A 57,671-nucleotide genomic window follows, 5' to 3' on the forward strand; every position below is an offset into this window, starting at 1 on the left:
CGAAAGCCCAGAGCCATTTTCGTTTCGCCACCGCGCGCCACGAGGTGTCCTCCATGATGTCGTGGTCGGCGACCTGGAAGTGCGCCAGGAAGCGCTTGCGGTCAGCCGGTTTGCGGGTCTGCGACAACACCCACCAATGCAGGTCGCGGTAAGTCTTGAAGGCATGCAGGCCCCAGGTTTCACCGGGTGAGTAGAGCATCAACTGGCCGTGGCCGTCGTTGATGCACAGGATGTCGGTAGCCACGAAGTCACCGACTTTCAGCAGGCTGATCTGCATCCCGTCGGCAGGCGAGGCCTCCTCTTCCAGCATCTGCAACGTGACCGGCCAGCTCACATTGCCGGCGACGGCCTTGATCACGGTGCGGAAATTATCATCCGACAACCGGCCGCCCTCGCGGTCTTCCATGGCTTTGGCCAGAAAGGTGCACTTGGCCAGGGTGCGGAATGACTTGCTGTGCTTGTTCCAGAACGAAGCGACCTTTTGATCGAAGAGATCGGCAAAGTTGATCGCCCAGAAATCCTTCAGCACCTCGTTGCCATGCATTCGCACTTCGTTGGTTTGGTTGAAGTCTTCGGCCTCCGGCCCCGCCGTGTAGAAGCCGCCATCGACATCCAGCATATCGGCGTTGTCCTGGTCGCCGACGCGGAACCGCTGGATCACCAGTTGCGGCAAAGTCATGGACTCCAGGGGTTTTGCGCAACAGTGTTCCCAGCCGGTGAAGGTCTGCGAACTGCTGATGGCGTTCCTGAAACGGTGCCAGTAAACCTGTTCGGGTTCCAGGTGGGTGACGCCATGTTTGAGCAGAATATCCCTGGCGACCGAGCAGGCCATTTCGTACAGGTCGGGACAGGCCTGGATCAGTGCGGGAACCAGGCCCTTGAGCGCCAGTCTGTCGGCGTCATTGGGCAGTGCAGTGCTTTGTGATGTGTCCACAGTCGTTCCTTGAGCGTGGTTGAGTGTCATCGTAAACATTTCGGGTACAGGCGGAGCCGGTCAGGCCGGCAGGCGACTTTGCAGGCTCAGGCCCATGTGATTCAGTTTGCGCGACAGTTGCTGGAGGGTGTCGTACGGAACGCCGTTGACCGGTCCCCAGGACGGACGATCGATGGAGTAGCGCCCGTCGGCCAGGGTCTGGATCGGTGTTCGCACAATCTGATCGGTCTGGCTGCGGTGAAGCAGGGTGTAGACGCCCTCTGATTGCTCGATGCAATACATGCCCGGACGGGTCAATAGCCTGCCGATCTGCTGCTCGTTGCGGCTGACCCGTGGCGCTTCCATTTCCAGCAGCAGGTCGGCGTGAAGGGTTTCGACTTTCCCGCGTGCCATCTCATTCTGCGCGGAAGGCCCCCTTTCGATGTCGATGCCGGGGTCTACCGAAATGCGTTCGCCCTGGCCAGGATCGACCTCTTCAATGCGCAAGCCGATGCCGCCTTCCAGTTCGCTGATGCCTGCCAGTGCCCTGAAGGTGTTGGTGTTTTCGACACCGGTCAACACGACCCACTTGTCGACCGTGTTGATCGCTTTATCCATCGTCATGATTTCGGAGGTCAGGTGGTTTGTACTCACCTGTTCTTCAAAGCGCGTGAAGGACACTGTTTTTCTGTAGGTCGCCGCACAGTCGGTGGCCTGCACGCGAATACCGTTTTGCCGGGCGGCTTTTACCAGGGCCAGTTCATTGAATTGCCCCGAGGGATCGCTCCCGAGGCGGGTCAGGTACTGTTCGAGGTCTTTGGGCATGTCGCCGGTCTTGAAGTAGGCATTCAGGTCGGTCTGGGCAAAGTCGCTGAGCAGGCGTCGCACATACAGGGTCTTGACCCCGTGTCGGGCCATGTCTGCCAGGTTCTCGATCATGAAGCGCATGCTGGTGATGCGCCCCAGGGTTTCGCTGACGACCAGCCCCGGTGCATTCTGGAACACCTGGGCAAGGAGCTCGGGGAGGGAGGTTGACGCGTTAACCACGGGTATCGCCGGGCGTTGTGGCAGGTTGCTCCACGGCAGGTTTCGGTAAAAACGCAGGGCGGTGGTCAGCAGCGTCCTGGCTTTATCGGCGAAGTACAGGGCATAGCGATCCGGTGCGACCAGACCGCCATCCGCTCCAATCTGCACTTGAATGTGGGTTTCACGCAGTTGCAGGGCCCATCTGCTCAGTTCTGCCCGACGCGCCAAGGCCACGTCATAGGGGGTTTTCACCAGGTTCAAGCGGGTCGATGACGAGGGTTGCGGCTCGGCGACCGGCAAGGTGTGCGATGTGCCCGCTTGCGGCTCAGGCTGCTCTAATTCAACAGGCGCGGGTTCGCGTACGTCCATTTCCAGCTCGACCGTGCAGGCTTTGCCCATGCACTGGCCTCCACCTTTAAGGCCCAATGGGGTCATGCGCTCCCAGTTGCCTTCGGCATTCAATCGCACCGGCTGTGAGTGGATCAGCTGGTTGGGGCGTTCCGGGTCGACGATCGCCCAAAAACCCTCGCCTTGCGAGTCGGCGAAGTAGCGCACGTAATACGCCGTGTCGTTCATCAGGATGGCGTAGGGCGGATCCGAGTCCAGCCGGTAGATCCCTTCAAACTTGCCCGGTTCAGCGACAGGTGTGTAGGCGTCCAGCAGCTCGTTGGTTTGAAACCGCTGCGGGATCTCGGCTGTTAGCACGGTTTCCGAGGTTGTCGGCGGCACTTGTTCCAGCGCGGGCACCCTCCAGTTTGTTTCTTCGGGGGGGACCTCGCGGGCGGTGCCCTCCGTTTGCCCGGCCACTTCAACGGTCTCGGCCGCTTCGGCCTGCGTTCCGACTTCCGCCAGCGACCCGGTGCCTTTCAAAAAGGGCAGGTTGAACAGGGTATCAATGCCGTTGAGGATCGCGCCGATGACGCCTTGCTTGCGCTCCGCCGCGGTCTTGCCGGTGACGGCCTGGTCGATGTTCAGTCCCATGCTGGCGAGGCTGGCGCCAATCACCACCAGCGCCACGGGCCAGCCGACGGCCGCCATCGGCCCGAACACCTTCAAACCGGCGGTGAGGTAACCGATCCACAGTTTTTTTCGGAGATCGCCATTGGAGGTCAAGGACAGATCGGCCTCGGCCGACATCGCCGCCCGGGTCGAGTCGCGCATCCAGCTGAAGGCATCGTTGGTCACGCTTTGATCGTTCAGATTGATCAGGTGGTGATCGGAATGGCCCCAGGTGCCGACAAGTCGGTTCATCAGGTCGGTGATGTTCGTTTCGATGTCATGACGGTCGGCCAGCGGGAAATGGCTGAGGAACTGTTGGCGCGGGGCTTTTTTGTTCATTTGCATCAAGGCCCACCAATGCAGGTCGGCAGGGGTTTGCAACACATGAAACGGCGCGTTTTCGCCCGGCGAATAAACGATTTGCCGGCCCTCTGGATCAATGATTCGCAGGATGTTGGTCGCCACATGCCCGTCGATATCCAGCGCGCCGACACGCAGCCCGGTGCCCGTCGGGTGTTCGGATTGCAGCAGGTGCAGGCTGACGGGCCAGCTCAGCGGGCCGATGACCGCGCTGACCACGGTGTGAAAGTCATCGTCAGTCAAAAAGCCGCTATCGCGTGCTTCAACGGCCTTGCTGAGGAAATTGCACTTGGCCAGGGTTCGGAAGTCCTGGGCGTAGTCATTCCAGAACGCTTCCAGCTTGTTGCGGTAGACGTCGCTGAAATTGATGTTCCAGAATTCCCTGAGCACCTCATCGCCATGCAGGCGCACTTCATTGGTCTCATTGAAATCCTCGGTCTCCGGCCCCGCCGTATAGAAGCCTGCATCGGAGTCCAGCAGATCAGCGTTGTCCTGATCATGGACGCGGAACCGATGGATCACCAGCTGCGTCAAGGTCATGGACTCAGTGGGTTTTGCGCAACAGTGTTCCCAGCCGGTAAAGGCGGTCGGACTGCTGATGGCGTTCCTGAAACGGTGGAACCAGACCTCGTCGGGGTCGTGGCCGACGACGCCGAACTTGCCAAGCAGTTGACTGGCCACCTCGTGGGCGGTGTCCTGCAAGCTGGGGCAAGCGGTGACCACCTTGACGGCGATGGCCTTGAGGGCGGCCTTGTCAGCTGCATTGGGCAGAGGGCGTGTTTCGATAGGGTGCATGGGGCTCATTCCTTGAAAAAGGGCGTTTGAGGATTCCCGATTGCTTCGCGCAACGTGCATTACCTATGTACAACCTGACGTGATCGGCGGTGATGTAGCGACAGCGCTGACTGCGTCCAGTCGCCGCGCCACCCTTACTGTTTCTCAAGCGCAGGTGTATCGTATTCGCCCTTTACGGGCCTGCGGGCCTGTCGCTGATACGTGAGGTAGTTGAGTTCATGTCCTTTACCCGTCGCCAAATCCTCGGTGGCCTGGCCGGTCTTGTTGTCGTTGGCGTGGGAGCGGGGGGCGCGTCGCGTTACTGGCTGGGCAAGATGGCCGACGCCGACGCGGGCCATGACTATGAACTGATCGCCGCGCCGCTCGATGTCGAACTGGTGGCCGGGCACAAGACCCAGGCCTGGGCGTTCGGCCCGTCGGCACCGGGTACCGAGTTGCGCGTGCGTCAGGGCGAATGGCTGCGGGTGCGGTTCATCAACCACCTGCCGGTGGCGACCACCATTCACTGGCACGGCATTCGCCTGCCGCTGGAAATGGACGGCGTACCCTACGTGTCGCAATTGCCGGTGCTGCCGGGCGAATACTTCGACTACAAGTTCCGTGTGCCGGATGCCGGCAGCTACTGGTATCACCCGCACGTGAACAGCAGCGAAGAGCTTGGCCGAGGCCTGGTGGGCCCGCTGATTGTCGAAGAGCGCGAGCCGACCGGGTTCCAGTACGAGAAAACCTTGAGCCTCAAGAGTTGGCATGTCGACGAGGTGGGAAATTTCGTCGAGTTCAGCATTCCCCGCGAAGCGGCCCGTGGCGGCACGGCGGGGCGCCTGGCGACGATCAATGGCGTGGCGCAGGCGGTCATCGACTTGCCGGCCGGGCAGATCACCCGGGTGCGCCTGCTCAACCTTGATAACACCCTGACCTATCGCCTGAACATTCCCGGCGTCGAAGCGCAGATTTACGCGCTGGACGGCAATCCTGTCGAGCCCCGGCCCATGGGCAAGGAGTACTGGCTCGGCCCGGGCATGCGCATTTGCCTGGCGATCAAGGCCCCGCCGGCGGGGCAAGAACTGTCCCTGCGCAACGGGCCTGTCCGCCTGGGCACGTTGCGTTCGGTGGCCAATACCGACGCGCCGACACAATGGCCACCCGCGCTGCCCGCCAACCCGGTGGCCGAGCCGGACCTGGCCAATGCCGAGAAACTCAACTTCAATTTCGAATGGGTCGGCTCGGTCTCGGTCAACGTCGAGAACGGCAAGCCACCCAGCCTGTGGCAGATCAACGGCAAGGCCTGGGACATCACCGACAAGACCTGCGCCGACCGCCCGATTGCCAAGCTTGTGAAGGGCAAGAGCTACATTTTCGAATTGAAGAACATGACTCAATACCAGCATCCGATTCACTTGCACGGCATGAGCTTCAAGGTCATCGCCTCGAACCGGCACAAGGTCATCCCGTATTTCACCGACACCTATCTGCTGGGCAAGAACGAGCGCGCGCAAGTGGCGCTGGTGGCGGATAACCCCGGCGTGTGGATGTTCCACTGCCACGTGATCGACCACATGGAAACCGGCCTGATGGCCGCCATCGAGGTGGCGTGATGCGTCAGATACGACCCGCCGCGATCATCGACCGCAGCCGTGACCGCGACTTCATGCGCGAAGCCCTGGCACTCGCCGCGCAAGGCGCCGCTCTTGGCGAAGTGCCGGTGGGCGCGGTGCTGGTGCAGGACGGTGAAATCATCGGCCGTGGCTTCAATTGCCCGATCAGCGGCAACGACCCGAGCGCCCACGCCGAAATGGTCGCGATCCGTGATGCGGCGCAGGCGGTGAGCAACTATCGCCTGCCCGGCAGCACGCTGTATGTCACGCTGGAGCCGTGCAGCATGTGCGCCGGGCTGATCGTGCATTCACGGGTGGCGCGGGTGGTGTACGGCGCGCTGGAGCCGAAGGCGGGGATTGTGCAGAGCCAGGGGCAGTTTTTTACCCAGGGCTTTTTGAATCACCGGGTTTTGTATGAAGGCGGGGTGTTGGCGGAAGAATGCGGGGCGGTCTTGAGTGAGTTCTTCAAGGCCCGGCGAGCAAAACCAGCAGACTAAACACCGAACCAATGTAGGAGCGAGCCTGCTCGCGATAGCGGTGTGTCAGCCAACATCATCGTTGAGTTTGAAACCGCTATCGCGAGCAGGCTCGCTCCTACAGTGGATCTCCAGTGATTTGGATATCGGGGTTTTACTTACGAGCCACGATCACAGCCCGCATCGGCGCCGGCAGCCCTTCGATAGTCTTGCTGTGATCCTCGGGATCGAGGAAATCGCTCAACGACTGATACTTCATCCACTCCGTCCCACGCTGTTCTTCCACCGTAGTGGTGCTCACGTCCACGCAACGCACGTGAGTGAACCCGGCACGTCGCAGCCACAGCTCAAGCGCCGGCACTGAGGGCAGGAACCACACGTTGCGCATCTGCGCATAGCGATCCTCCGGCACCAGCACCTGATGTTTGTCGCCTTCGACCACCAGGGTTTCGAGCACCAGTTCACCGCCCTTGACCAGGCAATCCTTCAGCGCCAGCAAATGCTCGATCGGCGAGCGGCGGTGATAGAACACGCCCATGGAAAACACCGTGTCGAAGCCTTCCAGATTTGGCGGCAGGTCTTCAAACGGAAACGGCAAGTGCCAGGCATTGGGTTGCGACAGGTAACGCTGCACCGCCTGGAACTGGCAGAAGAACAACCAGTTCGGGTCGACGCCAATCACACTGTCGGCGCCGGCACCGAGCATGCGCCACATGTAGTAACCGTTGCCGCAGCCGACATCGAGGATGCGTTTACCTTTCAGGTCCAGGTGCGGGGCGACCCGCGACCATTTCCAGTCCGAGCGCCATTCGGTGTCGACGTGCACGCCGAACAGGTCGAACGGGCCCTTGCGCCAGGGCGACAGGCCCATCAACGCGGTGCGCATTTGCGCGCGGGTTGCGTCATCGCAATCGGTGTCCAGCTTCAGACCGTCGAGCAGATCGACTTCACTGGGCTGGATGTTCGGCAAGGCATCCAGCGCGCTTTGCCAGCGCTCCAGGTCGCCATGACCCTTTTCCATTTTCTTGTCGAGTTGCGCTTGCAGGGTGCTGGCCCATTCGGCCAGCGGTGTACCGGCCAGGCGGCGGGCGAGGGGGGACAGATCAATCATGGCAAGGCAATCAACGAGGCAAAGTTAAGACACTGGAACCACGGCACGACTTTCGAGAACCCGGCGGCCAGCAGGCGTTCGCGGTGTTCTTGGAGGCTGTCGGGTTTCATGACGTTTTCGATGGCACTGCGCTTCTGGGCGATTTCCAGTTCGCTGTAGCCGTTGGCGCGTTTGAAGGCGATGTGCAGGTCGGTGAGCAGCGTGTGTTCCTGTTCATCTTCAAAACGCAGCTTTTCCGAGAGGATCAACGCGCCACCGGGCAGCAGTGACTGGCGGATGCGCGAGAGCAAGGCGGTGCGCTGGTCCGGGGCGATGAATTGCAGGGTGAAGTTCAACGCCACCACCGAGGCGGGCTGGAATTGCAGGGCAAGGATGTCGCCTTCGATCACTTCGACCGGCAGCAACTCCTGGAACATCGAATCCTGACCGTTGAGGTACTCGCGGCAGCGCTCGACCATGGCCGCGGAGTTATCCACAGCGATGACGCGGCAACCGTCGGTGCGCACATGCCGGCGCAACGCCTGAGTCACGGCGCCCAGGGACGACCCGAGGTCGTAGAGCACGCTGTTGGGTTGGGCGAACTGCGCGGCAAGCACGCCGAGGTTTTCCACGATGGTCGGATACCCCGGCACCGAGCGCTTGATCATGTCCGGGAATACCCGTACCACATCCTCGTTAAAGGCGAAGTCAGGCACCTGGGCCAATGGCTGGGCGAAAAGGCGATCGGGTTCTTTGCTCACGGCGGTTCCGGCGGTGTCTGTGAAAAGGCCGGCATTTTAGCCTAGGTGCTGGGGCGCCGCGACGGGATTCAGCCGGTCGGAGAGGTTCGCTTCACGAACCTTGCCCACGCGGTACACACTGCACGCCCACCGCCTCCAGGGCTGCTTGCAAGTCCGCAACGGAATAGCGTAATGCCCTTGCCGCTTCCATAGCGCCGCAAGCGGAGGTTTCAAAGCTTTCCTCTTCACTCCAGAAGCTGTAGTCGGCCAATGCAAACACCTGAAAAGCCTTGCGCTGATCCCAACCAGGAGTCTTGGACAATAAGCAGTAGGCCTTGTTGTAGACACCGTTGGAGTAGTGCGAATCCATACCCGTGTAAAACTGCGAGGCATGTTCGATGGAATGTCCATCGGTGGACTGGTGGCACATTTGCCGCAGTCCACCTAGATAACCGTAGTCACCATCGGGCTTGGTGGCGGCACTCAAGACGATAAAGTCGCTCTTGCCGTCCCTGCGGAATTTGGCCGCTTCACCTGCCATGTCCGCAATCGCCTCAAAGAGAAAACTATGAGGTGGCAGGCCTGAACTTCGAAGGGTGAACCCATGAGTGAACTCATGGGCGACAACGTCTTGGCTTACGACTGGATAAAAGAAATTCGCTCCAGCGGCGAAGTACCCAACGTGGTCAGCATTTGACCAAATCGCTACGTCAGCTCCGTAGGGTACGAAGATTACTTTCATCCCACCGGTTACTGGTGGAATGCCTAGTATGTCCAGGTACAAGTCTCTGGTATTGATCGTGTGAAAATACAAGTCGTTGATCGGTGAGTAGCCGTCATTGATCGGTTTTTGAGCACTATACGGGCAAGGGAAAATCCAAGGGCTAGAGTCTATCAAGTTGTAACCAAGGAATACCTGAATGCCATTATGATCGAATGAACAGGACTGCCCTCGTTGTGTCGCGGGCAGGGTGGGGCGTTTGTTACCGTAATAATATTCACCGATCAACTTATTGCCGCCCGGCCCATACACACTTCGGGTTTCCAGTGACGCAACGCCATCCCACGATTCGAGTACTTCCCCAGTTGCGGCATCAATCAGGCCGGTCGGCTCAGACGGGATCTCATTTTTTGGACGTAGATTATAGGACGCTCGATAAATCAGTCGCGCCTTGGTCTCATTGCGTGCTTGATAGACAAAAAGTTTGGTGCTTGTTTGCGTCACCGCTTCGGAAACTGCGCCTTTTTTTATGCGCCATTGCTCACGCAATGCCTGTACTGCCTGATCTGGATTCAGCGTAGGTTCAACACTTTGTAAGTCCTGCTCAATCTTTGCCAGATAACGGCCGCTGGCATGGATGACCTTTCCCCGCAAATCGAGCTCAAAGGCAACGCTATTGCCATAGATCGGCACGCCTCGGTAGGTCTGAGTCATTCGCTGTACCGATCGTTTTCCGGCGAGCGCAATGGCTTCTCCTTTCGCTTCAAGTTGCAGTTCGCCGCGTTTGAATTCGAGTTCGCGGTGAACCCCGGAAGCAATTACCTGGTCGTCAATTACTTCAATGGAAGCGGCGTGCGCCAAGGTTGGCAACAGGATGGAAAGCGCGCCAAGAATTCTGGCCATCAGGTGGCAATGCATAAACGTTCCTTCACTGTTGGCTAATCTTGGTGCTCATGGGTGAGCATCCCGTTGCCATAAGTTTCGGCGTCTATCGCACTTTTTACACCTGACAGAACTGATAGGTTCGCTTTGAAAGTGAAGGGCGTAAGGTATTTATTTTCTGTTCGCGGGGGTGAACGCCGAGGCAGTAATCCCCCATTGCCCCAACCAATAACTGAGGATGATCACATAGGGCGCGGCCTCGAACGGCACCACAAAGCGGCTGATGCCAATCACGCTGTCCGAGAATACAAACGCCACCGCACCCGCTGCCGCCAGCAACGCTGATCGTTTGGGCACATCGGTGCCGAGCCGCGCCAGTGCGCGCCAGAGCATGGCGCTGATGGCCAGGCCGTAGACGATCACCGGGATCAACAGCGGCCCCAGCCCATGGGCAATCAGAATCCCCAACAGAACCGCACCGACACCCAGGGCGATGATCAGCGGCAGCACCGCGAGCCGCCGGCAATCGCTCAAGTACGCTTTCAGATACGCCAGGTGCGCGACCAGAAACGCCCCCAGGCCGAACACGAACAAATCCCCCGGCCAGGCCAGCAACACATCGCCGAGCAGGGAAAAGATCAGTCCGAGGCTGATCCAGCGGCGATACTCGCCGGGCGGCGCGTCGTGCAGCCAGCCGAGCAGGGCGAGGACGGGCAGCGGCTTGACCAGCAGGCAGAGCAGCGCGGCGTGCACGCTCAGGCCGTAGAGAAAGGTCACCGCGCCCATCAGGGCCAGGATCAGCCAGCCCACGGTCAGTTAACCGAGATGGCGCAGTCGAAGGTATCGACCGGCAGCACTTCCGGTGCCCAGGGCTGTTGCGAGGTCAGGCGCAGACGCCCGCTACCGGCGGTGAAGGCTTGGAAGCGCCAGGTCGACACACCCGCTGCGCCCACGACACCGGCATCTTCCGGGTTGCGGTAAACCTCTGGCCCCAAGGCGCGCAACACGCCACCGGCCGAATCCTGAATGGCCCAGCGATAGCCCGTGGTCGGGTTGCTCGGCAGGGTCAGGATCAGGTTTTGCCCGCTGGTGAGCTTCACCGGGCATTCGCTTTGTTTTTCCACGGTCACGTTGTGCTTCGGTGGCGTGGCGCACGCGGCCAGCAGCGCGAGGGCGAGGGGGACAAACAGGCGGGTGGGGGACATGGGGTCAGTGGCTCCGGCGTACACGACGAACGGCGAGCATAACCGAGATGAGACAAATTGTGACAGCGTGGGCGGCGGAGTCGGTACCGACGCCTTCGCGAGCAAGCCCGCTCCCACACTGGATCTGCGGTGAACACATTTTTTGTGAACATCACAGATCCAGTGTGGGAGCGGGCTTGCTCGCGAAAGCTATCGAGCAGGCACTACAAATCGGTCAGAACAACACCTTCGCCACATCCGCAAACCGCTTGGCGAAGTGCACCGTAATCCCTTCCTTCAAATACTCCGGCAATTCCTCGAAATTCCCCCGATTCGCCTCCGGCAAGATCAGTTCGAAAATCTTCTGCCGTCGCGCTGCAATGACCTTCTCGCGCACGCCGCCGATCGGCAGTACATGCCCGGTCAACGTCAGTTCACCGGTCATGGCCACGCCTTTTTTCGGCGGCTGGTTGCGCGCCAGCGACAGCAGGGCGCTGGCCATGGTCACGCCGGCGCTCGGGCCGTCTTTGGGCGTGGCGCCTTCCGGGACGTGCAGGTGCACGAAGGCTTCGTCGAAGAATTTCGGATCGCCGCCAAACGACTTCAGGTTGGAGCTGACGTAGCTGTAGGCGATTTCCGCCGACTCCTTCATCACATCCCCCAGTTGCCCGGTGAGCTTGAAGCCACGGTTCAAGGTGTGGATCCGGGTCGCTTCGATCGGCAGGGTCGCGCCGCCCATGCTGGTCCAGGCCAGGCCGGTGATCACACCGGTCCCTGACAGCACTTGCTCGTTGCGGAACACCGGTTTACCCAGGGAGGCCTCGAGGTCTTTCGGGCCCAGCTTGATCACCGCTTTCGGGTCATCGAGCAGTTTCATGACCGCCTTGCGCACCAGTTTGCCGAGGTTTTTTTCCAGCTGGCGAACACCGGCTTCACGGGCGTAGCCGTCGATCAATGCCTTGAGCGCGTTGTCGCTGATGCTCAGGCTGCCTTTGGACACCCCGGCTTTTTCAAGCTGCTTGGGCCACAGGTGGCGCTTGGCGATGGCGACTTTTTCTTCGGTGATGTAACCCGACAGGCGAATCACTTCCATGCGGTCGAGCAACGGGCCTGGGATCGAGTCCAGGGTGTTGGCGGTGCAGACGAACAGCACTTTCGACAGGTCCATGCGCAGATCAAGGTAGTGGTCGAGGAATTCGACGTTCTGCTCCGGGTCTAGGGTTTCCAGCAGCGCCGAGGCCGGGTCGCCCTGGTAGCTCTGGCCCATCTTGTCGATCTCGTCGAGCATGATCACCGGGTTCATCACCTCTACGTCTTTGAGCGCCTGCACCAGCTTGCCCGGCTGCGCGCCGATGTACGTGCGGCGATGGCCCTTGATCTCGGCTTCGTCGCGCATGCCGCCGAGGCTGAAACGGTAGAACGGCCGGCCCAGGGATTCGGCGATGGATTTGCCGACGCTGGTCTTGCCCACGCCCGGCGGGCCGACCAACAGCACGATGGAGCCGCTGATCTCGCCTTTGTAGGCGCCGACGGCGAGGAATTCGAGGATGCGGTCCTTGATGTCGTCGAGGCCGGCGTGGTGATTGTCCAGCACCTTGCGCGCGTGCTTGAGGTCAAGCTTGTCATCGCCGTACACGCCCCACGGCACCGAGGTCGCCCAGTCGATGTAATTACGGGTTACCGCATACTCCGGCGAGCCGGTTTCGAGGATCGACAGCTTGTTCATTTCTTCTTCGAGGCGTTTCTGCACCTGTGCCGGCAGGACTTTGCCCACCAGCCGTTGCTCGAACTGTTCGAGGTCGGCGCTGCGGTCGTCCTTTGTCAGCCCCAGCTCCTGCTGGATGACCTTGAGCTGTTCCTTGAGGAAAAACTCGCGCTGATGCTCGCCGATCTTGCGGTTCACTTCGGCGGAGATTTCTTTTTGCAGGCGCGCGACTTCGACTTCCTTGCGCAGCATCGGCAGGACTTTTTCCATGCGCTTGAGCATCGGCACGCAGTCGAGCACTTCTTGCAGTTCGCTGCCGGTGGCCGAAGTCAGCGCCGCGGCGAAGTCGGTCAGCGGCGAGGGGTCGTTGGGGCTGAAGCGGTTGAGGTAATTCTTCAGCTCTTCGCTGTACAGCGGGTTGAGTGGCAGCAGTTCCTTGATCGCATTGATCAGCGCCATGCCGTAGGCCTTGACCTCGTCGGTCGGCTCGGTGGGCTGGTGCGGGTATTCGACTTCCACCAGATAGGGCGGGCGATGGTGCTTGAGCCAGGTTTTCAGGCGTACCCGGGTCAGGCCCTGGGCCACGAATTGCAACTTGCCGTTTTCGCGGCTGGCGTGGTGCACCTTGACCAGCGTGCCGTAGAGCGGCAGGGCCGAGGTGTCGAAATGTCGGGGGTCTTCCTGGGGCGTGTCCATATAGAACAGGGCCAGGGAGTGGTGATCGGATTTGCTCACCAGGTCGAGGGTTTCCGCCCAGGGTTCTTCATTGACGATGACCGGCAGCACCTGGGCCGGGAAGAACGGTCGGTTGTGGATCGGGATGATGTAGACCTTGTCCGGCAGGTTCTGGCCGGGCAGGGCCAGGCCTTTGCCGGTGGAGGCGTGCGGGGCGTTTTCCGGGTCGGCGTATTCGCTCGGGTCTTCGGGGAATTCCTGCTGGTCGCTCATGGGGGTACCTGCGCAATGGGTATGGGTCTTAGATGGGGCAGGTCGGCGGTGGTTTCAATGATGCCTTGGGGTTAATGGATCATTCGAAGGTGTGTTCAGCAGGGATTCAGGTTAGCTGGATTTCAGGGCGACACCGTCCCCCGTAGGAGCGAGCCTGCTCGCGATGGACGTCAACGATGACGCTGGGTATCTGACGCCCTGCGGTGTTCTTGGAGACCATCGCGAGCAGGCTCGCTCCTACAGGGGGGACGACATGGCAACAAAAAAGGCGACGCCCGTGAGGGAGTCGCCTTTGGTTTTTACCGCCGCAAAAAATTACTCGGACAGTTTGTACGCAATCACATAGTCACCCTGTTTGGTGCCCAGCGAACCGTGACCACCTGCAACGACCAGCACGTATTGCTGGCCGTCCTTGCCGGTGTAGGTCATTGGCGTGGTCTGCGCGCCGGCCGGCAGGCGGCCTTCCCACAGTTGCTTGCCGTTTTTCACGTCGTAGGCACGCAGGTACTGATCCAGGGTGCCGCTGAGGAAACCGACGCCACCGGCGGTGGTGAAGGTGCCGCCCAGGCTTGGCACGCCCATGCTCAGGGGAACCGGAACCGGCGAACTGTCGCGCACGGTGCCGTTCTTGTGCTTCCAGAGCACTTTATGGGTGGTCAGGTCGACCGCCGCCACGTAACCCCAGGCGGGTGCCTGGCACGGCAGGCCCATCGGCGACAGCAGCGCTTCGAGGACGACGCCGTATGGCGCGCCTTTGTTGGGTTGCACGCCTTCGGTTTCGCTTTTGCGCGGGCCTTGGGCGGCGATGTCGGCGGCCGGGATCATTTTCGACTTGAACGCCATGTAGCTCGGGTTCACGAAGGCGATCTGACGCACGGGGTCGACCGAGATACCGCCCCAGTCGAACACGCCGAAGTTACCCGGATACACGATCGAGCCCTGCAACGACGGCGGGGTGAACGGGCCGTCGTAGCGCATGGATTTGAAATCGATCCGGCAGATCAGCTGGTCGAACGGGGTCACGCCCCACATGTCGCGTTCCTGCAACGGCGGCGGCATCAGGTTGAGGTCGGATTTCGGCTGGGTTGGCGAGGTGTGGTCGCCTTCCACCGCGCCTTGCGGCACCGGCACTTCATTGATCGGCACGATGGCCTGGCCGGTGCTGCGGTCCAGCACGTAGATGCTGCCTTGCTTGGTGGAGGCCAGGACCGCTGGCTTCACGCCATCGGCGGTTTTCAGGTCCATCAGGGTCGGCTGGCCGCCGACGTCCATGTCCCACAGGTCATGGTGGGTGAACTGGAAGTGCCAGCGCACTTGGCCGGTGGCGATGTCCAGGGCGGTCAGGCCGGCGGCGTGCAGTTCCGATTCCGGCGTACGCGCGCCACCGAACTGGTCCGGGGTCTGGTTGCCCATCGGCAGGTAGAGCATGCCGAGCTTTTCATCGACGGCGAACATCGACCACATGTTCGGCGAGTTGCGGGTGTAGGTCTTGCCTTCGGCAATAGGCGTGGTGTCGTCCGGGTTGCCGCTGTCCCAGTTCCACACCAGTTTGCCGGTGTGCACGTCGAACGCACGGATCACGCCGCTTGGCATGTCGGTGGAAACGTTGTCGGTGACGTGGCCGCCAATCACCACCAGGTCCTTGGTAACCGCGGGCGGCGAGGTGGAATAGTAACCGCCGGCAGTGAAGCTGCCGATGTTGGCGCGCAGGTCGACCTGGCCCTTGTCGCCGAAGTCTTCGCACATCTTGCCGGTGTCGGCGTTGAGGGCGATCAGTCGGGTGTCGGCGGTCGGCAGGAAGATGCGGCGCGGGCAGATGCTGGCCGCCGGAGCGCTGGCGCTGCCGGTCGGGCTCTGTTCGGAGGCATACACCGCGTCATCGTGATAGGTCACGCCCCGGCAGGTCATGTGCGCCCAACCCTTGAAGTTCGCCGCGTTCTGCGTGGAGAGCTTCGGATCGAAACGCCAGATTTCCTTGCCGGTGTCCGGGTCCAGTGCGATTACCTGGCTGTGCGGCGTGCACACGTAGAGCATGCCGTTGACTTTCAGCGGGGTGTTTTCGGCGGTGGTTTCGCCCGGGTCGTTGGGGCCGGGCAGGTCGCCGGTGCGGTAGGTCCAGGCCGGCACGAGCTTGTTCACGTTTTGCGGGGTGATCTGCGCCAGTGGCGAGTAACGATCGCCGTGGGCGCTGCGGCCGTAGGAGTTCCAGTCGCCGTCCGGCATGGCCGGGGCGGTGTTGGTCATGCCCGGCACGCTGTCGCGGTCCAGTTGACCCTTGATTTCACCGGGGTGGGTGAACTGGCTGGCCAGTGCGGCTGCGCCTGCAATCACAACGGCCACGCTCAGGGCACCGGTGCCCATCGGTGCGGCGCCTTCGCGCAGCAGCGGACGGCGGAACCACGGCAGCAACATGACGATGCCCAGCGCAAACAGCATCGCCAGGCGTGGCACCAGTTGCCACCAGTCGAGGCCGACTTCCCACAGCGCCCACACCGTGCTGGCGAACAGCACCAGTGCATAAAGGCCCAGGGCCGCGCGGCGGGCGGCGATCAGCAGAATGCCAGTCAGCGCCAGGCCGATACCGGCCAGCAGGTAGTACAGCGAGCCGCCGAGCAGGCTCAGCTTGATACCGCCCGCCAGCATGGCCAGGCCCATTAGCAGAAGCAGGACGCCGAGCAGGCTCGGCAGCAGACGGCTTCGACTCAAAGCACCATCAGTGCTCATAGTGTGATTCTCCGTGACGTTTCAAGTAGTCCCGCGCAGGTTCACTGTAGATGATGATCCTGCGCGGGCAGGGTTCAGTTAAAAACGGTTGGGGCGCCGCATTCCCTTGTGGGAGCGGGCTTGCTCGCGAAAGCGCCGGGTCAGACGGCATTTGCATCGACTGACACGCCCTCTTCGCGAGCAAGCCCGCTCCCACGGGTTTTTGCGTGACGCTTAGAAAGTCGACTGGATCTTGATCCCGCCAATCAGCGCGTCATCGACCTTGTCCACGCCACCGGGGTGGCGGATGTATTGCAGGTTCGGGCGCACGGTCAGCCAGTTCGTGACGTGCACGCCGTAATAGAGTTCGGCGCTGTATTCGGTGTCCTGGGGTGGCAGGAACGACGGGTCGTCGTAGTCGAAAACCCCGTGGGCCTGATTGGTCGCCTCGGCGTTCTTGCGATAGGCCGGGTTGACGTGCACACGGGCCATGGCAAACCCGATGTCATCCCTGGCACGGGCATCGAGCAGGCCTTTGTAGACGACGCCGGCCTGGACATAGTTGTCGATGGCGTTGGTTTTCTTGTCGTGCATCGTGCCGTTGGCGAACAGGCTCAGGCCGCGCGAATGGTCGCTGGCCTTGCTGGTGATCTGCTGCTGAATACCCAGCCACACCCCGTGTTTGCTCGACGCACTGCGGTAGGCCTCGCCACTCAGGGCGGCGGGCTGGCCGTGGCTGTCCTTGTAGGCGTCGGTGGCATTGGCGTTGCTGTAGTAGTAACCGGCGCGGTATTCGCCCGGCAGGCCGTTGGGTTTCGGCGTCCACACCAGTTCCACCGGCAGGATGGCGCCCTGGGTGCCGCTGCCGCTGAGCTTGAAACCGTTGCCGCGATCAAGGTTCGACGGGTTCTGCTCATACGCGCCGACTTGCGCGTACAGCTCCGGCGTCAGGTGATATTTGACTCGCATCGCCCACTGGCTGACCGGCCAGTTGTACCAGATACCACCCACCCAGTTGCCCACCTGGGAGCCGCAGAACGCCAGGTTCTGGAAGTCGCAGGGGAAGCTGTTGAAGTCTTCGCCTTCGCCAAAGCGGCCGACCTTGATGTCGAGCGTCTGGTCGAGGAATTTCTGCTGGTACCACATCTGCGTCAGGCGCCAGGTCTGCCCCCGGCCCCAGACTTCCTGGGCCGAGGTAAAGCCGCCGACGCGCGGATCGTTGAGGCGGTCGTTGCTGATGTTGTTGCCGCTGCGTTCGGTGACGGTCAGCTGGAATTCGGCGTCGTCCCAGCCCAGGATCTTCTGCAAGTCCAGGTGCGTGCCGAAGCCGAACTGGTCGCTGTAGCGCGCGGTGCGGTCGTGGTCGTAGCCACCGTGTAGATTGCTGCCCATTTCGCCGGTGTAATCGACCTTGAAGTCGTAGCCTTTTTCCGCGAGTTCGGTGCGCGTGCCATTCCAGTCGCCCAGCATCCACGGCGAGTCGCTGTCGAAGGCCGGGGCGGCCTGTACGCAGGTGGCGAGGCTCAATGCGGTGAATCCGCCAATCAGGTTCAGGGGTTTCTGGCGGGCAACCGGCGTTGAGACAGCGCTGTCTTGCGAAAATCGTAAATCGGGCATAGAGAAGAAATTCTTGATCTTTTTCTGGGGAATGAACGGAAACAGCAGAATTGAAGGGAGTAGCGGAAGCGTTTCAGCTGGAATGTGCGCAAGGATAATGTTCTGTTACAAATAGAGAAAGCGCTTTTACTGACATGCATCGTTTCGGATTTGGTAACAGTGCGCGCCCGGGTGATGCTTTTTGTAGGAGCGAACATGCTCGCGAAGAACCTGTGAGCGCCGCGTGAATCCAGACTGCACGCGTCATCGTTAACAACCATCGCGAGCAGGCTCGCTCCTGCAAGACTCCTGCATTCCAGAATCACCTACATTTAACAGACCGCTTCCCCCCAATGACGCCCTCCGCTAAGGTGCGCGGTTTTCCATCCCTACAACGCTGAAGGCCCGGCATGACCGAACAGAGCAACGACCCGCTGCACGGCGTCACCCTGGAGCACATCCTCAACGCGCTGGTTGAGCACTACGAATGGTCGGGGCTGGCCGAACGCATCGACATCCGGTGCTTCAAGAGTGACCCGAGCATCAAGTCGAGCCTGACCTTCCTGCGCAAAACCCCCTGGGCGCGGGAAAAGGTCGAACGCCTGTACGTGAAGCTGATGCGTACCAAGCGACCGCTCTGAACATGCACATCCGGCCTGCCCTGCAGCGTCGTTTTGTTGCCGTGGCCGCCGTCCTCGGCTGGGCGGGATTAAGCATTCAGCTGTACCTGATTTTCCATTCACGCTGGACGCTGGGGGCCAGCCTGTTGGGCGGGCTGATGAGCCTCTTCAGCTACTTCACCGTGCTCAGCAATACCCTGGTGGCGACCGTGCTGACCTGTGAACTGACGTCCCGCGAATCGGCGGCGCGCCGCTGGTTCTTGCAGCCGTGGGTCAGCAGCGGTATTGCGGTGAGCATCGCCGTGGTCGGCCTGGCGTACAGCCTGTTGCTGCGCCATTTGTGGCATCCCGAAGGCTGGCAATGGCTGGCCGATGAGTTGCTGCACGATGTGATGCCGCTGCTGTTTCTCATCTATTGGTGGGGCCGGGTGCCCAAGGGCACGCTGCGGTTAAGGCACATCGCGCTGTGGGTGATTTATCCGGTGGTGTACTTCGCCTATTCGCTGTTGCGCGGGCATTTGCTGGCGACGTATCCGTATCCGTTCATCGATGTGGATAAGTTGGGTTATCCACAGGTGTTTCTCAATGCGGGCGGGATATTGGTGGGGTTTGTGGCGGTTGCGCTGGTGCTGATCGGGCTGGATCGGTGGTGCGGTGGCAGGGTCAGGGATTTGTAATGCCTGGAGGATCGCCTTCGCGAGCAAGCCCGCTCCCACATGTGATCGGCGTGCACCGATCTACTGTGGGAGCGGGCTTGCTCGCGAAGGGGCCGGTGAGGCAGTTATTCCTCGTCGCTGTCATCCAGGCGCCAGTAGCCCACCGCCTTGACGTACTGATCGTCAAGCCCATGCTCATCCAGCAATACCCGGCGAATCTGCCGCGACACCTTGCTCTCGGTCGCGACCCAGGCATATAGGCTGCCAGCGGGAACCTGGACCTGGCGCACGGTGGTCAGCAAATGATCCTTGCCCCCTTCGCGCAGGACCCAGATCACATTGACCTCGGCAGCGCTTTGCAGCACTTGCTGCTCCTTGCCGTTTTCCACTTCGATGATCACCAGCGCACGCCGATTGGCCGCCAGGCCTTCGAGGCGTCGGGCGATGGCGGGCAGGGCGGTTTCGTCGCCGATCAGCAGGTAGCTGTCGAAGATGTCCGGGACGATCATCGAGCCCCGTGGTCCGCCGATGTGCAGGTACTGGCCGGGTCTGGCCTGTTCGGCCCAGGTCGAGGCGGGGCCGTCGCCGTGCAGGACGAAATCGATGTCCAGTTCCAGCGCATCCAGGTCGTAGCGTCGAGGGGTGTAGTCGCGCATGGCCGGCATCGGGCCGTTGTCTTTGCCGCCGCCCAATACCAGGGTTTCCAGCGCCGCCTGTTCCGCCGCGTTCTGCGGGAACAGCAGTTTGACGTGGTCGTCCGTGCCGAGGCTGACGAACCCCGCCAGTTCAGGTCCGCCCAGCGTGATGCGGCGCATGCGCGGGGTCAGGTCGACCACGCGCAGCACTTCCAGGCGGCGACGTTTGATTTCATGCATGACGCGGTGAATGGATTGCGACGGATCGATGACTTCGGTCATTCGGCGGTCTCCTGGGCAGGTGCAACGGCGGGGCCGTCGACGATGGCTTTGGCGGTGTTGTTGAGCAGGTCACGCACCCGCAGGATCTCTTCAGGGCTCCAGCGACCGTGGTGCATTTGCAAGGCATGGCGCAGGTTGTGCACCGCTTCATGGATCTCCGCTGGACGGTCATGACCGCGCAGCGAACGCTTGCTGACCTCGATGCGCATGCGCACGCCATCCAGCGCAATCGCCTGGTCTTGCAATGAAAGACGTCCGGCGTCGGTCACGCTGTAGCGTTTTTTTCCGCCTTCGGCGTCGCCCAGAATCATTTCGCTTTCTTCCAGAAAGGTCAGGGTCGGGTAGATCACGCCCGGGCTCGGGCTGTAGGCGCCGTCGAACATGCTTTCGATCTGGCGGATCAGGTCATAGCCATGGCAGGGCTGCTCGGCGATCAGCGCCAGCAACAGCAGCTTCAGGTCGCCGGGGGCAAATACCCGTGGCCCGCGCCCGCCGCGTTCGCGGGCGGGGCGTTTTTCGAAGCCGTCACGGCCGTCGCCGTGTTCTCGATGGGGTGAATGATGGTCTCTCATTTCTCGTCTCTCTCGTCGTGTTTAGATACAACTTAAGATATATCTTTACGTGGAGGCAAGGAGTTTTTCAGGCGCAGCGGCTTCACCGGATGAGTGGTGGCGTCGCCGAGGAGACGTCAATTCCGGCCTGATCCGACATAATTTCTTACGTCTCGGGGTAATTGTCGGAAAGTTGAGCTATTACTCTATTGTTGTTGGAGTATATATTCTAAAAACCACTCAAGTCCCCGTATTTAAAAGTTGAAGTTGCTGTATGGTTTTTTAGGGAAAACTGTATGTAAGGCGTAACTTACAGGCATCTTTTTGCTTTTCTATTATTCGTGTTTTTTTCTTTCCCATCATGGGGTGGTTGAACTACGCGTTCATCGGAAGTTGCCTGCTTACATTCGATTGCGAAGCATCGATGATGTTTCGGCGTTGAGATATCAAACGGCCATGATCGTGAAGGTCTGTGTTGTTTGAAGTTTCAATGAACTAATCCTTTCAAGAAAACAGGTACTGAATGATGTTCAAGAAATTCGCAATCGCTGCTCCCCTGGCCGTTCTCGCACTCGGCTCCTCCATGGCCTTCGCTGCGGGCGAAGCCACTCATTCCATCAGCCTCGTGGCCCATGTGCCGACCAATGGCTTCTACGTGGTGCCGACTGACCCGGACCTGGTCAACAAGGACCAGGACATGAGCTACCAGCCGACCACCGGCAAGATGGGCGAAGTCAACGGTTTCTTCGATGTGCGCAATAACAACGGTTCGGTTCACGCCAGCCTGGAAAGTTTGCCGAAGCTGATCGCGGGTGCCGAAGCGATCGATCTTCAAGTTTCCTTTAACAACAAGGTATTGACCACCACTCCGCAAATGGTCGTGGGTGAAGCTGAATCCGACGTGAACTACCGTGCACCGCTGAACATCAAGGCAGTGGGTACCACTTTCGTCCCGGGTGATTACACCGGTTCGGTGGCAATGGTTTTCGATGCTGTGACGCCTTGATCGACCGATCATGCACTAAGCGCTCATTTCTATAAGTAGCGTTTCCCGGCGGACATCCAAGCTGGCTTGTCCGCCGGATTTCAACTTGTTCGTAATCAGAGTACGAGTTCATGTTCCCGATGACCCCCATCGCGGCAGCGCTTGCGCTGTTGTTTTGTGCCGGTGCCATGGCGGCTGCCGATTCCGCCGGTACCACACCGCGAAGTCTGTTGGCCCAGGCCAAAGGTTTGCCCGCCGACTTCGAGGAGCATTTTTTTGATGTGCCTCTGGCCGTGCGCGTGGAGCTTGATCAACAGCCGTTAGGGGAGGCCATGGTGGTGCTGTCGCGCGATGATCGCGTCACGCTCCTGGAATTTACCGACACCAGTGAAAACCGCTACGGCCCCGCCGAGCGGGAAAAGTGGGCGAGTTATCTAAAACCTGGCGTAGCGTTGGGCAATTGCACCGGTTCCTGCCCGAACCAGGTGTTGGCGGTGCACTACAACCTGGAAAACTCGCTGGTCTCGATCCTCACCGAAAACGCTGAGCGCGACCTTGAAGCCAAGCGTTATTTCGAGCAGCCCGCAGGCGGCAGCAGCGGCCTGATGGTGCGCAACCAGCTCAATCTCAATGGCGGCCAGGATCAGGATCTGGGCGGGCGCTTTGGCCTTGAAGCCAGCGGCAGCCTGGGCAACTGGAGCCAGACGTTCAACATGCAAGTGGCCCGCCTCGGCGGCCCGGACGACAAGCTGTACCACGCCGTCCACGAGCTTTACACCCAGCGCGAGTTGCAAGGCAATTTCTTTCGCCTGGGCTATTTCACCCCCAATTCCGAAGGGCTGACCCGCCAACCGCGCACGTTCGGCACCAGCCCCGACACCGCTGTCGGCGTGATGTATGGCAGCTCCGACAGCCTGGCGATCAACAGCCCGATGCCCAGCGTTTATCCGATCTACGTCACGGCCAATCGCCAGGGCTCGGTGGAGATCTATCGCGACGGCCTGTTGATCAATACCCAGTCGGTGCCCGCCGGCTTGCAGACCCTCGACACCCGTCCGTTGCCGGGTGGCATTTATGAAGTGGAAGTGCGCCTGATCGAGGACGGCCAGATCACCTCCACCACCCAGGAACTGGTGTACAAGCCCAGTAACTGGCGCAACCTCGACGAGCGTTGGCGCTACAACCTGTTCGCCGGCGAAGAAAGCAAGCTGCTCAGCAACTGGGACCAGCAGGCCAGCGGCAGTCCCACGGCCGGCGCCTCGGTCAACTACCTGATGCACCCACGGGTGATTCTCGGCCTGTCGGCGCGGCAGATTCGCGAAAAACTGCAATACGGCACCTCGGTCGACTGGACCCTGGCCAACCACGTCAGCCTGTACGCCAATGTCTATAAAACCGAGGATCACGGCACCGGCCTGGACCTGCAAAGCCTTTACAACTACGGCGCCGGCAGCCTGGTGATCAGCCACAACCGCAGCTGGCTGGACACCACCGACCTGTACGAAACCTTGCCGGACGGCACGCGGGTACGGCAGCGCAATGTCTTCAAAGGCGAAACCACCAACTCGTCGCTGGCGATTAATCATCGGCTGAGCAACAAGAATTCGCTCAACGCGCGGGTGTCCCACAGCGAGGGCAACGTTGAAGGCGTTGGCGTGGACCTGGGCTGGACCCAGCGCACCACGCTGTTCGGCAGCGATGCCAACTGGCGCCTGTCGCTGTTCGACCGGCCAGGCAGCTACAGCAGCGGCAATGATCGCAACCGTGGGGTCGACTTGAGCATCAACGTGGCCCTGGGCGCGCCGGGCGAGCAGATCACCGGCAGCATCGGTTCGCGTACCGCCCGCGAAGGTGGCCGCGACAACAACGCGTCCATCGGCTGGCGCAAGGACCTCAAGGACCACGTGCTGCAAAACGTCTCGGTCACCGCCCTGACCGACACCTATGGCGTGGGCGTGTCCAGCCTGGCCAACTTTCGCACCGATGCGATCAATGGCGACGGCTTCATCCAGCGTTCTTCCTATAACGGCAACTTCACCGGCGGCCTGAACCTGGACAGCACCCTGGTGCTGGGCGGCCGGCAGATGCTCATGACCAGCCAGCACGAAATGCGCGGCGCCGGGATGATCGTCGATGTCGAATCGGACATCGATGACATTGCCCTGCGCGCCGACGATTTCAGCGGAGGCATGGCGGCGTTGAAACCGGGACGCAACTTCATCCCGATCACCGCGTACCAGAACAGCTCGGTGAGTTTCGATTTCGAAGGCAACCATGTGCCGGCGGCCACCATCGAGCCCGCGCGCACCCGCTATCACCTGAACAAGGGCGGGGTGGACTACCGCAAGATCCGGGTGATGAAAACCCTGACGGTGTTGGGTCGCCTGGTCAATGAACAAGGGCAGCCGCTCAAGGGCCACCACGTGATCAACCACGCCAGCCGCGGGGTGACGGAGGTCGACGGTTTCTTCTCGATGGAAATGAACGCCGGCTCACCGACCCTTGAGGTGCGTCAGGATAACCGCTTGCTGTGCCAGTTCCGCCTCAACGCGAGCGAGCATCGCAGCGAAAACAACGTGCTGATGATCGGTGACCTGCGCTGCACACCGGACACACTGGCCGATGCAACTGTTACCGATCAGAAGGCGGGTTGAGCCATGAAAAGAATGATCAGAGGATTGGGATGGCTGGTGGCGTTCACCCTGACTAGCGTCGAAGCGGCGAACCAGGAGGTCAAATTACGGTTTCAGCCGGATTTTCCACAGCCGGGCAAGAACGAATTCGTCAACCAGACGCCGAACACGGGCTACTGTGCGAAATACCCGGTGAAATGTGCCGAGCGCAACATATTCAGCTTCAATACGCCGATTCGTTTCAACTCTACCCGCGCCGTTGTGCCTGGCGATGGCGTGGGGTTCAAGGCGCCTGCCAATTGGCGACAGGTGACGGTCACCAATCAAATTACCCGGCAATCTGAAACGGTTGAAGTGAGGATTGTCGGTATCGGCTCTGAATATGTTTTGAGCGATACGGCAGCGAATTTGACCGACGCTGCGGGTCCCTGGGAAGGGCACGAAAAACTTTGGGGGTCGCAGTGGTTTTATGCGCCGCCTCCTTGCGCCACGACGGGCGCTGGGGTTGTCGCGCCCTACAGCTATGGGTTTTTCTGGGATTCGCCCACCGAGGCGTACTGCAACAAGCGTGCTGCCTACATGATCCCGAAGATGGCCTTCGATTCGGTCGATTTTGCTTATGAGCTGCGCCTGCCCGATCCCTTGGGGATGTTGTCCGGACTGTACACCGGCTCATTGACCTACATCATGGGCGTCGGTGGTGATTTCGAGATGGGACCGGCCATGCAGCCCAGTGACAGTCACCTGACGCTCGATTTCGAGCTCGATGTACAGCACACCCTGAAAGTCGACCTGCCCCCCGGTGGGAGCAAGGTCGCCATGGAACCCAAGGGTGGCTGGCAACGCTGGATCGACAACGGTCGCAGGCCGACCGAGATTTACCGTGACCAGCCGTTCTTCCTGTCGGCGTCGTCGAGCTTCAAGGTCAAGCTGATCTGCAGCTCCCTGGGCGGCTCTGAGTGCGAAATCGGTAACAGCGAGGTGGGGTTTTCCAAGTTCCAGGTCAGGCTCACCGTGCCGAGGGGCATCGCCGGTCCCGGCGGTGCTGACGGCTGGACTGGCACGCTCAATCACAACACCTGGATAGGGCCTTTCGAACCCACCCGCTACGTGGATCGCAAACCCGGCAACTTGCGCTTTCAGATGCCCTCACGGTGGATCGAGTCGCTGCTCAGGCCCGGGATGAACGGCACGCTGCGCGGTTTCGCCACCCTCATTTTCGACTCGGAAGTCTGAACGTCCGGGCCTGACCATTTTTTTTCACGAGGTTGAAGACGATGACACGACTGTTTTTGCTGTGGCTGTGCGCAGTGTTTTGCATGGCGGCCAATGCCGGGCCGCAGATCAATGTCGGCACGGTGTACGACTATCTCGACGGCGACAAAAGTACTTACCTGAAACGGGTGTTCAACAGCGGTGACAGCACCGCGTTCGTCAAGGTCAACGTGCTGGAGATCATCTACGACGCGGATGGCAAGCCGCAGGAAATTCCGGTCGCCAACGCCGTCGACGGTGCCTCGCGCAACGGTGTCATGGCCAGCCCCGCCCGGTTGATCGTGCCGGCCCAGGGCATGCAAGGCACGCGTCTGTTGTACATGGGCGAGCGTGACCGCGAGCGCTATTTCCGCGTTCGGTTCGTGCCGGTGGTGCCGGAAAAGGAAGACGAATTCGTGGTCTCCAATGAGGAGCGCGAAGACTACAAGAAGACCCTGTCGGCCGGGGTCAACGTCATGACCGGGTTTGGCATTGTGTTCTTCGTCCGGCCCAGGGATGCCCGCTATGACACGGCGATCAACGAAACCCCTGACCGTTATGAACTGCGCAACAACGGCAACACCGTGCTGGTGGTCGATGAGTTCAAAAGCTGCTCGCTGACCAAGGAAACGGACTGTGGCGCGACCACCAAACATCACGTCATGGCCGGCAAGACCTTCGCTTTCGACAAGGAGCCAGGCCGTGAATACCGTTTCAAGCTGATCGAAGGCGACAGCAAAAAAGACCTGAAGGTGGCGAGCCGCTAACGGTTGCCTCCATAAACAGACGCGGTAGGTATCGAACATGAACAAGCAATGCGCCGTCGCCGCACTGATGGCTTTGGGCTCACTGATGAGTGTCCCGACCTGGGCGGCCCGGGAAGAGCTGAATTTCGAGGTCACGCTGACCATCCCCAGTCGCCCGTTTTACATCATCCCGGTGGAGCCGGACTGGATTCACCGGCCGCAGCGACTCAACTGGGACTATCCCTCGGCGACCATGGGCGGCGTGCAAAAATATTTTGACGTACGGCATGACACCAGTGCCATTGAAGCGCGCCTGGGCAACTCGCCGTATCTGTCAAACGGCAGGCCGGGCGAGGAAATCGGCTTGAAGGTCAGTTTCAACGGCGTTGAGCTGAGCCCGGATACTCGCCCCCGTGAAGTGGTGTCCAGAGCGGAGGCCGCCGTGGGCACCCGGGTGTTGCTGGACATACAGCCGGTCAAGCCGTCCGGCGGCTACAAGCCCGGGGACTATGACGGCAATGTGGTGTTGCTGTTTAACGCCAGGGCTCCGGGCGAATAGCGCAGCGACACCTTCTCTACCGATCACAATGGAATGAAACCATGAACAGGACGACAGGCTGGATGGGCTTGCTAGCGGCACTGAGCCTGCCTGCGGCCCAGGCGGCGAATCAGGAGATCCGGGCGCTATTCCAGCCGGATCCCTCACAGCCCCGGAACAACGTGTTTATCAACCAGACGCCGAACAGCGGGTATTGCGCGAACTACCCCGGGGAGTGCAGCAAGCACAACATGTTCAGCATTCAGATACCGGTCCGTTTCAATTCCACTCGCGCCATTACGCCCGGTAATGGCCTGGACTTAAAAGTACCGGCCAACTGGCGGCAGCTGACCGTCACCCACCGCGACACCCAGGAAACCGAAACCGTCGAGGTACGTATCATTGGCATCGGTTCCAATTTCAATCTGAGCGATTCAGCCGCTCAGCTGGTCGGCGTGTCGGACATCCTCGAAGGCCATCAAAAGCTTTGGACCGGCAGCAGCTGGGTGTATGCCCCGTCACCGTGTCAATACAGTGGTGTGGGCGCTTACACCCCGGCGACTTACAGATTCTTCTGGAAAGCGCCCGTAGAGGCGGCCTGCACCAAGGTGGCCGCTTACCGGATACCGTCGATGTATTTCGACACCCTTGATTTTGCCTATGAGCTGCGCACGCCCAATCCGCTGGGCATGTCGTCCGGGCTGTACAACGGCTCGTTGACTTACAGCCTGGGGCCGGGCGGTGATTTTCAATTGGGATCGATGTTGGCGCCGGATGATGCCAGCCTGACCCTGGACTTCGTGCTGGACGTGCAGCACACCCTCAAGGTTGACTTGCCGCCGGGTGGGAGCAAGGTTGTGCTTGAGCCGGAAGGGGGCTGGCACAGCTGGATCGCGAACAGCGGCAGGCCCGGCCGGATCTACCGGGACCAGGCCTTTCACTTGTCGGCGTCGTCTCGTTTCAAAGTCATGATGCAGTGTAATTCGTTCAGCTTCTACGGCGCCGAATGCAAGCTGATCGGCTCACAGATACCGAATCCCGGCGTCACCTGGGTGCTCACGCAAATGAGTTTGCCCGCCGGAATCACCGGTCTGGATAACAAACCCGTCGTGAATCTCACACTGAAAAACAACGAATGGCTGGGTCCCTTCCAGCCAGGTCATTACGTGGACCGAAAGCCGGGCAATTTGCGCTTCGAGATGCCCGCGGACGCCATCGCTTATGTGTTGCGCCCTGGCGTGAATGACACGTTCAGGGGCGACATTACGGTGATCTGGGATTCGGAGGTCTGAGCCGGTCACGATGAAACCGGCCGGGGTTACCGGCCGGCCGATGGCTGTCGCGACGTGATGCCATGCTTCAACGCGGGGCCCCGGCGGGTCTGAATCCCAGGGTCAGGTCAACGGTGTGGGATCTGCCGGCCAAAGCCCGGCGTTCTTCAGCGACCTGCGGGTCAGGGCTCTGGCCACACCCTTGCGCATATCGCTCATTTCCCTCACCAGCCGGTTGTAATAAAACGTAGACGTGACTTCTTCAGTGAACACATCTGCCTCGGGAATATTCAGCGCCTGAGCCAGGCCTTCCAGCTGCGTCTTCAATGGCTTCAACCGTGATTTGTCCTGGGTCAGGACCCATTCCTCCTGCGCCTCGCGCAGCGTTTCGAGTTGCTCGTGTCTGGCTTCGTAAAGTCGATCATTGGCCTCTAACTCAGGCGCGTAACGCCTGCGCAGAAATTGCTCCCAGAACGGATCGTCGAACAAATCAATCATCCCGTTGACCAGTCCGTCGCCGCGCTCGCGTTCGATAACCGTGATATAGGCCGTGTCGATTTTGGCCTGATCAACCCCAGATCGTGCTTGATAGAGCATGCCCTCGGAGCGCCAGGGCAGATCAAGACGTCTGGCCAGGCCGGTTTCGAAGGCCAAATGAACTCCCACGTCATCCGGTGCACTGTTGGCGGCGGGATTGATCTTGTGCTGCTGCAGTTGGCGGCTGATCTCGGCTCTGGCCACGTCGCCTACGCTTTCCAGGCGTGCGGCGCTGCGGGCCAGCGTGACCAGGTTATTTTCCAGCACATTGGAGGTCGTCGACTCCATGTAGGCCCGCGACACCAATACTTTCATGCCCATTCGGTTGAACAATTGCGCCCCGGCGTCGGCGCAGGTCTGGGGGGCGGCGGCCTGCTTGAACAGCTCGTAGCGCAAGTCGCTGTCCACCGCCATGGTTTCGATCATTTGCCAGACGCGCTCCGTGAGTTGCGCACGCGCGCGAGGGTCGAGGTAGTCCTGGCTTTCTCGCTGGCGGCGAATGACTTTGAAAAAATCGCTGGAGCCGTCTTCTGCCAGCACGTCGTGCCAGGACTCCTCTCTGTATAGCGTGAACTGCTCCGAGTGACTAAAAAGAGAAGTGTCAGGGGGGGAGGGGGCCCAATGTTCCAGTTCATTCTCAACCCTTGGAAAGAGCGGCTGATCACGCAGAAAGCCCACGGACTCGCGATAATCACCCAAACGCCCCAGATCGTCAGCCGAAAGGTCCGTGGTACTGAAACGCGAACGCGCCAGCACAAACGCTTGATCCGAGCCTGCCGTGACCTGCGGCAAGCTTTTGATTGGGCATTGGCGCATGTCGAGCGAGAAATGGCGCGGACGAGACTTGACCTCGGTGCCGTCGCTAAACAGGCCGGTCGGCCAGTCCTCGATGCCGGTGTCGGCCAGGCGCAGCACGTTTAACTCGGGCATGCCACCGACATTCGGCGGCTGGCCCAGGGGATTGCCGTCCAGCCTCAGTGTTTCCAGGTGGGTCAGGCGAGCCAACTGTTCCAGTGAGCCAGACGCCAGCAGGATATCGTTATCGGCCAGGTCGAGGGTTCTGAGTTGATGCAGTTCGCCGATGGCGGGCGGGATCCCGGTCAACTCGCCGTCGCGGGCGGTTAAATGACGAAGGTTGGGCAGGTCGCTCAACAGGCCGCCGGGGTTGCTGGAGTAACGCGCCTTGTTGAGTTTCAGGGCGGTGATCCGGTCGAGGTAGTTGTCTATGCCGGGCAGCTTGCGTAACTCTGTCCACCAACGCTCGATGTTCGGTCCCTGGAACTCGCTTGACAGGTCCAGCGTGTAACCCTCGGCCGGATGCACATTGCGTTCACCGAAGCCTTCGCTCTTGCGTTCGAAACATTCGAGTAGTCGGGTCTGGAGATGGCGGCCACCGGTTCGCAGGAAGTCGAGATTGACGCCAACCTCCATTTCCCCGCTGCCATCCAGTCCGCGGGGCTGACCGTCCCGCCATGCGTCCAGGGTATGGCGCAGTTGCTCCAGTTCATTCTCGAGTTCGTCAATGGCCTTGTCGGCCTCACCTTGGGCGCGCAATTGCTCGACAAAGGAGTTCACCTGCCGCTCGCTGAGTCTCGGATACAGCTGCTTGATCCTTTGCTCGGGGGTCTTTGCGCCGAAGAACCACCAGGGCCCCCGCACCAGGCTCATCACTTCAACCGGGGCGACCGTGAAAATGGGCGGCTGTGCCAACACCCTGCGACGCTCGGCCGGTGGAGCCGTCTGATCCATGATCCACAGTTTAAGCTGTCGGCCCTGACCCGTCTGGTAGCCCAGTTGCGATCGTTTTTCTTGCGGCAGAACGTGCAGGATCGCTTCAAAAAAATCACCGGCAGGCTGCAACGGCCGGTGGTTTTTGTCCTTTATTTCGTAGAGGCCGTGCTCATCACGGATCATTAATCGCACAGTGGAGGCATCGTCCGGCCCGACGCTGCAGCGTAGTGTGCCGTCAGGCGTGCTATCGCGCACCTCTACGCGCAAGTCGCCGAAGCTGTCGCTGAAGGTTTTGAGGGTGTTCAGCGCCAGCCTCTCGGTGTCGGGGCTCAGCATTTCTTCGTGATAAAAACCCTCATAGGCACGGGTGGTGAGCGCCTCGAAATTGGCTTCGCGGGCCAGGGCTTTCAGGCGCAGGGGCAGGTGTTTTTCCTTGGCTATGCGCTGTTCTTCACTGGGGGTAGCCTCCGCCAGGATTTTTTCCGTGAGCGAGAGCGGCAAATCGGCAAACGCCTGTCTCACCATTTGCACATCCAACCGGGGCGACGCTTGTCCAGCCTGGTAGAGATATCTGGATATTTCTCCGTGGCGCCGGTCAACGGCATCGGCCAATAGATTGCGCAAAGTTTGGACGCGGTTGCCGCCCGGTACGTCGGGACCGAGCAGGGAGCTGATTTCGCTCTCGTTCAAAAATTCGATGACGCGCTCGGCAAACTGACTGGACATCACGTCGGGCAGACCAAGGCTCAGGGTATTGTCGGCGGTTGCCTCGGCGTTGCCGTAAGTACGCGACTGGCCGCTCAGGTCGACGCCTTCATAGACCTTTAGCGCCCGTTCGGCAGGCCAGCCCGGCAATCCGGTCAGCATCGGTTCGAACCACACGGACGCGGGAGCGAGCGCTTGTCCGTTGCGCAGGTTGGCAATGGCGGTGTTCGTCTCGTCCAGGGCGCTCAAGCGCTTGATAGTGTCGAGCAGCAATGGCGGCGGCGGTGCATGTTCGAGGTGCATCCGCCGCAGTTCATTGTCGTCGGTGCCGCTGCTGATGCGGATCTGCTCGCGCTCGATTGGGGTGAATCCCTCGACCGTATGGCCCAGGCGTCGCATCAGGGTTTCACCTTGCCACTCACCAGGGTTCTCGCCCTCATGGACCCAGCCACCGTGGCCGTTCGGTTCGACTTTCGGCGAGTAGGCGTTCCGGCGGCCAGGGTGTTTGATCCGGTGCGTTGCGCTTGCATCAGTGTTGGCAGGTTTGTTGATGGCGTACACCTTGCCCTCCAGCGGCAACATGTCCTGGCCTGCGTGCCGATGCAGGCCCAGGTTATCGGGCCTGGAGGTTTCGGGCAGCAACAAACCGGTTTGTTCGTAGGGCGTGAGGTCGGGGTGCCAGAGCGTCGCCTTGCCATCGGGCAGGGTGACCGGTTTCATGTTCTCGACGAAGGGTGAAAGCTTGAGTCGAAATTCATTGCCGATGGCGCCGGCAGCACCGAACGCCGCCAGTTGAATGACATCGGTCACCACGCCCACGACATGTTCCGCCAGTTCGACATACTGCCCTTCGGCCAGGTCCACGACGCCTTCGACGACCTCGGTGGCCAGTTGATACGCGGTGTACGCCAGCATCAGCTCGCCCAACCCCGGGACGAACGGTGTCAGCACCAGCAAGGCGGCGTTGAAAATGTCCGAGACGATTTTTTTGAAGTTGTCCCACCAGGCCCAGCGTGCCGCCGAGTCGGTCCTGGCGGTCGATATCGCAATGTTCTGGGCGTCATTGATGATTTTGCTGACGCTCGCTTGGTACAGGTGTTCCCAGAGATTCCTGCCAATGGGCGTGACCCGGAACTCCAGGTTGGGCTTGTCCACGGGGGTACTGCGCCAGGTCGGTCCGGGATCGAGGCGATCCTTTTCATGCCATTTGACCACGCTCAGGCGTTGGTCGAGGCCGGCGAAAAAATGCCCGCGTTGTTGCTGGTCGATGAACTGGCTGAAAAACTGCCAATAGTTGCGTTTCGAGGACGGGATGGTTTCGTTGTCCCGCAACTGACGCGTCAGTTCCTGCACGAACGCCTGTGCCGAGGCATATTCCTTAAGCGGGTGTTCGGGGTCATGGGGCACGTAGGCGATGAGCTTGTCGGTGCGATTGCTTTGTTCTTTGGCCGTGAACAGCACGATGCCGGTCAAGGACGCGTCCAGCATCGACAGCTCGCAGCACTGCATCACTTTGCCGTCCAGCGTGAGGCCGGTTTTGCTTTCGATCGTCCCCATGACGACGTCGAACGCCTCGGTGGTAATGTCCTTCTTCTTCAGGGCCATATACGCGGCAGCTTCCAGTGCCGCTTTTTGATTGCGGGTGGCCCTGAGCTTGATCAGCGCCTCGGCGACGGGCTCTTTCGTCAGTAAAAACTCACTGAGGTGTTTTTCGTACTGGCCGCCGAGGTCCAGCTCCCGGCACAAACCCTTGAATTGTTCGATGGGCATCTTTGTTTTGAGGGAAACAATCTCGAAGTGTCCGCGTGCATCAGGTTGGCTGATGTAGTCGGAGTCGTCTGTAAAGGTTTCCGACGTGGCGAAGTTGTGCAGCGCCGCCTCCAGCAAGGAGACGGTTCGGCTGGCATGACCCACCTGTGTATCAATTACATACCAAGGGGTTTCCTTGGGGAAGTAAAGTCGCAGGTAAGTTGCCTTTACATCCACTTCAATACCATAGGCTTCTTTCAATCTGGCCTTGAGCAGTGGTTCGGCGAACGCGTCAATTTGTTCAAGTTTTGCGAAGAGTTTGTCGGCGTCGTTCTGCGCTTTCCAGGCCCGCTGGTTGGCGGCCTTTAGCGCAGGCTGGCCACTGCCTTGATACCAGGTTTCCCGCTTGAATTCCGTGGCCCTCAACGTGTGTGCACGCGGCAGCGAAGTATTCAGGAATTCTTTGCTTACTGTGTTTTTTATATGGTCGTAATGACGGCCCTTGAGTGGTCTTTTTTGGGTGTTAAGAGGTGGGGTGTTTTGATTCAAGTTCGACATTTGGCTTTGTCTTGCAAGTTGAGAGGGGTGAGTAGCCTATCTCGCCGAACTTTAATTAAAAGTCAGTATTTCTTGTGAGTAATAGAGGATTTAAAGGGTGGGTTGTTTTTGATTTTGAATAGAAGTCATACATAAATATGACCCATTATTATTTGAATAACGCTATGGCGCCGCCCGACCGGGAAGCGCCCTCAACGTCGGACCACCTCCACGGGCAGGCATTGTGTATGGGTGCCCGGTTGCAGGTAGGGATTAAGGATCGGCGCCATACCCTTGAGCACTTGCACCGGCAAGGCGGAAGTGAAAGTGAAGCTCTCGGCGCTGCGGCCCGGCACGAAGGCGGTGAGGGTGCCGAAGTGGGTATCGCCGATGTAGAACACGAAGGTGGCGGTGCGGTTGATCGACTTGGAACTCAAAATCCGTCCACCGGAACCGATCGCTTCAATGCGGTTATCGCCGGTGCCGGTCTTGCCGCCCATGGCCAGTGCGGTGCCATCGGTCAGCTTGAAGGTCCCGGCCACCCGTTTCGCGGTACCGGCATCCACCACCTGTGAAAGCGCTTCGCGCATCGCCGTGGCGACCTCGGACGGCATGACCCGTTTGCCCACGTCCGGGTCATTGATCAGTTTGGTTTCGTACGGCGTATTGGCCGCGAAGTGCAGGCTGTCGATGCGCAGTGTCGGCATGCGCACGCCGTCGTTGAGAATGGTGCCGATCAGTTCGGCGAGGGCGGCGGGGCGGTCGCCGGAACTGCCGATGGCGGTGGCCAGCGACGGCACCAGATGGTCGAACGGGTAGCCGACTTTCTGCCAGCGCTGGTGAATGTCGAGGAACGCCTCGATCTCCAGCATGGTGCGGATACGGCTGTCGCGCGCGCCCTTGTGCCGGCTCTTGAACAGCCAGCTGTAGACTTCCTGGCGCTCGAACTGGCTGGCTTTGACGATGTCCTTGAACGTGGCGTCGGGGTGGTTCAGCAGGTACCCCATCATCCACAGGTCAAGGGGGTGGACCTTGGCGATGAAGCCCTGGTCCGGCAGGTCGTAGGCGCCGGGGCCATAGGCCTCGTAAAGGCGTTGCAGGCGATCGTCGGTGAGCTTCTCGGTGAGTTTTTCGCTGAGATTGGCGCCGGTGAGGTGCGAGCGAACGAACGCGTTGAAGCTTTCCTGGCTGGCTCGGGGCAGCAGGTAACGGTGTACGGCGGCCATGCGGATCGGTGTCGGCCGCATACCGTCGAGGAAGGTTTCGAGCCGTTCCTGAGTGCTCTTGTTGCGGTATTTTTTCCAGAACTTGAGCAGGAACGAGGTGCCCTCGCGGTCGGCGAACGAGGCCAGGTATTCCTGGCGCCGCGGATCACGGTCGTCGCCCATCAATGCGGCGCTGTTGTTCGGGCCGGAATAGGTGGTGTAGCGCACCAGGTCGCGCATCAGGCGAATGAACGGCAGGTTGATCGACTCCCGGATCGCATCGCGCAGGGTCGGCAGGCGGCCGTTGTCTTCCTTGCGGAAGTTGTGGAACGTGTGCAGGCCGCCGCCGGTGAAAAACGCTTCGCCGGGGCTGGCCGAATATTTGCGGTCCAGCGCGGCACTGAGCAGGGGTGGCAGGCTGCGGTCCTTGTTCTGGATCAGGTAATCGACGACCCAGCGACTCAGGCGATCCTGTTCCGGCACCTCGACTTTCTTCAGCTCGGGAACGTCCATCCCCGCGTATTTGTCGTGCAGTTCGGCAATGATTTGCAGGTAAGTGGTGAGCACGCGCATTTTCGCGGTGGAGCCCAGTTCCAGTTTGCTGCCTTCGTTGATATCGAACGGCTGGTCGGTGCTGTCGGTCTGTACCCGCACCCGCGAACCGTCCGGGGTCAGTTCGAACAGGGTGAAGCTGTAGCGCACCTGGGTGGTGCTGGTCGGGGTCAGCAGGCGTTCGCCCATCAGGCCGATTTCTTTTGCATATTCCGGATCGGCGAGTTTTTTCAAGTAGGCCGTGGCCTGGGTTTGCAGATCGCCCTGCAAGGTGCTGGTGGCCGAGAGGTCGAGGCGGTCGAGGTCGTACAGCGGACGATTGAGCAAGCCGGCCAGGCGGCTGCGCGCCACACTGATGCCTTTGTTGGTTTCGATCGGTTGAATGGTCGGTTGGGTCAGCCAGTCGCGATAGGTGACCTTGCTGGCCAATGCCGCATCGGCGAAAGGCTTATCGATGACGCCGTTCTGGGCCAGCAGGCGGATGTGGCTGTCGGTGAGGTCGGCCAGTTCATCGCGGCCCTTGGTCAGGTAGTGCGAAGGGCGGCGCTGGGCAATCATCAGCGACAGCATTTCGCGCAGGGCCAGGCCTTTTTCCGCCAGGCTCTTGGGGTCCGTCGCGCTGCTGGCCAGGCGTTCGTTGGCCTGGTTGAAATCGGCGCCGTACCACACGCGCAAACCCTCGGCCATGCCATGCACTTCACCGTGGCCCGGTACGGCCGACAAAGGCACGCTGTTGAGGTAATCACGCACTACATTCTGCCGCGCCTTGAGTGTTTCGGGACCATCCTGATAAGCCCGCACGCTGGCGGAAATCATCTGCCGGATCTTCTCCCCGCCCGAGACCGTCAAGCCATCGGGGGAGTGCCGGTACTTCTCCAGTTGCGTCGCCAGGGTACTGCCGCCCGCGGATTGACCGGGCAGGTGCAGCAGCTTGGCCACCTGGGTGTACGCGGCCATGCCGAACCGTGGCCAGTCCACCGCGGGGTTGGCCAGGGGCTGGCGAGGATCGAGCAAAAAGCGGTTTTCGATGAACAGCAGACTGCTGACCACCACCGGCGGGATCGCCTCGAAACTGGAATAGAGCTGCTGCGGATAGTTGAACTGGTACAGCGGTGCCGCCTTGCAATCGGTGATCGACAGCCCGGCCTGGATCTTCTCCGAATAGGGCACGAACAGCCCTTTGTCGCTGTAGTTCATCAGCGCCGGGGAAAAGCGCGTCTGGGCGGAAATCACGTAGTCGCGCTTGAGCAACCGAGGGAGGAATTCACCCAGGGAGCTGTAGCCCAGGCGCAGATCGAACGGGCCGGCCCCCGGATAATGAATCGCATCGCTGGGCCCGGACTTGAGCTCATAACTCAAGGTCTTGGCGAACTTGCTGACTTCCCGGGCTTGAAACCGCGAGGTGCGCATCTCCTTGGACGCCGCCAGGCCGACGACGATCGCAATAATCAGCAGCAGCAACCAGAACGCCTTCCAGCCATGCCGGCTGCGGCGAGGTTTTTTCGGTAAAGGCGCTTCTTCATCCACTCGTTCAGTCGGGACCACGGTTTTACTCGAATCGGTTTGCCATAAAGCGCCCATAGTCGACTGATCCATTCACGCAGATTGATCGGACTTGTCTGAAGCTTAGTCGGTGGTTGGCGTTGGTGAAAAAATTGTGAGGATCCAAAAGCGATGCCCCCGTCACGTGCAGGCGCACGCATTGCGCCGACGAGGGATCGCAGGGGGTAAATCAGAAAGTTAATCCGAAACGACCGGGTTAGAGCAATCGCAGCCAACAATAACCCCCGGCGGGCCCATGACGCTGCACCAATACCGTGCAATACTCGGCGCTGTTTCAAAAGGCGAAAAAACGGGCAAAACCCAGATAATCCTTCTCCGTAAATACAGAATTTACCGAGATTTACCCCTGATTTTTGTGCTGTATAGAGTGAAAATCTCTGTCGCTGACTTTTTATACTGCACGCCCCGCTGATCTTGCAGATGTTGTGCTGCAGGACGGTCCTGCCCACGAAGCAGGCCCGGTGACGGCAAGCCATGGCTTATCGGTCAACGCTTCGCCACTCGGTGGTCATATCCAATAACAAGACGAGGTTGTACCCCTATGCCTGTAGGCAATCACCTGCCCCAAGGCGAGACCGCTCAGGGCGGCCCGCTCAAACGTGAACTGGGCGAACGGCATATTCGCTTGATGGCACTCGGTGCCTGTATCGGCGTCGGTCTGTTTCTCGGTTCGGCCAAGGCCATCGAAATGGCCGGCCCGGCCATCATGCTGTCCTACATCATCGGCGGCCTGGCGATCCTGGTGATCATGCGCGCCCTCGGCGAAATGGCCGTGCACAACCCGGTCGCCGGTTCGTTCAGCCGCTACGCCCAAGACTATCTCGGCCCCTTGGCCGGCTTCCTGACCGGCTGGAACTACTGGTTCCTGTGGCTGGTGACCTGTGTCGCGGAAATCACCGCCGTGGCGGTGTACATGGGCATCTGGTTCCCCGATGTGCCGCGCTGGATCTGGGCGCTGGCGGCGTTGGTGAGCATGGGCTCGATCAACCTGATTGCGGTCAAGGCCTTCGGTGAATTCGAGTTCTGGTTCGCCCTGATCAAGATCGTCACCATCATTGCGATGGTGTTCGGGGGCATCGGCATCATTGCCTTCGGTTTCGGCAACGACGGCGTGGCGCTGGGCCTTTCCAATCTGTGGACCCACGGCGGCTTCATGCCCAACGGCGTGCAAGGGGTGTTGATGTCCCTGCAAATGGTCATGTTCGCCTACCTCGGTGTCGAGATGATCGGCCTGACCGCCGGTGAAGCGAAGAACCCGCAAAAGACCATCCCGAATGCGATCGGCTCGGTGTTCTGGCGGATCCTGCTGTTCTATGTCGGCGCGTTGTTCGTGATCCTGTCGATCTACCCGTGGAACGAAATCGGCACCCAGGGCAGTCCGTTCGTGATGACCTTCGAGCGGCTGGGTATCAAGACTGCCGCCGGCATCATCAACTTCGTGGTGATCACCGCGGCGCTGTCGTCGTGTAACGGCGGCATCTTCAGCACCGGGCGCATGCTCTACAGCCTGGCGCAGAACGGCCAGGCCCCGGCGGGTTTCGCCAAGACCTCCAGCAACGGCGTGCCACGTCGCGCCCTGTTGCTGTCGATCGGCGCCTTGTTGCTGGGCGTGTTGCTCAATTACCTGGTGCCGGAGAAAGTCTTTGTCTGGGTGACGGCGATTGCCACCTTCGGCGCGATCTGGACCTGGGTGATGATCCTGCTGGCCCAGCTCAAGTTCCGCCAGGGCCTGAGCGCCAGCGAGCGGGCGGGCCTGAAATACCGCATGTGGCTGTACCCGGTCAGCTCGTACCTGGCGCTGGCGTTTCTGGTGCTGGTGGTCGGCCTGATGGCGTACTTTCCGGACACCCGCGTGGCGCTGTACGTGGGCCCGGCGTTCCTGGTGCTGCTGACGGTGTTGTTCTACGTGTTCAAGCTGCAACCGAGGCCTGTGTCGCAAGGCGCGGTGCGGTCGGCTTCCTAGGTTGTAATGCTGACCGTGTAGGGGCGAGCAAGCTCGCTCCTACATCATGCGGTCCATTGGTCGGTGGTTTTTCATCTCAGGCCGGTGCAGTTTGCGGTAATCGATTCAACCGCTTGTTGAATTCCAGCCACGCCCCCAGCAACGCCATCAACCCGGCGCCGACCAGTGCGGTAAAGATCTGCATGGCGAAGGCATCGTCGGTCAGGGCGTTGAGCATGTCGGCCAATGGCGCCAGCAGCACGCCGAGGCAGAAGATCTCCAGCGAAAAACGCCCCATGCGGCAGCTTTGCTGCGCCAGCCAGTTCTGTGTCCAGCCAGTATCGGGAAGCAGTTTCGCCGTGACGTAGGCCAATGCCAGGAAGTGCAGCAGGCGCACAGGCGACAGGTTGGTCTTGCTGATCGGGTACAGCAGGTTACTCAGGCTCGCCGGCATCAAGGCGTCGTGAATGTGTGGCCAGCGCCACGCGAGCGTCAGCACCCCGGCCAGCACGGTATACACCGCTGCGGTGAGGAACAGCGGCTGGCGCAGCAAGGGCCGGGAGTCAGGCAGGCGCGGGCGCTGGGCATGAATCGCGGCGGCACCCCCCAGGACGAACAGCAATTGCCAGGCGACGGGGTTGAAGTACCACACGCCATCCTTGATGGCGGCCAGGTTCCAGCCAAACAGCGGCACCGTCAGGTACACCGCCAGGGACATGGCCACCACCACCCAGGGCTTGCGCACCAGGATCGGCAGCACCAGCGGCAGGCCCGCCAGCAACACGATGTACAGCGGCAACGGGTCCATCAGGTTCGGCTTGAAGCGCAGCAGCAGTTCATCGATCAAGGCCTGCTGAGGGTCGCTGATGAAGTGATGCATGCCCATTTCTTCGACCAGGTCGCGGGTTTCCACGTGGCTGTTGGCGAAGAACACGATGCCCATCAGCATCGCCAGCAGGAAGATGTGCACGACGTAGAGCACCCAGGCGCGGCGCAGGATTTTCACGCAGGCGATCAGGAAGCCTTCGCGTGCCAGCACTTTGCCGTAGGCCAATACCGCCGCATAGCCGGCCAGGAACACGAACACTTCGGCGGCATCGCTGAAGCCGAAGTTACGCAGGGTGATTTGGCCCAAGGGGTTGTGGGGCACGTGATCCCAGAAAATGAAGATCAGTGCCAGACCGCGAAAGAAGTCGATCCGGTGATCGCGCGCTAGCGTCATGACGTCAGGCTCGTAAACGGGTGTTGAACAAAGGAGTGGTCGACGGCGCAAAAGGTTGCGCGCCGCACATCGGCGGCGCGCAGGGTGGCCCGATTTGCCGGTAATTGCAAAGTCGGGGTATTACGGAATGTTGATGCGGCGTTTAACCGCTGGTCTGAAAGCTCCCTCGACCTGCGATTTCTGACAGTAGACAAGCTCAAATACTTAAGGAAGGGGACCGAGTTCTATCCCGGGAGTCGTCAGCATGCGACGGTTGTGGAAAGGGTTGTCCAGCTACACGGTGATCGGGGTCGCCAATACCCTTATCCACTGGCAGATCTTTTTTCTGCTGAGCGTGGCCGCGGGTCTTCGCCAGGCGCCCAGCAACCTGGCGGCCTTCTGCGTCGCTGCCTCGTTTTCCTTCTACATGAACGCCCTCTACACCTTTGATCGCAAGCTGTCGGTCGGCGGCTATCTGCTGTTCATGGCGGCGATGGGGGCGTTGAGCTATGGCGTCGGCCACGCCGGTGACCTGTGGCGGCTGCATGGCTTGCTGACCGTGGCGCTGTTTTCGGCCTTGAGCCTGGTCCTGGGGTTCCTGTTTTCCAAGTACGTGGTGTTTCGCGAGCGTGATGCATGAAGATTTCGCTGATCGTCCCCGTGTTCAATGAAGAACAGACGATCGACGTGTTTTATCGGGCGGTTCGACGCGAGTTGCAGCTTGGTGTGATCGACGTCGAGATCGTGTTTATCAACGACGGCAGCACCGACCTCACCGCCGAACGGGCCACCGCCCTGGCGCAGGCGGACGATCAGGTCATGCTGATCAATTTCTCCCGCAACTTCGGCAAGGAACCGGCGCTGTTCGCCGGCCTGGAATATGCCACCGGCGATGCGGTGATCCCGATGGACGTCGACCTGCAAGACCCCATCAGCGTGATCCCGGTGCTGATCGAACAATGGCGGCAGGGCGCGGATGTGGTGCTGGCGAAGCGTCGTGACCGGCATTCCGACAGCTATCTGAAGCGTCACAGCGCGTCGCTGTTCTACCATCTGTTGAATCGCATTGCCTACACCCGGATCGAAGAGAACGTCGGGGATTTCCGCCTGATGGATCGCAAGGTGGTCGATGTGATTCGCGCGTTGCCCGAGCACCAGTTGTTCATGAAAGGCGTGTTGTCCTGGGCCGGGTTCAACACGGTGGTCGTCGAGTACGAGCGGGCCCCGCGGGTGGCGGGCCGCAGTAAATTCAACGGCTGGAAACTGTGGAACCTGGCGCTGGAAGGCGTGACCTCGTTCAGCACCGTGCCGTTGCGGTTGTGGACGTATGTCGGCGGCGGAATTTCGATTTTCGCTGTGCTGTATGCGGTGTACATGGTGCTGGACAAGGTGTTCAACGGTAACAGCGTGCCCGGTTATCCCTCGTTGATGACCGCCATTCTGTTTCTCGGCGGCGTGCAACTGATCGGGATCGGCATCCTCGGCGAGTACATCGGCCGGATCTATATCGAAGCCAAGCACCGGCCGCGCTACGTGGTCAAGGACATCGTCGGCGGTAAACCGCAGCGCGGGGCCTAGCATGGGCCGGCTCAGCGATTTGTTCGTCAAGGAGTTGGGGCGCCGCCAGGTCTGGCTGTTTTTCCTGCTGGCGATTGTTGTGTATGTGTTGCCGCTGATTATCGCGGACTTTCCCTACATCGATGACAACTGGCGCTCGCTGTCGGCCGGCATGGCCTGGGCGGAGCAGGGGCGATTGTTCGCCGAGCTGTTCTACAACGCATTGACCTTCAGTGGCGCGGCGCCGAACATTTTTCCGTTGCCGTTGTTGATCGCCGCGCTGGCCATGTCCTGGGCGCTGACGAGCCTGACCTTCCATTACTTCCGCCAGCCGACCATTGCCAGCTGCCTGGTGCTGTTGCCGCTCTGGTACAACCCGTTCTTCCTGCAAAACCTGTCCTATCAATACGACGGCGCGCCCATGGCCCTGAGCCTGGTGGCGGTGATCTACGCCATCACCTTTCGTCATCCTTCGCGCAGTGTGCAATGGCTGGTGCCGGCGTTTCTGATTGCCCTGGCACTGGGGCTGTATCAGGTGAGCATCAATGTGTTCCTGGGGCTGTGTTGCCTGGAGTTGCTCAGGTCGGCCAATGACCAGCTGCCCTGGCCGCAATGGGCAGCGTTGATGGGCTGGAAAATCGCCCAGGTCGTGCTGGGCGTGTTGATTTACGGTGCCACGGCCTATCCGTTCATGGGCCCGGGGCGCGCCGCGTTTTTGAACCTGTCGGCGCAACCCTTGCTACAGATCCAGACCAATATCGGCCGGGTGCTGGACAAAGTCGTCCTGCTGTTTCATGGCGGATTGACCTGGGTGTTCGCCGGGTTGCTGCTGTGCGCGTTGGCCGGGGCGGTCTACCTGGGCCTGGGCATTGCGGATCGCCGGGAAAGCCGGCCGAAGCGGCTGTTGATGGGCCTGCTGTGTGTGCTGACAGTGCCGGCGGTGTGGTTGTTGGTGTCGGGCGTGACGCTGCTCTTTCGCGACTTCAACGAAGGCGCCCGGACCCTGATGGGCTTCGCCGTATTGCTGGTGCTGATGTTCTATTTGAGCCACCTGGCGCTGGCTTCTGTGCACGAGCGATTGCCGTTGTTGCTGCTGGTGCCACTGTTGGCGATGCTCTCGCTGTCGTTCGCTTACGGTCGGGTGCTGATCGTGCAGAAAACCTTCGCCACCAGCGCGCTGTACAGCCTTGAACGTGACATCAGCAGCCACCGGGCCCTGCGCGAGGCCAAGCGCATCTACATGTCGGTGACCTATTCCGACCACTGGTTGCGCGGGGCCGCCGGCTCGTTCAAGCAGATGCCGGTGTTGCACTATTTGCTGAACATCGATTTTTTCATGCTCGCGGAAAACCTGCCCAAGGTGGGCATCACTAACGTGGTCGCGGAGAAGGAACGGCGCAATGCGACGCGGGTGGGCTATCAGCATTACGCACCATTGGTGGAGAGCCCGTATTACCGGATCTACCTGATCGGCGATTACGGTTTTATCGTCATGAAAGAACCGGCCCCGATCAAATCGCTTCGTTGGTGAAGCGATTGATCGACGGCGTCAGCGTCAGGCCGCGGCGATTTCGTTGGGCTCGAAACTGTCCGCCCGCGCCATCTGCCACATCCGCGAATAAAACTCGCCATTGACTTCACCGGTCAGCAATTCCCCCGGCTTGAGGAACACGTGCAGCTGCGAGAACAGCTTGATCTCGGTCGCCGACTTACGGCGCACCAGGTGCTTGGCCGACAACTGCGACGGATGTTCAAGGCCGGCGGCGGCGAGCATTTCGGCCAGGCCCTTGAGGGTGTTGCGGTGGAAGTTGTACACGCGCTGGGCCTTGTCCGGCACCACCAGCGCGCGCTGGCGCAGGGTGTCCTGGGTGGCCACGCCGGTCGGGCATTTGTTGGTGTGGCAGCTTTGCGACTGGATGCACCCGATGGCAAACATGAAGCCGCGCGCCGAGTTGGCCCAGTCGGCGCCGATGGCCAGGACACTGGCGATGTCGAATGCGCTGACGATCTTGCCGCTGGCGCCGAGCTTGATTTTGTCCCGCAGGTTCAGGCCCACCAGGGTGTTGTGCACGAACAGCAAGCCTTCGCGCATCGGCACGCCTATGTGGTCGGTGAACTCCACGGGGGCGGCGCCGGTGCCGCCTTCCTTGCCGTCGATCACGATGAAGTCCGGGAGGATGCCGGTTTCCAGCATGGCCTTGGCGATGCCCATGAACTCCCACGGATGACCGAGGCAGAACTTGAACCCGACCGGTTTGCCACCGGACAACTCACGCAGCTGCTGGATGAAATGCATCAATTCGATCGGCGTGGAAAACGCACTGTGGCGCGACGGCGAGATGCAGTCTTCGCCCATCAGGATGCCGCGGGTGTCGGCGATTTCCCGGGTGACCTTGTGCTTGGGCAGGATTCCGCCATGGCCGGGTTTGGCGCCCTGGCTCATCTTGATTTCGATCATCCGCACTTGCGGGGTTTGCGCCTGGGCGGCGAAGCGTTCCGGGTCGAAGCGACCGTCGGCGGTGCGGCAGCCGAAATAGCCGCTGCCCAGCTCCCAGGTCAGGTCGCCACCGTGCTCGCGGTGATAAGGGCTGATGCTGCCCTCGCCGGTGTCGTGGGCGAAGTTGCCGAGTTTGGCGCCCTGGTTCAGCGCGCGGATGGCGTTGGCGCTGAGGGAGCCGAAGCTCATGGCGGAGATGTTGAACACCGACGCGGAGTACGGCTGGGTGCACTGCGGGCCACCGACCGTGACGCGGAAACTGCTCGGGTCGCTCAAGGGCGCCGGGCGCATGGAGTGGCCGATGAATTCGAAGCCCGACTGATACACGTCGATCAAGGTGCCGAACGGTTTGTCGGCGCTTTCATTCTTGGCCCGGGAGTAGACCAGCGAGCGTTGGGCCCTGGAAAAGGGCAGGGCATCGCTGTCGGATTCGAGCAGGTACTGGCGGATTTCCGGGCGAATGCCTTCGACCAGGTAGCGGATATTGCCCAGGATCGGGTAGTTGCGACGCACCGCGTGGGGGCTTTGCAGCAGGTCGCCAATGCCGATCAGGCTGAGGACAAAGGTGACGGCGGTGATCGGCCAGAGCCAGTCGTGTTCGAGGAAGGGCAGGCTGGCGAGGGTGAATATCACGCAGACGGCAAAGAAGGCGTAGCGGCTCAGGAGTGACAGGCTCATACGGTTTCCTTGGGTTCGGACTCAAATTGTAAAGATCGCAGCCTTCGGCAGCTCCTACAGGTTGGTGCATGGCCCGCTTTTGTAGGAGCTGCCGAAGGCTGCGATCTTTTCAGGCATTTTGTGCCTGGAGAAAAATCGAAAACAGCTCGGACTGGGACTTGATCCCCAGCTTGCTGTACATGTGTTTCTTATGGACTTTCACGGTTTCGATGGAGATTTCCAGTTTGCGGGCGATTTCCTTGCTGGAGCAGCCACTGAGCATCAAGCGCCCGACATCCAGTTCCCGGGCGGTCAATTGCGCGCCCTTGAGTTGCTGCACCGAGGCTTCCAGCTGTACCCGCCAATCGCCCGGGACCGGCGCGGGTGCCAGGGCCACCACTTCATTGATCTCGTAGGGCAGGCGCTGGCGCAACAGGCCCAGCACCCACGGCGCGATCAGCGACAGCAAGGCAATCTGCTGCGCGCTGAAGCGCTGCTTGCTGCCCAGTGACAGGCACAGCGTGCGGTCGCCTTCGAGCTGACAATTAAACTGGATTTCGTCGGCCACGACATTTACACGAAAGTATCGTTGATAGTACTCGGTGAGTTCGAAATGCTCCGGCGCGACCTCGGACAAACGGTACAAACCGGTGCGCGACTGCTCGCGGCAGGCGATGTAGAAGGGGTCGAGCAGGTACAAGCCGCGCAGGTAATCCTGGAACAACTGGTCGGGGCTGCCGTCCTCGCCTGGGCATTCGGCGAACACTTGCGGGTGCTGGTCGGCGCTGAACAGCAGCGCCACCCAGCTGTCGCAGGGCACGTATTGGTCCAGCAGACGCACGAGTTGCGTCCAGAAGTTGGGCTTGTCCAGGGCGTCGATCAGTTGCCCCACCGAACGGTGCCAGGCGATGTCGTCCAACGAGAGTGTCATGCATCTACCCCTATCGTGTTACCCCAGCGGCGTGATTTCCCGGCCGCTTGCTTGCTGCGCATACTGGCGCACAGACAACGACCGGGCAATCTTTCCGGCGTTTAGAACAAGGACCACCCATGAAAGTCGAACTCGCCCAACTGGCGGGCCGTGACAACGACACGGCTTACAACCTCGAACGCGCCCTGGCCGCGATCAATGCCTGTGCTGCCGATACGCAGCTGATCCTGTTTCCGGAAAGCCACTTGATGGGTTTCCCTTCGGCCGAGTCCGTGGCCGAGGTCGCCGAACCGCTGGACGGCCCCACCGTCAGCGCGATTGTCGCCGCCGCCCGTGAACGCAATATCGCTGTGGTCATTGGGACCGCAGAAAACGACAACGGTCGTTTCTACAACACCACGCTGCTGATCACCCCTGAAGGCATCGCGCTGAAGTACCGCAAGACCCACCTGTGGGCGTCGGATCGCGGCGTCTATGAAGCGGGCGACCGTTACGCCACTTGCCTGTGGAACGGCGTGCGCGTGGGCTTGCTGATCTGCTACGACATCGAATTCCCCGAATCCGCCCGCGCCCTGGCGCAACTGGGTGCCGAGCTGCTGCTGGTGACCAATGGCAACATGGACCCTTATGGCCCGACCCACCGCACCGCGATCATGGCCCGCGCCCAGGAAAACCAGGCGTTCGCGCTGATGGTCAACCGGGTGGAAGCGGGCGACGGCGGGCTGCTGTTCGCCGGCGGCAGTGCGCTGGTCGACCCGCTGGGCACGCTGCTGTTCGAGGCGGGGCGCGAGGAGGGGCAGTTTGCAGTGGAGCTGGACCTGAGCCGGTTGACGGCGGCGCGCCAGGATTATCGGTACCTGGACGATCAGCGGCTGAAGTTGCCGGGGGAGTTGGTTGAGCATGATGGCGGACTGCGGGAGCTGCTGATTCCTGCGCGCTGATCCGGATACTGCGGTGACCGGGCTGACGCTTTCGCGAGCAAGCCCGCTCCCACATTGATCGCGTACCACCTGTGGGAGCGGGCTTGCTCGCGAAGAGGCCCTTTCAGACAACACACCTGCCTGACCTTTCACCCAAGAACAACAAAGCAACACCCGAAAACCCTGCGCCGAACTCGGCTCTGCCATAAATCCAATAACATCCGGAGTAGTCGCTCATGGCTCGTTTGCAACGCACCCTGTCATTAGGGTCGGTGGTGCTGTTCGGCATCGCCTACATGACGCCGATCATTGTGCTCGGCACCTTTGGCATCCTCGCTCAATCCACCGCTGGCATGGTGCCGGCCGCTTACCTGGCGGCGCTGGTGGCGATGTTCTTCACCGCCATGAGCTACGGGCGCATGGCTTCGGCCTTTCCGGTCGCCGGTTCCGCCTACAGCTATGTGCGCAAGGCCATCAGCCCGAAGCTCGGCTTCATCGCCGGCTGGGCGGTGCTGCTCGATTACCTGTTCCTGCCCATGGCGATCTGGCTGATCGGCGCGGCCTACCTCAACTCCGCGTTCCCGGCCGTGCCGCAGTGGATCTGGGTGCTGGCCTTCATTGGCATCACCAGCGCCATCAACATCGTTGGCCTGAAGCTGGCCAACGGCATCAACGCCCTGCTGATGCTGGTGCAGTTCCTGGTGCTGATCGCTTTCGTCGCGCTGTGCGTGCACTACGTCGGCGGCGATGCCAGCACGCCGTTGTGGTCGATCAAGCCGTTCTTCAATGGCGACATGCAGATGCCCTTGATCATGAGTGGCGCGGCCATCGCCTGTTACTCGTTCCTCGGCTTCGACGCGGTCAGCACCCTGACTGAAGAAACCCGCGACCCACGCCGCACCATTCCACGGGCGATCATGCTGATCACCCTGATCGGCGGCCTGATTTTCGTCGGTGTGTCGTACTTCGTGCAGATCGCCCATCCGTCGTTCCAGTTCGACAGCGTCGATTCGGCGGCCTATGAAATTGCCCGCAACATCGGCGGCGACCTGTTCGTGTCGATCTTCCTGATTGGCCTGATCGTCGGCCAGTTCGCCTCGGGCCTGTCGGCGCAAGCCAGCGGTTCGCGTTTGCTGTACGCCATGGGTCGCGACGGCGTGCTGCCGAAATCGTTTTTCGGCACCTTGCACGAACGCTTCGGCACGCCGATCAACAGCATCCTGCTGTGCGCGGTCGTGGCCTTGCTGGCGCTGAAACTCGACGTCACCACCTCGACCTCATTCATCAACTTCGGCGCGTTCCTGGCGTTCAGCCTGGTCAACCTGTCGGTGATCTTTCATTACTGGATCGGCGGCGAGAAGAAAGGCCTGCGCGAACTGGTGCTGTTCCTGATCTTCCCGTTCATCGGCCTGGCGGCGGACCTGTGGCTGATGGTCAGCCTCGATCACCTGGCGATCTACCTCGGCCTGAGCTGGCTGGCGATTGGCGTGGTGTACCTGGCGGTGTTGACGGGTGGTTTCCGTCGCCAGCCACCGGAAATGGATTTCCAGGAAGCCACATAACGCCCCCGTAGGAGCTGCCGCAGGCTGCGATCTTTTGATCTTGATCTTCAACATCAAAAGATCGCAGCCTGCGGCAGCTCCTTCAGTTTTGCGTCGTTTTCGATGACATGTGATCCTTGCCGCTTTTGAGTCAAAGGCCTTTTGTTCATGTCGACGCCCATCCCTGCACTTATCCACATCGCCGCCGCCCTGCTGATCGGCCCTGACGGCCGAACGCTGCTGGTGCGCAAGCGCGGCACCGAGGCGTTCATGCAACCGGGGGGCAAGATTGAAGCCCATGAGCAACCGGCCCATGCCTTGGCCCGTGAGCTGGAAGAAGAGCTGGGGCTGGTCATCGATCCGGCACATGCCACCTTCCTTGGCCAGTTCTCGGCGCCCGCTGCCAATGAGCCGGGTTTTGTCGTAAAGGCTGAGATTTTTCTGCTGAGTATCGATGTGGATGTCACCCCGGCCGCCGAGATCGAAGAGGTGATCTGGATCGACCCGGCCACGGATGGCGACCTCGTCCTGGCGCCATTGACACGGGACCTGATCCTGCCGTTTTATCGAACTTCGCTCACGGCTACCGCCTGATCATCCACGCAAGGACCCGCCATGATCCCGCTCCAGGATTTGCTGATTTTTGCCGCCACCGCGCTGCTGCTGGTACTGACGCCGGGGCCGAACATGATTTATCTGATCTCCCGTTCGATCTGCCAGGGTCGCAAGGCCGGCGTGACGTCGCTGTTGGGCGTGGTCGCCGGGTTCTTCGTGCATGTGTTCGCCGCTGCTGCCGGATTGACCGCGGTGTTCCTGGCCGTGCCGATGGCCTATGAAGTGCTGAAGTGGGCCGGTGCGCTGTACCTGTTGTGGCTGGCCTGGCAAGCCGTCAGGCCCGGCGCGCGCTCGCCGTTCGAGGCCCAGCAGCTGCCGCCGGACTCGTCGCGCAAATTGATCACCATGGGCTTTCTCACCAGTGCCCTGAACCCCAAGATCGCGGTGTTCTACCTGTCGGTGTTTCCGCAGTTCATCACCCCCGAGCACGGATCGGTATTCACCCAAAGCATCGTGCTGGGCCTGACCCAGATCAGCGTCAGCTTTTGCGTCAACCTGCTGATCGCGCTGTTTGCCGCGGGCATCGCCTCGTGGTTCGTCCACAACCCGACGTGGCTGGCGATGCAGCGTTATTTCATGGGCTTCGTGCTGTCGGCGCTGGCGCTGCGGCTGATGCTTGAACAACGCCGGATGGCCTGATCATGTGGATTCAGCGGCTGGACGCCAGCCATGCCCTGGACTACCGGGCGCTGATGCTCGAAGCCTACGACCGGCATCCGCAGGCGTTCACGTCCAGCGTGCGCGAGCGGGCGTCAATGCCTTTGAGTTGGTGGGAAACGCGCCTGACCGGCAAGCTCGACGTGGTGCTCGGCGCCTTCGAGGAGGGGCGGTTGGCGGGCATTGCCGGGCTGGCCTTCGAGCCCAGGGAAAAGGCCCGGCACAAGGCGACGCTGTTTGGCATGTACGTGTCCGCCAACGTCCGCCAGCGCGGGCTCGGGCAGCAACTGGTGCAGGCGGTTCTGGCCGAGGCTCGTCATCATCAGGGGGTGCGGTTGATCAAGTTGACCGTCACCGCCGGCAATGAGGCGGCGTTCAACCTGTACCGGCGCTGCGGCTTTATCCAGTTCGGCCTGGAACCGATGGCGGTGCGGGTGGGTGAGGAATATTTCGACAAGATCCACATGTGGCGCGAGATCTAATGATCACCGAAATCCCCATGTGGGAGCGGGCTTGCTCGCGAATGCGGTGTGTCAGCCAACATTGATGTTGAATGTGCGACCGTATTCGCGAGCAAGTCGAATCGTCGCACCGCCGCTCCCACAGGGGAGGTGTGTTGTTATCGGACGGCGCTGACCCCGTCCAGTGTCGAAAACGACGTGTCCTTCGCCGTCAGCAAAAAGTCGCGCATATAGGGCGCATCCAGCATGTCCGCCCGAATCGCTGCGTACAGCGTCGCAAACAACCCTTTTTCACCCAGCCGCTTGGCCTTCACATAGCCCCGTGAGCTGTATTCATGCAGGGCCCAATGGGGCATGCCGCATACGCCGCGTCCGCTGGCCACCAGTTGCATCATCATCACCGTCAGTTCCGAGGTGCGCACCTGCGCCGGCTCGACATCGGCCGGCTCCAGGAAACGGGTGAAGATGTCCAGCCGGTCGCGTTCCACCGGGTAGGTGATCAAGGTTTCCGTGATCAGGTCTTCAGGCACGATGTACGCCTTGCCCGCCAACCGATGCTGATTGGCCACCGCGAGCATCGCCTCATAGGTAAACAGCGGCACATAGGTGATGCCGACCAGATCCACCGGGTCGGAGGTCACCACCAGGTCCAGGTCGCCACGGGCCAGGGCCGGCAGCGGGGCGAAGGAGAAGCCCGAGGCCAGGTCCAGTTCGACTTCCGGCCAGGCATCGCGGAACTGGTCGATGGTCGGCATCAGCCACTGGAAGCAACTGTGGCATTCGATGGCCATGTGCAAGCGCCCGGCGGTGCCGCCGGCCAGGCGACTGATGTCACGCTCGGCGGCGCGCAGCAGCGGCAGGGTGGCGTCGGCCAGTTGCAGCAGACGCAAACCGGCGCTGGTGAAGCGCACCGGCTTGGTCTTGCGCACGAACAGCGGCATGCCCATCCGTTCCTCCAGCTCCTTGAACTGGTGGGACAGCGCCGATTGGGTCAGGTGCAGGCGGTCAGCCGCATCCACCAGGCTATCGGCTTCGCGCAAGGCGTGCAGGGTCTTCAGGTGACGGATTTCAAGCACCGGGCGGCTCCATGAGGAAAACTTGTGATCAACACGAAAAGGTTGAGTTTGTCTCATGTTGTGTTCGCTGTCGACAATAGCGCCATCTTTTACACAGGAGCAATTCGACATGGCCGTGGCACACACCCTGGGCTTCCCGCGCATCGGCGCCGACCGCGAACTGAAAAAAGCCCTCGAAGCCTACTGGAAGGGCGACCTCGACCAGACCGCGCTGCACGGCGTTGGCCGCCAATTGCGCGCCACCCATTGGCAATTGCAGAAAGACGCCGGCATCGACCTGCTGCCGGTGGGCGACTTCGCCTGGTATGACCAGGTGCTGACCCACTCCCTGACCTTTGGCGTGATCCCCGAGCGTTTCGACAGCACCAAGGACGCGCGCGGCTTGCCGACCCTCGACACCTTGTTCGCCATGGCCCGTGGCGCCACGGCGAGCTGCTGCGGCGGCGACCACGGCACAGCGCAATACGCCCAGGAACTGACCAAGTGGTTCGACACCAACTACCACTACCTGGTCCCGGAATTCACCGCAGATCAGCAGTTCAAACTGAGCTGGGAACAGCTGTTCGATGAAGTCGAAGAAGCCAAGGCCTTCGGCCACACCATCAAACCCGTCATCATCGGCCCACTGACTTACCTGTGGCTGGGCAAGGCAAAAGGCAACGACTTCGACAAACTCGACCTGCTGGAGCGCCTGCTGCCGATCTACGGTGAAATCCTCGGTCGCCTCGCGGCCCAGGGCGTGGAGTGGGTGCAGATCGATGAGCCGATCCTGACCCTCGACCTGCCGCAGGCATGGAAAAACGCCTTCGAGCGCGCTTACCACATCCTTCAATATTCGCCGCTGAAAAAGCTGGTGGCGACCTACTTCAGCGGCCTGCAAGACAACCTCGGCCTGGCCGTGGGCCTGCCGGTGCAAGGTTTGCACATCGACGCGGTGCGTGCGCCGGATCAGCTGCTGCACGTGCTCGATCGCCTGCCCACCTACAAGATTCTCTCGGTAGGCCTGGTCAACGGTCGCAACGTCTGGCGCTGCGAGCTGGAGCCGGTCCTGGCCCAACTGCAATTGGCCCAGGAGCGTTTCGGCGACAACCTGTGGGTCAGCAGTTCCTGCTCGCTGCTGCACAGCCCGGTGGACCTGGAACGCGAAGACAAGCTCGATCCCGAACTGAAAAGCTGGCTGGCGTTTGCCGTGCAAAAATGCGGCGAAATCGCCGTGCTGCGCGATGCCCTGAACGACCCGCAAGCGCCGAAAGTACAGACAGCTCTGGCGCAAAGCCGTGCGATCCAGGCCAGTCGTGCCGAGTCGACGCGTATTCACAAGGCTGAGGTACAGGCGCGGATCAAGGCCATCGGTGCCGCCGACAGCCAGCGCCAATCGCCGTTCGCCCAACGCATCGGGCAACAGCGCGCACGCTTGAAACTGCCGGCGTTCCCGACCACCACCATTGGTTCGTTCCCGCAGACCGGCTCGATCCGCCTGGCGCGGCAGGCGTTCAAGCAAGGCAAGCTGTCGGCCAACGACTACACCGACGCCATGCACCACGAAATTCGCCACGCCGTGCAGGTCCAGGAACGCCTGGGGCTGGACGTGCTGGTCCACGGCGAGGCCGAACGCAACGACATGGTCGAATACTTCGCCGAGCAGCTGGAGGGGTATGCCTTCACCCGTTTCGGCTGGGTCCAGAGCTACGGTTCGCGCTGTGTGAAACCGGCGATCATCTACGGCGACCTGAGCCGTCCGAACGCCATGACGGTCGACTGGATCAGCTACGCCCAGCGCCAGACCGACAAGGTCATGAAAGGCATGCTCACCGGTCCCGTGACCATGCTGATGTGGTCGTTCCCCCGTGAAGACGTGTCGCGCAAAGTCCAGGCGCAGCAATTGGCCCTGGCCCTGCGTGACGAAGTGGTGGACCTGGAAGCGGCGGGTATCAAGATCGTGCAGATCGACGAAGCCGCGTTCCGCGAAGGCCTGCCGCTGCGTCGGGCGCAATGGCAGGAATACCTGGATTGGGCGGTGGAGGCGTTCCGCCTGAGTGCCAGTGGTGTGCGTGACGAAACCCAGATCCACACCCACATGTGCTACAGCGAATTCAATGACGTGATCGAGGCCATCGCGGCGATGGATGCCGACGTGATCACCATCGAAACCTCGCGCTCGGACATGGAGTTGCTGGAAGCCTTCAAGGCGTTCGATTACCCGAACGACATCGGTCCGGGCGTCTACGACATTCACTCGCCACGGGTGCCGGACACCGCCGAGATGGTCAAGCTGATGAGCAAGGCCGTGCAGCACATCCCGGCAGAACGCCTGTGGGTCAACCCCGATTGCGGGTTGAAGACCCGGGCGTGGCCGGAGACCGAAGCCGCCTTGATCAACATGGTGGCCGCGGCCCGCCAGCTGCGCAGCCAGTTGGCTTGATACACAACCGGTGGGAGCGGGCTTGCTCGCGAAAGCGGTGTATCAGACGACATTGATGTCGACTGACACCCGCTCTTCGCGAGCAAGCCCGCTCCCACATGGATCGAGTGGTCTCAGAGATGTTCGAAATGCGGCAATGCAGTCGACCTTTTACCGATATCGGCATACGGCAGGTCGGCGTTGTCCGCGTGGGTCAGGAAGCGGTGTTCCGGCAATTTCAGATGGGCTTTTTCGAATTCGTTGAAACGCGGGGCTGCCTTGGAATAGTGGAAGTGGGCGTACCACAGCACCTTGGGCGGATTGGCCGTCAGGTCCCAGACTTCGTACTCCTGCATATAGTCGATCCGGCCATCCGGGCGTTTGCCGAGGTGTTTGATCGGGTTGGTTTTACGCACCTCGACGACCTCTTGGGTAACAAGGTCGTCCAGCATGCCGTCGGTGGGCTTTTTGCTGCGCAGCGATTGACGGGTTCGCAAGGCGCGCCCGGTGGCGATCAGCTCGCTGGCCTTCTCGCGCAACTGCGCAATCACGGCGTTTTGCGGTGAAAGGGCTTCGATGCCACGAGCGCGATCGGTGAGCTCATTGGCTTCCTTGACCATCATGTCTTCCAGGTCGACAGGGAGCATGCCTTGCTTGGCGTAGGACTCAACCCTGGTTATATAGGTGTCTTGCATCGCCAGCTTCTGACGGGCTTCGGTCACTAATGCCGCAACGTCCCTTCGAGCGGTCGTGACGGGCTGTGGTTTGGGGTTGCGCAATCGAAACCTGTTGTTCGCGGTGGGCTCCCAGATTTCCGTGTAGCCATCCCGACCGGTCAGCGTGTATTGCCGCTGTTGAGTCGCCGGCTCCCAATGTTCCACCCCGATCAGCAGTTCGTCGTTTTCGGTGGTAAACACTTTTTTGCTGGCAGTGCCCGCCGGCGCAGGCGGTGGCGGGATGTCGAGTGCCTTGCGTGCACGCTGGGTCATTTTTTCGAGGCTGTCCAGCAACGGGGGCACGTTCTCCAGATGGAAATGCTGCGGATAACTGATTGTCCAGGCATTCATTGCACGACGAAATTGATCGTATTGCTCGATGCAGTCCTGAAGTATCCGGTTGCGCTCGGCCCTGGTCGCGGTCGTTTCTGGCAGATTGAATTGCTTGAACAGCGCCCGGTCGAGCTGGACTCTTTTGGCTTGCGCCTGGTTTTGAAGCATGAACCAGGACAAATCGTCGATGGTGTCATAGCGTGACACCGTTTCTATCAAGTTGCCCGTTCTCAAATTGAGAATGTTTGCCTCGCTCAGGCGCTTGTTCAACATGGCGACTTCGTCGGTCAATTGGGTCCTTTGTGCCCGTTCGCTGATGCGGTGATACCAGAGGTTAAGGTCCTGCATAAGGGACTCGATCGAGTCGAACTCCTTGAGCATTTCCAGGCGCAGTTTGCGCACGTCGTCCAGTACACGTAGCCGTTCGGCGAGGGGGGATTGAAGTATTTCATCGAGACTGTCCGTCAATGCGTCGATACGGTCCAAGAAAGTCCGGATCCGGTGATTGGCGATGAATACCCGTTGTTTGCACCTGTCGGCTACGATCAAGGCGCCATTGCTTTGAATTTTTTTGAGTTCATTCCTCTTGTTGCCGTGGGTCAGTGGCAGCAGTTCAGACGCGGTTTGCAGGTGCCGCTTGGCCATCTCGATATCGCCGATGCAGGCGGAATCGGTTACCTGCCTCAGGCCTGCTCGCTGGTTCACAGCCGCCAGGTTATAGGCCTTCAGAGCGGCATCTGTACGTGTTATCTGTTGATCGAGTTGACCGCCAAAATTATCGATGGCGTCGGTCAGCGCTTGATGCCGCCGATGAGCCCGATCAACCCACCAGCGTGGCAGCCGTTCGCGAATGGCGGCGGGCCACAGGGGATCCAGCGTATCGGCCAGGTGCCCGAGCACTTGCCCGCCGCCCAGCCCGCCGCCTTCGAACGTGGTTCCATAGACGCCATACCAGGTGTCCCACCGGCCGGCTTCGTCCAGGGCAATGGGCTGCTTGTAGGTTTTGCGGCTGTTGCCGGTCAAGCGCCAGTTGCGCGAGTCAGTGCTCCATTCGACCTGGAACACGCGGCCCTGTCGGACGATGAAATCACCGTCGGCATGGCGGTACACATGGCGGTAAGTCCCCTGAGTGGCCGGTTGCAGCCCGGCCAGCGACAGGGGTTTTTCGTATTCGTAGCCGGCGAAGCGCGCAACCACGTGCCGGGCCTGGCGCATGGACGGCGCCTGCAACGCAGCCGCGCTGGCTGACAGGGCGCGCAGCTGGCGGGTGCGGGTCAAGGTGCGAGCCCCCGAACCCAGTGCGGAGGCAATGGCTTCCCCTGGCAGCAGGTCCATCGCCGCATCGATCAACGACAACAGCACCGAACCCAGGGCGTCCACGCCGTCACCGACTTCACCGCGCAAAAACGCTGCCACCGCCTGGTTGGCAGCGGTCCAGGCGTCGTAGAGGGCAACCGTCGTTCCGATAAAGGGCAGCAGGCCAATGGCGATTTTGATGTAGGCGAAGGCCCGAGGACCTTCCAGGGCATACCGTTCCAGGTACAACGCATCGTTGGAGCGGGACGTGCCGCGATGGGCTTCGATCAGGCGGCCCATGTGTGCATTGAGCAAATGGGCGGCCAGCGACGTGGTGGCGGGCCAGGCTATCCCGACACCGATCGCGGCGTCGAACCGGTTTTGCTGTGCCTGATTCATTCGGCTGACATGGGCCCTGACGTTGCCCTGCAAGGCGCGACCGGCCACGTACTCAATCATCGAATCTTGCGCGCACAGATTGAACAGCGCCTTGCGCGCGTCTTCCAGGCTGGCGTAGCGACGCAGGGAACGGTCGTCAGGGCCGTCCGGCGTGTAAAGCAGGGTCACGCCGGTGATCTGTTCCTGGATGAAGGTCACGCCGGAGAGGGTGACACCGCCTTCGTTCGGCGTGTCCTTGCCGCCCATGCTGAGGAGGGCCGGCAGTAACACAACGCGCTTGCCGCCGGTACCCCAGGCCTCGGGGGTGTTGGCATCGATGGCGAGGTTCAGGATCTGCAGATCGTCGTGGCTGACCTGCTGTTGCAGGCGCGCAAACTCACCCTGCAATTTAAGTGTCAGGCGCCAGGGTTCGATCAGGCATTCGCGACGGTGTTCAATGACAAACGTTGAATCCTCCACCGAGCCCAGGAAGGCGCGGTGGATCTGCTGTTCGTAGGCCTTGGGCAGGTCCAGTTCCGGGAGGGCCTTGCGCAGGTAGGTTAGGTTGATGCCGTTGAGCAGCGTGATGCGCTCCTGCGCAATCGTCGCCGTGACCTCCAGCCGCATGAAGACCAGTCGCTGTGAAAAGGCGTCCTGCTGCACCGAATGGACATTGTCGATGTTGAGCTGGGCCAGGTCCTCAAGCGACATTTTGCTGTACGTGGCACCGGCCACCATGACTGAGGTTTCCCTCTTTCCGGTGGGTGTTTCGGTGAATCGCTTTTCCCAGGTAACGCTGTCGGGCAGTTGCAGTTGCACATCGAATTCGCCCTTGATGTTGAAGTCCTGGCGCAACCGGGCTTGCAGGTGGCGACGGGTGAAGTCATGGCGCGGTTCCAGGTTGACCGTCATCAACGCGTGGCTGCGGTACATGGCTGCGATGTACGCCTGGATCAGATCTTTGAGTGCGCTGCGTTCGGGGGCTGACAGTTTGGCGAGCATGTCCGGAAGACGGGTGGCCAGAGTGGCGCTGCGGTCTTGCTCCAGCTCATGGGCAAAAGCCAGGCTTCGCGCGGCATGCACCGGTACCTGGAGGTAGGCAAGCGTTCGTTTGCGCAACGCTTCAAGTTGCTCGGCCAACCGAGCCTGCTGGTCTGTCGCGGCGTTGCGCTGGCGTATGCCGTTGGCCTGGATTTCGAAATCACTGTTGATCTGGTTCAGCGCGTATTGCAGCGCGTCGCCACTGATTTTTTTCAGCAGCAGGGCCAGGTTGTTGTCGCTGTCGCCGATCTTGAATAACTGACGTTCAAGCTCGCGTCGGTTGGCGAACCGTTGCAGGCCACCGCCGGTACCTGGCCAATAAAGCAGTACGCTGTGAGGGGAATGACGATCAAGCAGCGTGTCGGCATGGGTCATCAGAAAGAGACCCTTGAGTTCCTCGGTGTCGACTTTGGATTGCTCACCGTCCGCTTCGGTCAACGACAGGGTCAGGCTGGCCGCCACCCTGTCGGCGCCCGGGTCGTCGGGCGTGTCGAGCAGCGCCTTGAGCAGGCTGGATTCTTCATCGCTCAGTTGCTTGAGCGCCAGTTGCAGCCCTGCTTCGGCGTTTAGCCCGTCTTTGTGAGCGTTGTGCAGCGCGGTGAATTCCCGGTTGAGGGTAATGAGGTCAAGCGATCGCTCCCGATAGAGCATGGCGGTTGCGGCCTTGTCAGCGGCCTGTTCGGCGGCTTCCAGTTTGTTTTGCAGGTCCTTGAGCGGTTTCAGATCGACGTGATCGCCGCCTGCCTGCCGCAGCGCTTCCAGTGCATCGCGCTGCACGTGGGTGGCAGCCTGGCGCAAGGCCCAGGGAGTATCGGCATACAGGCTGCCGAACAGGGACTGTTCCTCATTGTCATCGGTAACCGTGTCGATTGGCGCCGGGTCGATACCTGGCGGTGCGGAAAACACCGGGCTTTGGCTGCGCTGGCGGTCAAATCTGTCCGAAGCGTCCAGGGCCCAGGCACCCTGTG

The 57,671-nt window shown here is 60.8% G+C and carries 39 protein-coding genes (2 of these 39 cut by a window edge); 20 read left to right on the forward strand and 19 right to left on the reverse strand.

Annotated elements, in window-relative coordinates; all coding sequences use genetic code 11:
- Both F8N66_RS07545 and F8N66_RS07550 read right to left on the reverse strand, forming a co-directional pair.
- Positions 1 to 934, reverse strand: the 5' portion of a protein-coding gene (locus tag F8N66_RS07545) for a membrane-targeted effector domain-containing toxin (protein WP_191622933.1). Its footprint begins 3,371 nt before the window's first position; 934 of the gene's 4,305 nt are visible here — the first part of the coding sequence; its start codon is at positions 932 to 934; the stop codon falls past the left edge of the window.
- Between the two features lie 60 nt (positions 935 to 994).
- A complete protein-coding gene (locus tag F8N66_RS07550) occupies positions 995 to 4,093 on the reverse strand; it encodes a membrane-targeted effector domain-containing toxin (protein ID WP_150769587.1) in 3,099 nt (1,032 codons plus the stop codon).
- Positions 4,094 to 4,311: 218 nt separating this feature from the next.
- On the opposite strand from F8N66_RS07550, the gene F8N66_RS07555 reads away from it, so the two are divergent.
- Together F8N66_RS07555 and tadA are read left to right on the forward strand one after the other, a co-directional pair.
- Complete coding sequence (locus F8N66_RS07555; RefSeq protein ID WP_150769588.1) at positions 4,312 to 5,688, forward strand: multicopper oxidase family protein; 1,377 nt, start codon at positions 4,312 to 4,314, stop codon at positions 5,686 to 5,688.
- Positions 5,688 to 6,185, forward strand: a complete 498-nt coding sequence (gene tadA, locus F8N66_RS07560; protein ID WP_150769589.1) for a tRNA adenosine(34) deaminase TadA — start codon at positions 5,688 to 5,690, stop codon at positions 6,183 to 6,185. Before F8N66_RS07555 ends, tadA begins: the two co-directional genes overlap by 1 nt.
- A 133-nt stretch (positions 6,186 to 6,318) precedes the next feature.
- On the opposite strand, the gene cmoB is transcribed toward tadA, so the two are convergent.
- The 8 genes from cmoB to F8N66_RS07605 all read right to left on the reverse strand — a co-directional run bounded on the left by cmoB (position 6,319) and on the right by F8N66_RS07605 (position 17,754).
- Positions 6,319 to 7,275 (reverse strand): tRNA 5-methoxyuridine(34)/uridine 5-oxyacetic acid(34) synthase CmoB, encoded by a 957-nt coding sequence (gene cmoB, locus F8N66_RS07565; protein ID WP_150769590.1) that lies wholly within the window; start codon positions 7,273 to 7,275, stop codon positions 6,319 to 6,321.
- Positions 7,272 to 8,015, reverse strand: a complete 744-nt coding sequence (gene cmoA / locus F8N66_RS07570) for a carboxy-S-adenosyl-L-methionine synthase CmoA (RefSeq protein WP_150769591.1) — start codon at positions 8,013 to 8,015, stop codon at positions 7,272 to 7,274. Before cmoA ends, cmoB begins: the two co-directional genes overlap by 4 nt.
- 91 nt (positions 8,016 to 8,106) lie before the next feature.
- On the reverse strand, positions 8,107 to 9,633 hold the full coding sequence (locus F8N66_RS07575) for a M4 family metallopeptidase (RefSeq protein ID WP_150769592.1): 1,527 nt from the start codon (positions 9,631 to 9,633) through the stop codon (positions 8,107 to 8,109).
- Positions 9,634 to 9,768: 135 nt separating this feature from the next.
- Entirely contained in the window at positions 9,769 to 10,407 is a 639-nt protein-coding gene (locus tag F8N66_RS07580) for a lysoplasmalogenase (RefSeq protein ID WP_150769593.1), read from the reverse strand.
- Positions 10,408 to 10,409: 2 nt separating this feature from the next.
- The gene (locus tag F8N66_RS07585) at positions 10,410 to 10,802 is read right to left on the reverse strand and encodes a protease inhibitor I42 family protein (RefSeq protein WP_150769594.1); all 393 of its coding nucleotides are present in this window, start codon (positions 10,800 to 10,802) and stop codon (positions 10,410 to 10,412) included.
- A 214-nt stretch (positions 10,803 to 11,016) separates the two neighbouring features.
- The gene (lon, locus tag F8N66_RS07590) at positions 11,017 to 13,434 is read right to left on the reverse strand and encodes an endopeptidase La (protein ID WP_150769595.1); all 2,418 of its coding nucleotides are present in this window, start codon (positions 13,432 to 13,434) and stop codon (positions 11,017 to 11,019) included.
- A gap of 315 nt (positions 13,435 to 13,749) precedes the next feature.
- Positions 13,750 to 16,158: a glucose/quinate/shikimate family membrane-bound PQQ-dependent dehydrogenase gene (locus F8N66_RS07595; RefSeq protein WP_150769596.1), complete on the reverse strand. Its 2,409-nt coding sequence runs from the start codon at positions 16,156 to 16,158 to the stop codon at positions 13,750 to 13,752.
- 213 nt (positions 16,159 to 16,371) lie between these two features.
- The gene (locus F8N66_RS07605) at positions 16,372 to 17,754 is read right to left on the reverse strand and encodes a carbohydrate porin (RefSeq protein ID WP_150769598.1); all 1,383 of its coding nucleotides are present in this window, start codon (positions 17,752 to 17,754) and stop codon (positions 16,372 to 16,374) included.
- A gap of 389 nt (positions 17,755 to 18,143) precedes the next feature.
- On the opposite strand from F8N66_RS07605, the gene F8N66_RS07615 reads away from it, so the two are divergent.
- Together F8N66_RS07615 and F8N66_RS07620 are read left to right on the forward strand one after the other, a co-directional pair.
- Positions 18,144 to 18,374 (forward strand): VF530 family DNA-binding protein, encoded by a 231-nt coding sequence (locus F8N66_RS07615; RefSeq protein WP_150769600.1) that lies wholly within the window; start codon positions 18,144 to 18,146, stop codon positions 18,372 to 18,374.
- Between the two features lie 2 nt (positions 18,375 to 18,376).
- The gene (locus F8N66_RS07620) at positions 18,377 to 19,030 is read left to right on the forward strand and encodes a Pr6Pr family membrane protein (protein ID WP_150769601.1); all 654 of its coding nucleotides are present in this window, start codon (positions 18,377 to 18,379) and stop codon (positions 19,028 to 19,030) included.
- Positions 19,031 to 19,134: 104 nt separating this feature from the next.
- On the opposite strand, the gene F8N66_RS07625 is transcribed toward F8N66_RS07620, so the two are convergent.
- A complete protein-coding gene (locus tag F8N66_RS07625; RefSeq protein WP_150769602.1) occupies positions 19,135 to 19,926 on the reverse strand; it encodes a siderophore-interacting protein in 792 nt (263 codons plus the stop codon).
- Positions 19,923 to 20,498, reverse strand: a complete 576-nt coding sequence (locus F8N66_RS07630; RefSeq protein WP_150769603.1) for a PadR family transcriptional regulator — start codon at positions 20,496 to 20,498, stop codon at positions 19,923 to 19,925. The genes F8N66_RS07625 and F8N66_RS07630 overlap by 4 nt, the downstream gene beginning before the upstream one ends.
- A 505-nt stretch (positions 20,499 to 21,003) precedes the next feature.
- Here F8N66_RS07630 and F8N66_RS07635 point away from each other — a divergent pair.
- The 6 genes from F8N66_RS07635 to F8N66_RS07660 all read left to right on the forward strand — a co-directional run bounded on the left by F8N66_RS07635 (position 21,004) and on the right by F8N66_RS07660 (position 27,925).
- Positions 21,004 to 21,483 (forward strand): CS1 type fimbrial major subunit, encoded by a 480-nt coding sequence (locus tag F8N66_RS07635; RefSeq protein ID WP_150769604.1) that lies wholly within the window; start codon positions 21,004 to 21,006, stop codon positions 21,481 to 21,483.
- 110 nt (positions 21,484 to 21,593) lie between these two features.
- Positions 21,594 to 24,116 carry a CS1-pili formation C-terminal domain-containing protein gene (locus tag F8N66_RS07640; protein WP_150769605.1) on the forward strand — a complete coding sequence of 841 codons (2,523 nt, stop codon included), beginning with the start codon at positions 21,594 to 21,596 and terminating at the stop codon, positions 24,114 to 24,116.
- 3 nt (positions 24,117 to 24,119) lie between these two features.
- Positions 24,120 to 25,331: a hypothetical protein gene (locus F8N66_RS07645; protein ID WP_150769606.1), complete on the forward strand. Its 1,212-nt coding sequence runs from the start codon at positions 24,120 to 24,122 to the stop codon at positions 25,329 to 25,331.
- 41 nt (positions 25,332 to 25,372) lie between these two features.
- Entirely contained in the window at positions 25,373 to 26,116 is a 744-nt protein-coding gene (locus F8N66_RS07650; RefSeq protein WP_150769607.1) for a molecular chaperone, read from the forward strand.
- Positions 26,117 to 26,153: 37 nt separating this feature from the next.
- Positions 26,154 to 26,654 (forward strand): CS1 type fimbrial major subunit, encoded by a 501-nt coding sequence (locus F8N66_RS07655; RefSeq protein WP_150769608.1) that lies wholly within the window; start codon positions 26,154 to 26,156, stop codon positions 26,652 to 26,654.
- A gap of 41 nt (positions 26,655 to 26,695) precedes the next feature.
- A complete protein-coding gene (locus F8N66_RS07660; protein WP_150769609.1) occupies positions 26,696 to 27,925 on the forward strand; it encodes a hypothetical protein in 1,230 nt (409 codons plus the stop codon).
- A 102-nt stretch (positions 27,926 to 28,027) separates the two neighbouring features.
- Here the strand turns inward: F8N66_RS07660 and F8N66_RS07665 are convergent, their stop codons facing one another.
- Both F8N66_RS07665 and F8N66_RS07670 read right to left on the reverse strand, forming a co-directional pair.
- Positions 28,028 to 33,184 (reverse strand): dermonecrotic toxin domain-containing protein, encoded by a 5,157-nt coding sequence (locus F8N66_RS07665; RefSeq protein ID WP_150769610.1) that lies wholly within the window; start codon positions 33,182 to 33,184, stop codon positions 28,028 to 28,030.
- Between the two features lie 191 nt (positions 33,185 to 33,375).
- A complete protein-coding gene (locus F8N66_RS07670; protein WP_150769611.1) occupies positions 33,376 to 36,501 on the reverse strand; it encodes a transglycosylase domain-containing protein in 3,126 nt (1,041 codons plus the stop codon).
- 523 nt (positions 36,502 to 37,024) lie between these two features.
- Here F8N66_RS07670 and F8N66_RS07675 point away from each other — a divergent pair.
- On the forward strand, positions 37,025 to 38,446 hold the full coding sequence (locus F8N66_RS07675) for an amino acid permease (protein WP_150769612.1): 1,422 nt from the start codon (positions 37,025 to 37,027) through the stop codon (positions 38,444 to 38,446).
- A gap of 76 nt (positions 38,447 to 38,522) precedes the next feature.
- On the opposite strand, the gene F8N66_RS07680 is transcribed toward F8N66_RS07675, so the two are convergent.
- The gene (locus F8N66_RS07680) at positions 38,523 to 39,647 is read right to left on the reverse strand and encodes an OpgC family protein (protein ID WP_150769613.1); all 1,125 of its coding nucleotides are present in this window, start codon (positions 39,645 to 39,647) and stop codon (positions 38,523 to 38,525) included.
- 244 nt (positions 39,648 to 39,891) lie between these two features.
- On the opposite strand from F8N66_RS07680, the gene F8N66_RS07685 reads away from it, so the two are divergent.
- From F8N66_RS07685 to F8N66_RS07695, 3 genes are read left to right on the forward strand one after another with little or no spacing between them, the layout of a single operon-like run.
- On the forward strand, positions 39,892 to 40,266 hold the full coding sequence (locus F8N66_RS07685; RefSeq protein ID WP_150769614.1) for a GtrA family protein: 375 nt from the start codon (positions 39,892 to 39,894) through the stop codon (positions 40,264 to 40,266).
- The gene (locus tag F8N66_RS07690; protein WP_150769615.1) at positions 40,263 to 41,204 is read left to right on the forward strand and encodes a glycosyltransferase family 2 protein; all 942 of its coding nucleotides are present in this window, start codon (positions 40,263 to 40,265) and stop codon (positions 41,202 to 41,204) included. Before F8N66_RS07685 ends, F8N66_RS07690 begins: the two co-directional genes overlap by 4 nt.
- A 1-nt stretch (position 41,205) precedes the next feature.
- Positions 41,206 to 42,714 (forward strand): glucosyltransferase domain-containing protein, encoded by a 1,509-nt coding sequence (locus tag F8N66_RS07695; protein WP_150769616.1) that lies wholly within the window; start codon positions 41,206 to 41,208, stop codon positions 42,712 to 42,714.
- A gap of 24 nt (positions 42,715 to 42,738) precedes the next feature.
- Here the strand turns inward: F8N66_RS07695 and F8N66_RS07700 are convergent, their stop codons facing one another.
- Positions 42,739 to 44,358: an FMN-binding glutamate synthase family protein gene (locus tag F8N66_RS07700; protein WP_150769617.1), complete on the reverse strand. Its 1,620-nt coding sequence runs from the start codon at positions 44,356 to 44,358 to the stop codon at positions 42,739 to 42,741.
- Between the two features lie 109 nt (positions 44,359 to 44,467).
- Positions 44,468 to 45,268 carry a helix-turn-helix transcriptional regulator gene (locus F8N66_RS07705; RefSeq protein WP_150769618.1) on the reverse strand — a complete coding sequence of 267 codons (801 nt, stop codon included), beginning with the start codon at positions 45,266 to 45,268 and terminating at the stop codon, positions 44,468 to 44,470.
- 119 nt (positions 45,269 to 45,387) lie between these two features.
- Here F8N66_RS07705 and F8N66_RS07710 point away from each other — a divergent pair, with 119 nt between their 5' ends.
- The 5 genes from F8N66_RS07710 (at position 45,388) to F8N66_RS07730 (ending at position 49,483) form a co-directional block, all read left to right on the forward strand.
- On the forward strand, positions 45,388 to 46,209 hold the full coding sequence (locus F8N66_RS07710; protein WP_150769619.1) for a carbon-nitrogen hydrolase family protein: 822 nt from the start codon (positions 45,388 to 45,390) through the stop codon (positions 46,207 to 46,209).
- 215 nt (positions 46,210 to 46,424) lie between these two features.
- The gene (locus tag F8N66_RS07715; RefSeq protein ID WP_150769620.1) at positions 46,425 to 47,750 is read left to right on the forward strand and encodes an APC family permease; all 1,326 of its coding nucleotides are present in this window, start codon (positions 46,425 to 46,427) and stop codon (positions 47,748 to 47,750) included.
- A gap of 147 nt (positions 47,751 to 47,897) precedes the next feature.
- On the forward strand, positions 47,898 to 48,323 hold the full coding sequence (locus F8N66_RS07720; RefSeq protein WP_150769621.1) for an NUDIX hydrolase: 426 nt from the start codon (positions 47,898 to 47,900) through the stop codon (positions 48,321 to 48,323).
- Positions 48,324 to 48,344: 21 nt separating this feature from the next.
- Complete coding sequence (locus tag F8N66_RS07725; protein ID WP_150769622.1) at positions 48,345 to 48,983, forward strand: LysE family translocator; 639 nt, start codon at positions 48,345 to 48,347, stop codon at positions 48,981 to 48,983.
- A 2-nt stretch (positions 48,984 to 48,985) separates the two neighbouring features.
- Entirely contained in the window at positions 48,986 to 49,483 is a 498-nt protein-coding gene (locus F8N66_RS07730; protein ID WP_150769623.1) for a GNAT family N-acetyltransferase, read from the forward strand.
- 137 nt (positions 49,484 to 49,620) lie between these two features.
- Here F8N66_RS07730 and metR read toward each other — a convergent pair whose 3' ends face one another.
- Entirely contained in the window at positions 49,621 to 50,538 is a 918-nt protein-coding gene (gene metR / locus F8N66_RS07735) for a transcriptional regulator MetR (protein ID WP_150769624.1), read from the reverse strand.
- Between the two features lie 109 nt (positions 50,539 to 50,647).
- Between metR and metE the strand changes: the two genes are divergently transcribed.
- Positions 50,648 to 52,960, forward strand: a complete 2,313-nt coding sequence (metE, locus tag F8N66_RS07740; RefSeq protein ID WP_150769625.1) for a 5-methyltetrahydropteroyltriglutamate--homocysteine S-methyltransferase — start codon at positions 50,648 to 50,650, stop codon at positions 52,958 to 52,960.
- Between the two features lie 113 nt (positions 52,961 to 53,073).
- Here the strand turns inward: metE and F8N66_RS07745 are convergent, their stop codons facing one another.
- A protein-coding gene (locus tag F8N66_RS07745) for a dermonecrotic toxin domain-containing protein (RefSeq protein ID WP_150769626.1) crosses the window boundary here: on the reverse strand, positions 53,074 to 57,671 show its 3' portion. Its footprint extends 985 nt past the window's final position; the window shows 4,598 of its 5,583 coding nt (coding positions 986–5,583); its start codon lies beyond the right edge, outside the window — the gene reads right to left on this strand; its stop codon occupies positions 53,074 to 53,076.

Source organism: Pseudomonas fluorescens (assembly GCF_902498195.1).
GTDB lineage: Bacteria > Pseudomonadota > Gammaproteobacteria > Pseudomonadales > Pseudomonadaceae > Aquipseudomonas > Aquipseudomonas fluorescens_BU.

Coding starts and splice junctions, on each gene's coding strand:
- F8N66_RS07550 (WP_150769587.1), bottom strand. CDS start 4,093: ATGCACCCTATCGAAACACGCCCTCTGCCCAATGCAGCTGACAAGGCC.
- F8N66_RS07555 (WP_150769588.1), top strand. CDS start 4,312: ATGTCCTTTACCCGTCGCCAAATCCTCGGTGGCCTGGCCGGTCTTGTT.
- tadA (WP_150769589.1), top strand. CDS start 5,688: ATGCGTCAGATACGACCCGCCGCGATCATCGACCGCAGCCGTGACCGC.
- cmoB (WP_150769590.1), bottom strand. CDS start 7,275: ATGATTGATCTGTCCCCCCTCGCCCGCCGCCTGGCCGGTACACCGCTG.
- F8N66_RS07575 (WP_150769592.1), bottom strand. CDS start 9,633: ATGCATTGCCACCTGATGGCCAGAATTCTTGGCGCGCTTTCCATCCTG.
- F8N66_RS07585 (WP_150769594.1), bottom strand. CDS start 10,802: ATGTCCCCCACCCGCCTGTTTGTCCCCCTCGCCCTCGCGCTGCTGGCC.
- lon (WP_150769595.1), bottom strand. CDS start 13,434: ATGAGCGACCAGCAGGAATTCCCCGAAGACCCGAGCGAATACGCCGAC.
- F8N66_RS07595 (WP_150769596.1), bottom strand. CDS start 16,158: ATGAGCACTGATGGTGCTTTGAGTCGAAGCCGTCTGCTGCCGAGCCTG.
- F8N66_RS07605 (WP_150769598.1), bottom strand. CDS start 17,754: ATGCCCGATTTACGATTTTCGCAAGACAGCGCTGTCTCAACGCCGGTT.
- F8N66_RS07615 (WP_150769600.1), top strand. CDS start 18,144: ATGACCGAACAGAGCAACGACCCGCTGCACGGCGTCACCCTGGAGCAC.
- F8N66_RS07620 (WP_150769601.1), top strand. CDS start 18,377: ATGCACATCCGGCCTGCCCTGCAGCGTCGTTTTGTTGCCGTGGCCGCC.
- F8N66_RS07625 (WP_150769602.1), bottom strand. CDS start 19,926: ATGACCGAAGTCATCGATCCGTCGCAATCCATTCACCGCGTCATGCAT.
- F8N66_RS07630 (WP_150769603.1), bottom strand. CDS start 20,498: ATGAGAGACCATCATTCACCCCATCGAGAACACGGCGACGGCCGTGAC.
- F8N66_RS07635 (WP_150769604.1), top strand. CDS start 21,004: ATGTTCAAGAAATTCGCAATCGCTGCTCCCCTGGCCGTTCTCGCACTC.
- F8N66_RS07640 (WP_150769605.1), top strand. CDS start 21,594: ATGTTCCCGATGACCCCCATCGCGGCAGCGCTTGCGCTGTTGTTTTGT.
- F8N66_RS07645 (WP_150769606.1), top strand. CDS start 24,120: ATGAAAAGAATGATCAGAGGATTGGGATGGCTGGTGGCGTTCACCCTG.
- F8N66_RS07650 (WP_150769607.1), top strand. CDS start 25,373: ATGACACGACTGTTTTTGCTGTGGCTGTGCGCAGTGTTTTGCATGGCG.
- F8N66_RS07655 (WP_150769608.1), top strand. CDS start 26,154: ATGAACAAGCAATGCGCCGTCGCCGCACTGATGGCTTTGGGCTCACTG.
- F8N66_RS07660 (WP_150769609.1), top strand. CDS start 26,696: ATGAACAGGACGACAGGCTGGATGGGCTTGCTAGCGGCACTGAGCCTG.
- F8N66_RS07665 (WP_150769610.1), bottom strand. CDS start 33,184: ATGTCGAACTTGAATCAAAACACCCCACCTCTTAACACCCAAAAAAGA.
- F8N66_RS07670 (WP_150769611.1), bottom strand. CDS start 36,501: ATGGGCGCTTTATGGCAAACCGATTCGAGTAAAACCGTGGTCCCGACT.
- F8N66_RS07675 (WP_150769612.1), top strand. CDS start 37,025: ATGCCTGTAGGCAATCACCTGCCCCAAGGCGAGACCGCTCAGGGCGGC.
- F8N66_RS07680 (WP_150769613.1), bottom strand. CDS start 39,647: ATGACGCTAGCGCGCGATCACCGGATCGACTTCTTTCGCGGTCTGGCA.
- F8N66_RS07685 (WP_150769614.1), top strand. CDS start 39,892: ATGCGACGGTTGTGGAAAGGGTTGTCCAGCTACACGGTGATCGGGGTC.
- F8N66_RS07690 (WP_150769615.1), top strand. CDS start 40,263: ATGAAGATTTCGCTGATCGTCCCCGTGTTCAATGAAGAACAGACGATC.
- F8N66_RS07695 (WP_150769616.1), top strand. CDS start 41,206: ATGGGCCGGCTCAGCGATTTGTTCGTCAAGGAGTTGGGGCGCCGCCAG.
- F8N66_RS07700 (WP_150769617.1), bottom strand. CDS start 44,358: ATGAGCCTGTCACTCCTGAGCCGCTACGCCTTCTTTGCCGTCTGCGTG.
- F8N66_RS07705 (WP_150769618.1), bottom strand. CDS start 45,268: ATGACACTCTCGTTGGACGACATCGCCTGGCACCGTTCGGTGGGGCAA.
- F8N66_RS07710 (WP_150769619.1), top strand. CDS start 45,388: ATGAAAGTCGAACTCGCCCAACTGGCGGGCCGTGACAACGACACGGCT.
- F8N66_RS07715 (WP_150769620.1), top strand. CDS start 46,425: ATGGCTCGTTTGCAACGCACCCTGTCATTAGGGTCGGTGGTGCTGTTC.
- F8N66_RS07720 (WP_150769621.1), top strand. CDS start 47,898: ATGTCGACGCCCATCCCTGCACTTATCCACATCGCCGCCGCCCTGCTG.
- F8N66_RS07725 (WP_150769622.1), top strand. CDS start 48,345: ATGATCCCGCTCCAGGATTTGCTGATTTTTGCCGCCACCGCGCTGCTG.
- F8N66_RS07730 (WP_150769623.1), top strand. CDS start 48,986: ATGTGGATTCAGCGGCTGGACGCCAGCCATGCCCTGGACTACCGGGCG.
- metE (WP_150769625.1), top strand. CDS start 50,648: ATGGCCGTGGCACACACCCTGGGCTTCCCGCGCATCGGCGCCGACCGC.